A 54,704-nucleotide genomic window follows, 5' to 3' on the forward strand; every position below is an offset into this window, starting at 1 on the left:
GGGGGGGCCCCCCCCCCCCCCCCCCCCCCCCCCCCCGCTCCCCGTACGAGCTCAGGCTCAGACCCCGGCGAGGTGGTCGCCGAGGCAGTCGAGGAAGCTGTTCCAGCCGGTCTCGGCCTCCGCGGTCTTCTCCGGGTCGAGCCGGCCGACCTGCCGGAAGGTCAGCCGGGTGCCGCCTTCGTCGTCGGCGAAGTCGACCGTGGTCAGCTCCTCCGCCTCGCCTCGCTCGGCGCGCGCCGCGAGGTTCTCGTCGTTCGGGTCGACGAGGGTGAACACCAGGCGCTCGCCGGGCACGACCTCACGGTAAACGCCCGCGAAGGGGAACTCACCGATACCCTCGGCCGCCATGGTGGCCTTCCACGCGCCGCCGGGGCGCACGTCGAGGGCCACTGTGGAGGGCGCCGTGGTGAAGCCGCGCGGACCCCACCACCGGGCGAAGAGCCCGGGTTCGGTCCACGCGCGGTAGACCTCGGCCCGGGGCGCGTCGAAGACGCGGGTGACGGTGATCTCGCTCAGGCCGGTCGTGTCCGCCACGCTCACGCCTCCGGCGCGTCGAACAGTGGGCGGATCTCGACGCCGCCGTCGTGGACGGGGACGAACTTGGCGATCTCCAGCGCCTTCTCCAGGTCCTCGGCCTCAAGGACAAAGGCGCCGCCGAGGGACTCACGGGTGTCGGAGAACGGACCGTCGGCGACGCCGCCGTCGCGGACCGTCTTGGCGGCGGCGGCCGGCTGCAGGGCGAGGCTGCTGAGGATCTTGCCACCGAGCTCCTCGACCTTGCCGGGGAACGCCTCGTGCGCCGCGAGCAGCTCCTTCGGGGCGTTCTCCCAGCCGCCGGGCATCTCCGCCTCGTAGATGAGGACCGCGAACTGAGCCATAGGGGGCTCTCCTTCTTCACTGCGTGCTGTCTGCGTGGTCGGTGACTCCACGACGGCGGCGTTCCGCGAGGGCGTGGTGTCCACCCCTCCAGCCTCTCCGTTCTCGGGCACCCGACGCATCTTCGAGGTTGCTCTGTCCTCCCGGCCCTCCCGCAAGCCGGCGCACCGGCCGCCGGACGGGTGCTGCGCAATCCACAAGATGCGAACGGCGTGGTCCGGCCCGGACGCTGACGGCATGGCCGGCTTCGCGAACAAGACGTACCTCGTCACCGGCGTTCGGCGTACATCGCCGGCCAGGATTTCGTCGACGGCTGCCTGACCGGCCCCGTCCCGGCCCGGCGCCCTTCCCCTCGCGCCCGCGGGCGCGCGACCACACGAGGAGACTGATGTGATCGGCTTCCGGCTCGACGAGGAGTACGAGGTCCTGCGCGAGGGTGTGGCGGACTTCGCGCGCACTGCCGTCGCCCCGGTGATCGGCGGCCTGTACAAGCGGGACGCGTTCCCCTACGACCTGGTGGCCGAGATGGGCCGGATGGGCCTGTTCGGGCTTCCCTTCGCGAAGGAGTACGGCGGCCAGGGCCGGGACTTCCTGGCTCTGTGCGTGGCTCTGGAGGAGCTCGCCCGCGTCGACACCTCGGTCGCGATCACCCTGTCCGCCGGGGTCTCCCTGGGGGCCATGCCGCTCTACCGCTTCGGCTCGGCCGAGCAGAAGGAGCGCTGGATGCCACAGCTGTGCGCGGGCGAGGCCCTGAGCGCGTTCGGCCTGACCGAACCCGGTGGCGGCACCGACGTCGCGTCGCTGACCACGACCGCCGTGCGCGACGGCGACGAGTGGGTGATCGACGGCGCCAAGTCGTTCATCACGAACTCGGGGACGGACATCACCCGGCTGGTCACGGTCACCGCCGTCACGGGAGTCCGTGCGGACGGCCGCCAGGCCGCTTCGACGATCGTCGTGCCCTCGGGCACCCCCGGGTTCGAGGTCGCCCCGCCGTACTCCAAGGCGGGCTGGAACTCCTCGGACACCCACGGCCTGACCCTGACCGGCGTGCGGGTGCCGGCCGGGAACCTGCTCGGGCAGGAGGGGCGGGGGCTGTCCCAGTTCCTGTCGGTGCTCGACGAGAGCCGGATCGCGATCTCCGCGGTGGGCACCGGCATCGCCCAGGGCTGCGTCGACGAGGCGGTGCGCCATGCCGGGGAGCGGGTGGCCTTCGGCCGGAGCATAGGCACCAACCAGGCCATCCAGTTCATGATCGCGGACATGGAGGTGCGGGCCCACAGCGCCCGGCTCGCCTATTACCACGCGGTGACGAAGATGCTCCGGGGCGAGCCGTTCGGCAGGGAGGCGTCGATCGCGAAGCTGGTCGCCTCCGGCGCGGCGATGGACAACGCCCGCGACGCCACACAGATCTTCGGCGGCTACGGCTGCCTCAACGACTACCCGGTGTCCCGCTTCTACCGTGACGCCAAGGTGCTCGAGGTCGGCGAAGGGACGAACGAGGTGCAGCGCATGCTGATCGCCCGCAGTCTGGGACTTCCGGCCGCCGTCTGAATCACCCCGGGCGGGTCCGGCAACACCGGGGGAGGGGCCCGCAGAGGCGGACTCCTCCCCCGCACGCGGTCAGGCCGCCCGCCCCGGACCGCCGGCCAGCAGGGCCGCGCCCCTCTCGCGCAGCTCGACCTTGCGGACCTTGCCGCTGGCGGTCATCGGGAAGGAGTCCACGACCGCCACGTGACGAGGGATCTTGTAGTGGGCCAGCCGGCCGGCGCAGTACGCCCGCAGTTCGGCCGCACCGAGCGGCGCGGCACCGCCCCGCAGCCGGATCCAGGCCATGATCTCCTCGCCGTAGTACGGGTCCGGGACGCCGACCACCTGGGCGTCGAGGATGTCCGGGTGAGTGTGCAGGAACTCCTCGATCTCACGCGGGTAGATGTTCTCGCCGCCGCGGATGACCAGGTCCTTGATCCGGCCCGTGATGCTGACGTAGCCGTCGGCGTCCATGACCGCGAGGTCCCCGGTGCGCATCCAGCCGTCCGCGTCGATGGCCTCGGCGGTCTTGTCGGGCTGCCGCCAGTAGCCCCGCATCACCGAGTAGCCGCGGGTGCGGAACTCGCCCTGTCTGCCGCGGGGCACGGTCTTCCCGGTCTCCGGGTCCACGATCTTGATCTCCACGTGCGGGCCGGCCGTGCCAACGGTGGACACCCGGCGTCCGAGCGAGTCGTCCGGGCGGGTCTGGCAGGCCACGGGGGAGGTCTCCGTCATCCCGTAGCAGATCGTCACCCGTGCCATGTGCATCCGGTCGATGACCTGGCGCATCACCTCGACCGGGCAGGGGGTTCCGGACATGATGCCGGTGCGCAGCGACGTGAGGTCGAAGCCGTCGAAGCCGGGGTCGGCGAGTTCGGCGATGAACATCGTCGGCACACCGTACAGGGAGGTGCACCTCTCTGCCTCGACCGCCGCCAGTGTCGCGCGGGCGTCGAAGAAGGCGGCGGGGATGACCACGCACGCGCCGTGGCTGAGCGCCGCGATCGTGCCCATCACCATGCCGAAGCAGTGGAAGAAGGGGACCGGCAGGCAGACACGGTCGGCCTCGGTGTACTCCAGCAGTTCACCGGTGAAGAAGCCGTTGTTGAGGATGTTGCGGTGGGTGAGCGTGGCTCCCTTGGGCAGGCCGGTCGTACCCGAGGTGTACTGGATGTTGACCGGGTCGTCGGGGTTCAGTGACGCCTCCACCGAGGCGAGGCGCCGCAGACCGTGCGGGTCCGGACAGGCCAGCAGAGCGCGCCACTGCTCGCTGCCGATCAGGACGGTGTGACGCAGGGACGGGCAGCGCGGCGTGACCTCCTCGATCAGCCCGGCGGCGTCTGCGTTCCGCAGCACCGGTGCGGCGATCAGCACCTGCACCCCGGCGTGGGCGAGCACGTACTCCAGCTCGTGGGTGCGGTAGGCGGGATTGATGTTGACGAGGATCGCGCCGATCTTCACGGCCGCGTACTGGGTGAGTACCCAGTCGGCGCTGTTCGGCGCCCACAGCCCGACCCGGTCCCCCGGTGCGACGCCCAGTTCCAGCAGGCCGACCGCGAGCGCGTCGGTGCGCGCGTCGAGTTCGGCGTAGCTCCAGCGGCGGCCCTCGCCGGTCCTGTCGACGACGGCGTCACGGCCGGGGAAGGAGGCGACGGTCCTGCTCAGCTGGGCACCGATGGTCTCGTCGAGGAGTGCCAGGTGATGGCTGCCCCGGGCGTGGCTGGGCAGGGCGGCCGCCGCGCACCCCACCGACGGGCCGGTCGGCGTCGACGCGTCTTCCAGCTCAAGTGGGTTCATCCACTCAGGCTCGCCGCGGTGGCGCGCGGGCCGCATCTCGGTGATTGCCCTTTTCACGGTGCCGTGCGGCTCGCCGCGGTCGGGACGATCCCGCACGTTCGGAGAAGGGCCGGACGGGACAGCCGTCCTATTCTGCGGTTGCCCCGTCCGGCGGCCTCGCCACGGGCGTACCCCCGTCATCGAGCCCCTGTTGGGAGACCTGCCATGAAACTCGGCCTGGCATTCGCGGACTACGCCTGGGACGGCGGAGCGGAACGCATGGCGGACACGCTCAAGGCGATGTCCCGCACCGCCGACGATGCGGGTTTCGACGTCATCGGCGTCGCCGACCACGTCTGGCAGGGCCCCCACCTGGGAGGTCCCGAGCAGCCGATGCTGGAGTGCTTCACGACGCTCGCCACCATCGCCGCTCACACCCGTCGCATCCGGCTCATGCCCATGGTCGCGGGGGTCCATTTCCGTTCCCCAGGTCTGCTGGCCAAGACGGTGACGACGCTGAACGTGCTGTCCGGCGGGCGGGCCGATCTCGGCATCGGCGCCGGCTGGTACGAGGAGGAGGCGCGCGGCCTGGGCATCGGTTTCCCGACGACGGCCGAGCGGTTCGAGCAGCTGGAGGACGCGGTGCGGATCTGCCGGAGCATGTGGGCCGGCGAACGCGGTGACGAGAAGCCCCTCACGGGTCGTCACCACCACCTCGAGCGGGCTCTGAACGTGCCGCAGAACCTGACCCGTCCGCAGCTCATGATCGGCGGGGGTGGTGAGAAGAAGACCCTGCGTCTGGTCGCCCGCCACGCGGACGCCTGCAACCTGTACCCGGGCCCGGACCTGGGCGGCAAACTGGCGGTGCTGCGCCGTCACTGCGATTCGGAGGGCCGGGACTACGACACGATCGAGAAGACCTGCATCATGCCGTTCACGCCGCGGGACGCCGTCTCGGCGGACGAACTCGCCGACACACTGCGCCAGATCGCCGAGGCCGGTGTCACGCGGGTGATCGGCATCCTGGAGGGCCGGGACCAGGTCGCCTCGATAGAGCTGATCGGCGAGCGGGTGCTGCCCGCCGTCGAGGACGCCTGATCCGCCCGCCCGCCGGGGCGCGGCCCCCGTCCGGCGGGCGGGCGGGGGCGGATCAGTCCGGCAGCCGGACCGACAGCGCGTGGTGGAAGACGTCCCGCGGATCGTAGGTCTTCTTGATCCGCTGCAGACGTGGGTAGTTGTCCTTGAAGTACAGGGTGTGCCACGGGACCCCGGAGGTGTTCCACCCGGGGTCGGCGAGATCGGTGTCGGCGTAGTTGACGTAGCTGCCGTCGTTGGCCTCGTCCGGCACCGGCACCCCACCGGTGGCCGCGTACACGTCACGGTACATCTCGCGGACCCGCCGGATGTTGGTCTCGTCCTCGGCCTCCGACCCCCACACCGCCATGTAGGCGGCCTTGAGGACGGAGTCTCGCTGGGGCACCGCGGTGGCGTCCGGCGCGACAGCGTTCACGCGGCCGCCGTAACCGATGAGGATGAGCTGGACCGGGCTCGTCTCCCCGGTTGTCAGATGGCGGTGGATGGCGGCCGTCTGCTCCGCGGAGTAGCCCTTGCGCAAGTACGCGGCCTTGATCTTGATCCGGCGGGTGAACGGGTCGCCCGGATCACCCCAGCCCGGGTACGAGGAGACGTACAGCCAGGGCCTGACCTGCTGGGAGACGAACATCGGCTCGGCTTCCACACCCGCCATGACCTCGTCGAGGAAGGCAGCCACCAGCCGTTCGGCCTCCGGGGTGGCGTCGTCGATGTGGGCGCCGACGGTCAGCCCGAAGCCGGAGCGGTGGGTGCCGTGGAAGAAGCCCGCCAGCGCCGCGTACGGCGATTCGGGGCCGCTGTTGCGCTCGAACCAGGAGCCGAAGTTGCGCTGCAGGGTGGCGAAGGCGTCCGGTGTCATGGTGTCCCAGGACCACACCGCCGTGCCGCTGCGCCAGGCCCCGGGCGCCTTCGGCAGCAGTTCTGCCGGGTCCTCGCCTTCGGCACCGGGGGCACGCATCCAGTAGCGCGTGACAACGCCGAAGGTGCCACCGCCGCCACCGGTGTGGGCCCACCACAGCTCGCGGTGCGGGTCGTCCTCCTCGCGGGTCGCGACGATCGCGCGGGCCGTGCCGTCCTCGCCGACGACGACGACCTCCACCGCGTACAGGTAGTCGACGACGGCACCGAGGCTGCGGGAGAGCGGTCCGTAGCCCCCGCCGACGATGTGCCCGCCGACCCCGACCTCGGGGCACTCCCCGGCGGGGATGGTGACGCCCCAGCCCTTGAACAACACCCGGTAGACGTGCCCGAGGGTCGCGCCTGCCTCGATGGCGAAAGCACGCCGCTCGGCGTCGTATCGGACGTCGGTCATCTCGGACATGTCGAGGAGGACCTCCACACCGTCGGTGTTGAGGTCCTCGAAGCCGTGTCCGCCGCTGCGCACGGAGACCCGCTTGCCGGCCCCCACGGCCTCGGTCACCGCGTCCACCACCTGGGCGGTCGTGGTGACCACCTGTACGTACTCCGGCCGCCCGGGGAAACGGTGGTTGGTGCCCAGCACCAGGCTCGGGTAGCGCGGGTCGGCCGCAGTGATCGTGGCTGCGGCGAAGGCGGGGATGTCCGTCTCGGTCACGTCGTTCCTCCATCGGGGCGGGCGGTCGCCCGGCGCCTCCGGCCGGGCCGGCCCGGGGGCCGCCACCAGCGTGGACGAGCCCGGATCGGGATGTCTTCTCCCGGTGTGCGGTTTCCCGGCAGAGCGCTTTCTTCCAGATTGCTCAAGGGCCCGGTGTGCGTGGGATTCGCTTGTGGCACCGGCCGGGCCGCTGGTTTTGTGGGCGTCATAGCCCGACGAAGGAGGGTCCGTCACATGTGCGGCATCGCCGGGGCCATGGCCCTGCACGACGGGGCGGGAGTCGATGCCCGGGTGCTCGACGGCATGACGGCGAACCTGCTGCACCGGGGACCCGACTCCGGCGGCACCTACCTCCGGGACGGCGTCGGACTCGGCTTCCGGCGCCTCGCCATCAACGACCTCGCCGGCGGCGCCCAGCCGATGTCCGGCGAGGACGGCTCCGTGGTCATGGTGTGCAACGGCGAGATCTTCAACCATCGTGAACTGCGCGCCGGGCTCGAGGCCAAGGGACACCGCTTCACGACCGGCTGCGACGTCGAGGTCGTCGTCCACCTCTACGAGGAGGAGGGCACCGCGCTGCTGCACCGGCTCAACGGGCAGTTCGCCTTCGCGTTGTACGACCGGCCGCGTCGCCGCCTGTTCCTCGCCCGCGACCACGCCGGCATCCTGCCGCTGCATTACGCCATCACGCGCGACCGGTTCGTCTTCGGCTCGGAGGCGAAGGCCGTCCTGGCACACCCGGAGGTGGACCGGGCGGTGGACCTCACCGGCCTCGACCAGGTGCTGACCTTCCCCGGCCTGGTCAGCCCCCGCACCATGTTCCGGGGGGTGCGCGCGGTACGGCCCGGCCACTACCTGCTGGTGGAGGACGGGTCCGTGCGGGAGACGCGGTACTGGGACCTCGACCTGCCGCCTGCCGGCGAACCCCAGGAGCACCCGGACGCCTACTACCCGGAGCGGCTGCGGGAACTGCTGACGGAGGCGGTGCGGCTGCGTCTGAGTGCCGACGTGCCGGTCGGCTTCTATCTCAGCGGTGGTCTCGACTCCTCGCTGATCGCCGGTCTGGTCGGCGAGCTCGCACCCTCGGCCGACTCGTTCTCCGTGACCTTCCCGGAGGCCGAGATCGACGAGTCCGGCTACCAGCGCCTGATGGCGCGGAAGGCCGGATCCCGCCACCATGAGATCCCGTTCACCGCCGACGAGATCGTCGAGGGGCTGCAGCGGATGGTGCTGCACGCCGAGACGCCCGTGAAGGAGACCTACAACACCTGCTCGCTCGCGCTGGCCCGGCGGGTGCGCGAGAGCGGCACCCGGGCGATTCTCACGGGGGAGGGCGCCGACGAACTGTTCGGCGGCTACGTCGGCTACCGCTTCGACCGCCTGGGCCGCGGCGCGGACCGCTCGGGGGACCCGCTCGCCGACGCTCTGGAGGACGATGCCCGGCGGCGGCTGTGGGGCGATCCCGGACTGTTCTACGAACGTCCCTACCACGCCTGGCGCGAGGCCAAGATGGCCCTGTACTCACCGTCCGTGCGGGAGGCGTTCGCTGAGGTGGACTGCCTGCGCGAAGCCCCGGTGGACCACGACCGGCTGGCGGGCCGCGACCCGTTGGCACAGCGCTCCTACCTCGACTTCCGGCTGCGGCTCTCGGACCACCTGCTCGCCGACCACGGCGACCGGATGGCCATGGCCCACTCCGTGGAGGCCCGCTACCCGTTCCTGGACCGCGCGGTGACGGAGTTCGCCACCCGCGTCCCCGCCCATCTCAAGGTGCACCCGCGCGGCGGGGAGAAGTACGTCGTACGCCAGGCGGCCCAGGGCCTGGTGCCGCCGGAGATCGTCGACCGCGAGAAGTTCGGCTTCCGCGCCCCCGGCAGTCCGGCCCTGCTGCGCGCCGGCATCGAGTGGATCAACGACATGCTCTCCCCCGCGCGGATCAGGCGGCAGGGGTTCTTCGACCCGGCGACCGTGGAACGGCTCCGCGCCCGGTACACCCGCGACGGTTTCGAGATCCACCCCCACTTCGGCGACGACCTGCTGCTCACTGTCCTGACCTTCGGCATCCTCCTGGACACCTTCTCCCTTCCAGACCACCCGTGACGGCCGGACGGGCGGCCCTCACGGGGCCTTCCGGGACAGAGAAAGGAATCACGATGACGTTCGAAGCCATTCACGACCTGGTGGAGAGGACGATCGAGCGTTTCCCCGGACGCGTGGCCGTCGAGACGGACACAGACCGTCTCGACTACGCCGGACTCGACGCGCGCGCCGCACACGTGGCCGCGGAACTCACGGCCGCGGGTGCCGGGGCCGGATCCTTCGTCCCCGTCCTGGTCGAGGACCGTCGCGACCTGGCGGCCGCCGTCCTCGGCATCATGCGAACGGGCGGCGTGTTCGTCCCGATGGACCTGACCGCGACACCCGTCCGGCTGCGGTCGATGCTGCTCGATCTCGACCCGCGCTGGGCCGTGGTCGCCGACCCGGCCGACCCCGCGGCCCTGCGGGCGCTCTCCGAGGCCGTGCCCGGCGCCCAGGCCGTCACCGTCGGCCCCTCGGCCTCCGCGTCCGGCGGACCGGGGCACCGCGCGGCCGCGGACGACCCCGCGTACGTGTTCTTCACCTCCGGCACCACGGGCCGCCCCAAGGGCATCGTCGGCCGGCTCGGCTCCATCGCCCCCTACATCCGTTGGGAGACCGAGCAGTTGGGCGTCGCGCCCGACTGGCGGGTGGCGCAACTGGTCTCGCCGTCGTTCGACGCGGTACTGCGCGACCTGTTCGTCCCGCTCGCCGTCGGCGGGACCCTGGTCGCCCCGCCCCGACGGACGAGGCTGGACCCGGCCGCCCTGGCCCGCTGGACCGACGAGCAGCGGATTGACCTCATCCACACCGTGCCCTCGCTGTTCCGGGGCCTGGTGTCGGCCGCGATCGCGGGCGACCACGCCCTCGCCTCGCTGCGCTGGGTGGCGCTCTCCGGCGAACGGCTCGCGCCGCAGGACGCCGAACGCCTCTTCGGGCACTACGGCGACCGGATCCGACTGCTCAACCTGTACGGTCCGTCGGAGACGACGATGACAAAGACCTTCCACGAGGTCACCCGCGCCGACCTGACGCTTCCGTCCATCCCCGTCGGCCGCCCGATGCCTGGTGCCGAGGTGCTGCTGGTCGACGAGTCGGGCCGGCTCGCGGAACCCGGCGCGGTCGGCGAGATCCACCTGCGCACCCCCGACCGCACTCTCGGCTACCACCGGCGTCCCCAGGAGACCGCCCGGGTCTTCGTCCCGCACCCGGTCACCGGCGACCCCGCCGATGTCGTCTACCGCACCGGCGACTTCGGCCGCCTGCTGCCGGACGGATGCCTGGAGTTCCTCGGCCGCAAGGACCACCAGGTCAAGATCGGCGGCGTACGGGTAGAGCTGGAAGGCGTCGAGAGCGTGCTGCGCGCGCATCCGGACATCGCCGACGCGGCCGTGGTCGCCCATGAGGAGGGCGGGACCGCCCGGCTCTGCGCCTACCTCGAACCGCGCGGGACGGTCGGCGACACCCTGTCCGCGGACCTGGAGCAGCGGCTCCGCTCCCATCTTCGCGAACGGCTCCCGGACGCCGCGGTGCCGGCGCTCTTCGTTGTACTGCCCGAAATGCCCCGCACACTCAGCGGGAAGACCGACCGCAAGGCTCTGCCCGCCCCCGTCCGGCGTGTCGCCGCTGACCGAGACGGCACGCCGCCGCTGACCGCGACCGAGCGGGCCGTCGCCGACCTGTGGCTCGCGATCCTGCCGGCGTCCGGCGTGGGCCGGGACGACGACTTCTTCGCCTCCGGCGGCACCTCGCTGCTCGTCGTCGAGCTGCTCGGCCGGATCGGCCAGTCCTTCGGCGTCTCGGTGCCGCTGCGGGACTTCCTGCTGTCCCCGACCGTCTCGGCGCTCGCCGCGGCGGTCGAGAAGGAGCTGCTCGCGGCCGACGCACCGCTCGACGACCTCTTCGCCAGCTAAGGGCCCGCCGATGACCACTCACCCAGTCCAGCTGCCCCACTCTCCCCCCGGCCCGGACACCGCCGGGGACGCCTGCGTCCGCTGCGGCATCACCGGCCGCTATCCCGGCATCACCTTCGACGCGGCCGGGGTCTGTGACCTGTGCGTCCTGTACGCGCGGCACGCCACCGAGATCGACGCCTACTTCGGGGACACCGACCATTTCGTCGAACTCGTCCGCAGCCGTGCGCGGGCCCGTGACTCCGCCGTCGACTGCCTGCTGCTGTACAGCGGCGGCAAGGACAGCTCGTACGTCCTGTACCGGCTGATCGACCTCGGTCTGCGGGTGCGGACCTTCACCTTCGACAACGGTTTCATCTCCCGGACCGCGCTGCGCAACGTCGAGACCATCACCGCCGACCTCGGCATCGAGCACGTCACCCTGACGCACTCCGACCAGAACGCGGTGTTCCGGCGCAGCCTCCAGCAGCACAAGAGCGTGTGCAACGGCTGCTTCCGTTCACTGCTGGACCTGAGCCTCCAGCACGCGCACGACCTCGGCATCCCTACCATCGTCACCGGCCTGTCGCGCGGTCAGATCATGGACGAGCGGCTGTCCTGGTTCCACCGCCAGGGCATCTTCGATCCGGCCGAGATCGAGCCGCGCCTGCGGGAGGGGCGGCGCGTCTACCACCAGTCCGGCGGGATGGTCCCCGCCGAGGTGGTCGACTCCGTCGAGGTCGTCGACTACTACCGCTACTCCGACATCACCAAGGACGGCATCCGCGCACTGCTGCGGTCGCGCTCCGACCTGTGGTCGCAGCCGGGCGACACCGGTTTCTGCAGCTCCAACTGCATGATCAACGATGCGGGAGTACTGGTCCACACCCGCGAACGCGGCTTCCACAACTACGAGGCCCCCACTCGCTGGGAAGTGCGCCTCGGGCACCTGGAGCGGGCGGAGGCGGACGAGGAGCTGCGCACTCCGCCGGCGACGCCCCGGGTGCGCAAGATGCTGCTGCAGATCGGTTACCCGCTGCCGGAGGAGAGCACCGCGCGGCCGGTGGCGGCCTCGCGGACCACCGTCGCGTCGGCCCCGCCGGTCTCCCGGCGCACGCCGCTGACGCCCGCCCAGTGCCGTGTCCTGCGGGACACGGCCGGGGCTCCCGGCCGGCAGGCCAGGACTCTGCTGCTGCAGACCCCGGCCCCAGCGGACAAGGCGCTGGTGCGCCGGGTGGCGCTCCGGCTGCTACTGCGCCACGAGGCCCTGCGTCTGCGGTTCGAGGAGCGGAGCGAGGGGTGGCGGCAGTACGACGCGGGCCCGGCCGGAGCCGTGCCGGTGCTGCGCCTGGACGCGTCCGGACGGGACCCGTCGGCCGAGGCCGGGCTGGTGCGCACCGCTGTGGACCGGCTGCGCTCCCGGCTCGACCTGGCCGACGGACCGCTCTGGCAGCTCGCCCTGGTCGACCGCGGGCCGCTCCCGGCACGGCTGCTGCTGGTCGTACACGAACTGCTGGCGGACACCCGCTCCTGGCGCTTGCTGCTGCGCGACCTGTCGGCCCTGTGGGCCAACGGGGGCGAGGCGGTGCTCACGCCGACGGAATCCTTCCTGGAACAGGTCTCATCGGCTGCCGTGAGTCCGGCAGGGCACGTGAGTCCGGCAGGGCACGTGAGCACGGAGTCGACTCGGCTCAGTGTGGCCTGCGGTACGCCCGTGAGCGCGGCCCGCGTGGCCGAGGTCCTGGCCACGGTGCTCACGGACCTGGGTGACGCGCCGGACGCCGAGATCGTCGACCACACGGAAGCGGGCGGTCCCGCCTGGCTCGGCCGCTGGGCTCCGGTACCGCCTGCGGAAGGCGGGTCTGTGATCCGTTACGAGCACTTCGGCGACCTTGACGGGCTGCTGCCGGCCGATTCGCCGTTCACACGGGTGGTGGGTGAAGAGGCGGACTTCAGCGTGCTGCCGGGAACCGGGTGGGACGGGGTGCGGGTGCACGGCGTGGTCCGCGACGGAACACAGTACATGGACTGGTGGTGCACACCGGAGCTGCGCCGGCGCCTACGGGCCACCGCGCTGCCGGAGCGAGTGGCCCGCCGGCTCACGGCGTCATGACGGACCCGGTGCCTGTACCCGGTGGAACACTCGGTGTTCTTGGGGGAATGGGCCCCGCGGCCACAGCGGAGTTCCTCCGGCTGCTCGCCGCCCGGGTACCGGCCGACAACGACCAGCACCACCCGCGGATCGTGATGCTGTCGGACCCCTCGGTACCCGACCGGTCCGCAGCGCTCACGGAAGGCGGGGAGTCACCACTGCCGGCGATCCGCGAGGGCCTGGCGACGCTGGTGCGCTGGGGCGCGGACCTGCTGGCCGTTCCGTGCAACACGGCCCACGCGTACATCGACTCGATCGGCGAGCTTCCGGTTCCGGTCGTCCACATCGTGGACGCAACACTGCGGGCAGCCATGGCCAGGAGTCCCGGGGGCGGCTGGCTGGCCGCCACCGCGGGCACCGTGGAGAGCGGCCTCTACCAGCGACGGGCCGCCGAACTCGGCTACCGGCTAGTCCTGCCCGGGGCGGCCGTGCAGGCCACGCTCCACCGTGTCGCGGTGCTCGTCAAGGCGGGCCGCACGGTGGAAGCGGGGCCGCCGCTCGCCGCGGCCCTGCACACGCTGTGGCACCGTGCCCCCCTGCCGGTTCTCACCGCCTGTACGGAACTCCCCCTCGCATACACTGCGGCGAGGCTTCCTCCCGAGGCCGAGGTCTCCAGTCTGGACGCCCTCGCCTCAGCCTGTGCCGACGCCCTCTACCCGGTACGGCTCCCGGGCCGGGCCGCCCGGCCCGGCCCGGCGCGGGAGCCGGTCAGCGCCCCGCTCGGTGGGCGGGCGGCACCCCTGCCGCTCCGCCCGGCCGGGTACTGACCTCCATACGGTCCGGAGCCCTGCGGTCCGTGCCCCGCGCGGTAGGCGTTACGGCCGTCGAGGCACCGTCATGCCGCGGCCGACGCCCCGTCACACCATCGGTCACCCCTTCACCGGGCCGAATCGTGACAAGCGAACCGGATCACCGCAATACGAAGCCGCGACCGACGAACGGAACCCCGTCCGAGCGGTAGACACACGAACGACGTGCGGAGGCCATCGCAGCCGCGCGGCCCCCAGGGCCGCGCGGCGGAACCACCCGCCGGGCTCCGCCACTCCTGTCGGCTCATCCGTCACGACCGGCACCACCCGGAGAACAGCAGCGCTGGTGGTGTCCGCGCCCCGGGGTTGCTCCGCGAAGCCGGGTATGGAGGCAGGGCTCACCTTCCTGGACAGGTTGTACCGGGGACAGAGGCGTGTCGGTAGTTGCGATAGGTGTGCTTCTGGTGTATCACGCGCGCGCACGCTCTAGATAGTTGAGAGAACCGCGTCTTCGCAGGTCAAAGAGGTGGGTGAGGCGCTGGAATATCACCCCCGGGTGATAAAGGAAGGTCGTGATTATCACCCGGGGGTTATAAAACTCAGCCATTTTGTGCACAGGGGGTACATTTTATGAGTGAAGACAGCCGTGTTCGCCATTGAGATTGTGCACAGGGGGTACATTCTGCTGGTCACGCATGGATGGGGCCCGAGGCGTCAAGAAGCTTTGGTTTATCACCCGAGAGTGATAATGACGCGCAGAAAGTGCACCAGGGGAACACTAAAGTGCACTGGGGGGACAATCCCGTATGCTGCGGCCGCCGGGTCCAACCGACATGTGAGGAGCTCGTCCCGCGATGACCGCACAGCCGAAGAAGCAGCCGCGACGGCGGCCGGCGCCGTCCGCGCTTCCGCCGCCCCCGCCCAGCGCCTTCCGGCAGCCCGGCGCGCTGCGACGCGCGAACGTCGTGAACCTTCCCGACGGGTACCGGGCCGCGGTCGAGCCGCCGGTCACCAGCGACGGCTTCCTCGACGGCGACTTCGTGATGGACAGCCAGGCATTCCTGTGCTGGCTGGCGGACTACTACCGGGACGACATCGTCTCTCTGCGGCTGATTGTCCGGATGATGGGGATGCAGAAGTCCGGTGGAATCGTCCAGGCGACCCAGGTTCGTCTCGCCGGACTGCTGGGCGTACGGCAGTCGCAGATCTCCCGCTCGCTGAAGGAGGCCGGGCGGACCGGGCTGGTGGCCCGGATCAGGCCCGGGGTGTACCAGTTGCACCCGCGGTTGTCGCTCAGAGGCGGCCGGGTGCCGATCGAGCCCAGCCCGGGGATGAGGGCACAGGGCACAATGAAAGTCGACCAGTTGGCGCTCCTGGACGATATCGCGGGCAACCCGGACCTGCCTGAGGCGTTCCGGGAGCTGCGGCAGCTTCCCGACCCCGCGAAGAAGCCGCCTCGCGAGGACAAGGCCCGCGCCCAGACCCGCCGGACGCGTAAGACGAAGGATGGGACATCGTGACGATCGCCGTGGAGCACTCAGCCCCCGAGTACGTCTGGACCGCCAACAACGCCCTGGTCTTCACTCCCCGCGGGATGCCGCCGGCCGCATACCCGGTGCTGCTGCATTTGCTCGGTCGGCAGGAGCCGGGAGGGCGCTGTCTGGTCACCCACGGCACCATTGCCGGGGAACTCGGTATCACCCGGCCCAAAGTCACCCGGGCCCTGCAGCATCTGACCTTCGCCCGCATGGTGTGGAAGGAAGGCAACGGCGCCTACCGGCTCAGTCCTCTCGTCGCCGGGTTCCGTACCCCTGCCGAGCAGCTCCAGGCGATCGTGGCCCTGGATGACGACGACCGCTTCGACCATCCCGACTTCCAGGAGCGGTACGAGGAACAGATCGCCCGGTACGAGAGGGAGAAGCGGCGACGGGCCGCTCAACGGCAGAGGACGCCCGAGCCCCCCATCGATCTCGCCGCCCGCCGCAGACAATGATCCGCGCCGGACACCGGCCATGCGGCGGGTGATCGCGGCATGGCCGGTGACGCGCATCCCGCCGCCGGCGTTGGCGAACGCGCCGGTGGTCGTTCCCGATGGGGCGGCGCCGCGAGCAACCCCGGTCTCCCGGGTCGGCGGAACGGCGACCTCCGGTCCTCCCCCGTCTGCCTCGTTCCGCCGTGGTGGCGGCGCAGCCCTGCGGAGTGCGCGGTCCGGTCCGCGCACCGGACCTCACCCGATAGCGATCGGGTGCCTGTCAGACGGTGGTCATCTCGGCGGTCGCGGTGAGGGCGAAGCTGCCCCTCTGGATGGCGTTGACACGGACGGACCTGCAGCCGCTGGTTTCCCTGGGCCCGGTCTCGGCCTCGATCCAGCACGGTTCGTCGAACTCCACGTAGCGCCTGAAGGAGACATCCATCGCGGTCGGCACCGTCGCCCTGGTGGAGGGCTCCAGCGCGTGGGCGGCCTGACGCACGGCCTCGAGCAGGAGCATGCCGGGCACATGGTCGACGGGGTGGTAGAAGAGGACGGGGTGTGTGGTGTCGACACGCAGTTGCCAGCGCCAGTCCTCGGAGGTGGGGGAGAGGACCACGTCCTGGGGTCTGGTGCGCCCCGTCATCTCCTCCGCGACAGGAGGCACGGGGGCCGGGGCGCCGGCGAACACTCGGGCCGCATCACACCGGCCGGACCGGAGACGTTCGTACACGGGAGGGGAGTGCAGCCCGAAGACTATGGTGGCCACTGACAGCAGAGAGCCGTCGCGGACGGCCTCGATACGCATCGTCATCGAGGCGGCCGGAGGGCGGTGGTAGTGGATACCGGTGCATGTGACGTACAACTCGATCTCGGCCGGTGTGTTCTCCGCGCGCAGTGCCTGCGGGTTGACCGCGTACTGCAGGCGGGACCAACTGACCTGGTGGCCGGAGGGGATCTCGTACGCGGAGTGGGCGAGCAGCAGACCGCTCTGCCGGAATGTCTCGCAGAGCAGCAGCGGGTCGTGCACGCCGTGCCCGGTGTCGTAGAAGCTGTGGATGCGTGGCCACCGGGCGGTGACCGTGAAGGCATCCTGCCCGACCTTGTCCCACCCTGTGAGGGAAACCTCGGAGAAGGCGGCTCTGTGTACGTACTTCTCGGCCACTGCGGTGGTCGGGGCAGGTCTCGCGGAAACGGAGCGTTCTTCGGCGGTAGGCATGCCTCTCCCCTGGGACGTGCGTACGTGGCGCCCCCGCGCTACCGGTTGTAGGGGCCAATCCGTAAAATAAGGGCGCTCGTTTTTTTTGTCGAGGGAGAGACCGGGGTCACCGGATGACCGAACCGAGACAGAAACGGGCGACAAAGACAGGAGAGGTGATTCTCCGCGTTGCGGCGGAAATCTCCGACGAGCGCGGATACAACAGTGCCGACATCGGCGGAATCACGGATAACGCCGGGGTGACCAAGGACGGAATGTGCTTCCACCGCAAGCCGGAGAAGCCGCTCGCCCGCGCCGTCATCACCTGTTTATCGGCAGTTCGTCCAGTTCTCCACCGAGATTCCCGGGCTGATCCGATTGGTGGACCTGAGGTCCATATGATCCGCGCGCCGCGGACGGATGCCGGCCTTTCGGACGGACGGAGCAGCGCCGGAAGGCCGGCTCGTCGTTCACTCCGACGAGGCGGTGTGCGCCGGACGCTGCGCCTCCATCAGAGTCCGGAGGGAGGCATCGGGAGCGCAGACGCCTTTCAGTGCCAGGTGCCATACCCGCTCCAGCCGACCGACGGCGCTCTGGTGGCCGGTGCCCGTGCCGCATCGTTCGCGTGTGTAGACCTCGGCTCCGCTCGTCAGGTGCTCCACCAGCGTCGCGACGTCCGCCGGCAGCGCGTCCTCACAGATCTGGCCGGACCGGTGCGCCTCGTCCAGCAGTTCCCGCACGACCGGCAGCCAGCGGTCCGACCATGCCGAGGCGGTGGGCCGTTCCCGCATGAGACGGACGGCCGAACGCACAGCCACGTTCTCCTCCATCAGACGCGCGAGTTCGAGCGTGATCTCGATGGTGGCGCGCAGGGCCGGCACCTGTCTGCCGGTGACACGGTCCAGGGCGGCCTGTGTGGCCATCCAGCCTTCCTCCTGGACGGCGTCGGCCAGGTCGGCCTTGGTGGAGAAATGAAAGGTCAGCGCACCAACCGACATGCCTGCGGCCTTGCTGACCTGGGACAGAGAGGTACCGTCGTAACCACCGCGGTCGAACGCGTCTGCGGCGGCTTTGAGTACGACGGCGCGTGTCCGTAGGGCTCTCTGCTGCTTCACCATGCCGACTCCGGGTGAGCGCTCGCCGACAGCCACACGGGGGTCTCCTAACTGCAAGGCACCGCTCCGTTCTCCTGGTGGTCCACTTCCTATTTTAAGCGAACACCTTGCTCGGCTCAGGGACACCGGGCAATACCGACTTGCCCAAGGTGCAACGGATCCGCGGACCGGTCTTCCCCGCGTTCACCACGGTCACGTTCCCGTTGAGGAAACGCGGGAAGAAGTCCTCGCCATGTAGGGACGGCACGTGAGTGCGACGGCATACAACGTGCCCCGGGGAAGCTCCTCCCGCGCACTGTGGTGCCTCCACCCGGCCGCGGGCCGGACTCCCGGTCCGGCCCGCGGCGTGAGGCGTGAGGCGTGAGTTGGCAAAGTCGCAGAACGTCTTTCCGGGGTCACAAAAAAGAGAACGTTCGCTATTCTTTTGGCGCGCGCCAGCTTGCGGCCTGCCACAGGGAGGGAAGCCACGCCATGACCACGCCCGCCTTGACAAACCCTCTGGACTCGGTGTCCGCGTTCGCCGACAACATCTTCGAGTACTTGCCGCGGACCGATCAGCGCAGGTGGGCGCGGACCTACCTGTGGGGTCTGCTCACCACCCCGGGCAAGAAGTCGGTGCGGCGCCTCGCCTCCGTCTCGGGTTCGCCCACCGCGTTCCAGTCGCTGCATCAGTTCGTCAACGCCAGTCCGTGGGACTGGACACCCGTCCGGGAAGAGCTGGTGCGCTGGGTCGAGCGCCGGGCGCGGACGCAGGCGTGGGTCGTGGATCTGGCGGTGCTGCGCAAGCGCGGGGAGCACTCGTGCGGCGTGCATCGACGCTTCGTCCCCTCCACCGGACGCTCGGTCACATGCCAGGTGGGCGTCGGTGCCTTCCTGGCCACACCGAAGGAGGCCGTCCCCGTCGACTGGCGTCTGATGCTGCCCGGTTCCTGGAGCAAGGATCCGCAGCGCCGTAAACGCGCCCGCATCCCGGACGACGTCCACGGTGGGTCGGCCGAGCGCCACGTCCTGGATCTGCTCGATGCCCTGACCTCGGTCAGCCGCACGGCTCCCGTACCGGTCGTGGCGGACCTGTCAGCCTCTCCCGGCGCAGCCGATCTGGTGCGCGGGCTCGCTCTGCGCGACTGTCGTTTCGCCGTCGCCGTGCCGGACAACTTCAAGATCGTGCTCGGCCGCCACCTGAAGGTCCAGCGGCGCAACGGCCCCGGTGATCACGGTCTGGCTCTCTCCGCACGCAGCATCTTCCAATTCGACACCGGCGGGTTGTTCCAGTTGGAGAAGGTGCCCTCCGACTCCGGGCACAAGCGCGGCACGACCGTCATGTCCAGTCTCGTGCACCTGCCTACGGCACTCATGGACGACTCCCAGCCGCCACGCACCTACCAGTTGTTCGCGGTACGCTCCGCAGGGGACCGCCGCCCCCCCAAACTGTGGCTCACCAGCCTCACACACTCCAGGGTCGAGGAGAGACTCGCGCTGGTGCGGACGCTGCGGCGGACGTCCGAGTCGGTTCGGCGCATGGAGGACTTCGGCCTGCTCGACTTCGAGGGACGTTCCTACCCCGGCTGGCATCATCACATGACCCTTGTGTCGGCGGCGTACGCCTACAGCCGACTCCACGGACCGGAGACGCCGGGGCGGTCGCTGCCGACCGCCGCCTGACCGGGCCGCGCCTGTCGAAGGAGCCGGGCCGGCCCGAGGGCCGAAGCGATTCTTGTCGCCGGTCGGTGTCTGATCGCGCCGAGCCGTGAGGCGACACGGTTCGGCGGCCGCGAGCGTCTTCGGGGGCTCGCGGCCGCCGACCCCTGCTCCGGTCAGGACGGGGACGGCGGGCGTGCCCTGAAGTGTGCGGCCGCAGGGTGGACCCGGGCGTACCGGGGCCACCCTGCCGCGAGACCGAGCACGCGGCACGCGTCATCACCGGGCCGGCCGGCCCGGCGCACAGCGATCCTGGAAGCTCTCGTTCCTCGTCCTCGTCTCCGCAGACACCCCTGGAACTGATCATTTAGGGTAAGCGAATGCTCAGAACCACGTACGAGGGGCAGAACTGCAATCTGGCTCGAACCCTGGAGGTGGTCGGCGAGCGCTGGACGCTTCTGATCGTCCGCTCGGCACTGCTGGGCGTCAAGCGCTTCGACACGTTTCTGGAGCACCTGAACATCGCCCGGAACGTCCTGGCCAAACGCCTCGCCCGGCTCGTCGAGTACGGGGTCATGGAGCGGGTCCCCTACCAGGACAGGCCCATCCGGTACGAGTACCGGCTGACCCCCGCGGGACGAGACCTGACCGGGGCGGTCGTCGCGCTGATGCAGTGGGGCGACCGGAACCTGCCCCCGGATTTCGGTTCGCAGCGCAGGGTTGATCATCTCGGCTGCGACGGCACCGTCCACGTCGAGCTGAGGTGCTCCGGGTGCGGCCGCCGGGTGCACGACGAGGAGGTGGAGGTGCGACGCCCGTGTCGGGGCTGAACACGCTCACCCGTTCCTGAACACCGGCCGGTCCGGCTCGAACACGCCCTCCTGCGCACTCCCGAAGATGCCCGGCGCGCCCCCGGCGCACCACGATGGGCCCTCCGCCACAGGCGGAGCGATCCGTGACAGGAGGGCGATCGTGGCATCCGTGCTGGGAGCGATGCGCAGACTGGTGATGGCTCCGTCCTTGGGGGAGGTGAGCTTCGCGGGCCGCGGGTTCCCGGTGGAGGCCACCGAGAGGACCCGACAACTGGAGGCCGTTCCGCAGGCGGTCGTCTGCGGCTTCGAGTGGGGTATCGGGGACCGCGACCTGGCCGACACCGAACGCCGCCTGGCCATGGTCGAGCCCGGAGTGAGAGGGTTCGCCTACGAGGGCGCCACGATGGCCTGCGTCATCCGCGACGCGATGGGTCCGGGCGGCCACCGGACCCGGGATCTGATGAGGGGCGGCGGCAGGCCGCACGTCTTCCTCAACTACATCGGTATCGGCTTCGCCATGGCACGTCTGCCGCGGCCGCTGTGGCGGAAGGCCGTGCCCGCGCTGACCGGACCCGAGTACTACCCGGCGATGAGCTGGCTGGCTGTGGACGGATACGGCTTCGACCGAGCCTACTTCGACACCAGCCGCTGGGTCGACGCGCAGTGGACGCCCCGGGCCTATCCCTGGGAAGGCGACCGCGGCTACTTCCCGCGCGCGGTCGACCAGGGCATCGGCCGGGCCCTGTGGTTCATCCACGGCGGACACGCCGACCGTGTCCGCGCCGCCGTAAGCGCGTTCGCCGACCGCCGCCGGGCGGACCTGTGGAGCGGTGTCGCACTGGCCGCCACCTACGCGGGCGGGAGCACCTCCGCGAGCCTCGCCGCGCTGCGCGACGCGGCCGGGGAGGCCCGCGGGCACGTGGGCCAGGGGGCCGTGTTCGCCGCGAAGGCACGCCATCATGCCGGTCATGTGCCCGAGCACACCCATACCGCCACCCGGGTGTTCGCGGACCTCGACGTCGAGGCGGCCGCCCGGCTGGCCGACGACTGCGCGGCACCCCGGTCCGGGGCGGGCGGGATACCGGAGTACGAGCTCTGGCGCCGGCACGTGCGTGGACGACTGGCCTGCGCCATGGTTTGAGCAACTACGGAGTAGACGCCCGTCCACCCTCCCTGGATAGATTCGAAATAACCCGTCATTTAAGGGATATTCCACGAGGGGCGGTTTACTGAGTTGTCCACGATCTTCGGTGCGCTGAGGCGCCGCATTCTCACTCCTTCCGTTTCCGAGACGACGCTGGAAAAGCGCGGATTCCATCGGAAGAACCGTCAGGCGCAAGAGCAGCTGGAGAGGGTCGGCCGAACCTTCCTGGAGGGATACGGCTACGCGGTACAGGCGCGGTCCGTGGCCGAGGCGGAGGAGATGCTGGAATCCGTCCCCCGCGCCTACCGCGGGTTCGCCTACGAGGGCGCCGGCATGGGAGCCGCCGTGCACGACGCGCTGCCGGGGCACAGCGGGAGGCTGGAGGGCCTTCTCGCCGGCGGGGGAGGCCGCCACATCTACATGGTCTACGTCGGCGTCGGCTGGGCCATGGCCCGCCTGCCGAGGTTCCTGTGGCCCGCCGTGGAGCGCACCGACCCGCTGCTGCGATGGCTGATCCTGGACGGCTACGGCTTCCACCAGGCGTACTTCCGTACCGATTCCTACGTCCGCACCCCGCATGTGCGGCACTCCTTCAGATGGGCGGGCGGTCCGGACGACTACTCGGCCAAGGTGATCGACCAGGGTATCGGCCGGGCCCTGTGGTTCGTCGGCGGCACCGACCCCGACATCGTCACCGACCTGATCGCCTCCTACCCCGAGGACCGCCGCGGTGACCTGTACGCCGGCGCGGGGCTGGCCGCCACCTACGCCGGCGCGGCCGACGAGGAGGAGCTGCTCCGGTTCGCCGAACGGGCCGGGGAGCACCGCCTCCAACTGGCCCAGGGCGCCGCCTTCGCCGCCGAGGCCCGCGACAGGGCGGGCACCACGATCGCGCACACCCACCTGGCCACCCGTGTGCTGTGCGGCACGACACCCGAGCGGGCGGCGCGGGTGTGTGTCGACCGCAGGCCCGCGCATAGCGGCCACGACGGTGTCCCCTCCTACGAGACATGGCGCCGGGACATCGCCGCCGAGATCGCTTCCACATCGATTCCCCGGAAAGGTGCCGACCTGTGAAAGAAGCAACCGGATGGCTGCGCAAGAATTTGGCGGGAGTCGCCGCCCTCGCGCTTATGGCAGGCACGTTCTACGCGGTGCGTATCCCCGAGACATCCGCTGCCGAAACCGCGGAAATCGCGGACAGATTCTCCTTCGAACCGATGACGGTCGCCATGCCGGCCGGGTTCGAGAAGAAGACGATACGCAAGGTCAACAAAGCGTACGAGCACATCGACGCCTGGATCTCCTCGGTCGGTGCGGGCATCGCCATGAACGACGTGGACGGTGACGGGCTGGCCAACGACCTGTGCATCACCGACCCGCGCACCGACCAGGTCGTCGTGACACCCTCGCCCAACCGGGAGGTCGCCTACCAGCCCTTCGCCCTCGACCCTGCCCCGCTACCGGTCGACAAGACGATGGCGCCGATGGGGTGCGTGCCCGGCGACTTCAACGAGGACGGCGCCACCGACCTGCTCGTGTACTACTGGGGCCGCACTCCCATCGTCTTCCTCGCCGAGGACGAGGGCGGGGACGGCAAGGGCAAGAGCCTCGTGCCCGGCTCCTTCCGCCCCACCGAGCTCCTGCCCGGCAAAGAAGGCCCCCGGTACACCGGCCCGCTGTGGAACTCCAACGCCGCCGCCGTCGCCGACTTCGACGGCGACGGCCACGACGACATCTTCATCGGCAACTACTTCCCCGACAGTCCCGTCCTGGACCCGTCCAAGGACGGCGACGTCGTGATGAACGACTCGCTCTCCCACGCCCAGAACGGCGGCGGCGGCCACTTCTTCCGGTGGACCGAGCACGGCTACGAGAAGACCGACGGCTCCCTGCCACAGAGCATCAGCCACGGGTGGACGCTCGGTGTGTCCGCCGCCGACCTCGACGGCGACCGGCTGCCGGAGCTGTACCTGGCCCACGACTTCGGCACCTCCGCCCTGCTGCACAACACCTCCCGCCCCGGCCGCATCGAGTTCGCCCAGGTCAAGTCCGTCCATTCGGGCACCGTGCCCAAGTCCAAGGAGATCGGCCGCAGTTCCTTCAAGGGCATGGGCGTCGACTTCGGCGACCTGGACAACGACGGCCTGTACGACATGTTCGTCAGCAACATCACCACCTCGTTCGGCATCCAGGAGTCCAACTTCGCCTTCATCGGCACGGCCGGCAGCAGAGCCGAGGTGCGAGCCCGTCTGGAGGACGGCGAGGCGCCCTTCGAGGACCGGAGCACCGACCTCGGTCTCGCATGGTCCGGCTGGGGCTGGGACGTGAAGACGGCCGACTTCGACAACGACGGTGTCCTGGAGATCGCCCAAGCCCTCGGCTTCGTCAAGGGCAAGAACAACCGCTGGCCGCAACTGCAGGAGCTGGCCACCGCCAACGACGCGCTGATCTCCAACCCCACCTGGTGGCCGAACGTCCAAGAGGGCGACGACCTCGCCGGAAGCCAGACCATGCGCCTGTTCGCCAAGGGCGAGGACGGCAGGTACACCGACCTGTCTCCCGCGCTCGGCCTCGCCGTCCCCGTCCCCAGCCGGGGCATCGCCACCGGCGATGTCGACGGCGACGGGCGCCTCGACCTCGCGGTCGCCCACCAGTGGGGCGAGCCGGGCTTCTACCACAACGTCGGCGAGGACGCCGGCGCCTACCTCGGGCTCCGGCTCACCCACCCCTCCGGCTCACCCGCGGTCGGCGCGGAGGTCCGCGTCACCCTGCCCGGCGGGACCGAACGCGTCAGTCGCGTCGACGGCGGCGGCGGCCACTCCGGCAAGCGCAGCTCCGAGGTGCACATCGGCCTCGGCCACGACGTCCGGGGCCCGGTCAGCGTCCGGTTGACCTGGCGGGACCGCACGGGCGACGTACACGAGCAGCGGCTGCGTCTGTCCCCCGGCCGCCACAGCATCCAGCTCGGAACCCAGGCCAAGGAGCAGTGACCCCATGTCCGCACAGCAGAAGGCGCCGGCCGCTCCGCGCCACAATCCGAAAGTCATAACGGCCCTGCGCCGGTTCGCGATCTCGATCTCCGTGCTCAACATATTCGGCTACACCGTCCTGGGCTTCGAGCAGCCGTGGACCTGGCCGTTCATCGCCCTGGTCACCGCCTACACGGTGGAGATCGTCCTGGAGGCGATCGGTGCCCGCTCCGAGGGCCGGACGCCCCGGTTCCGCGGCAACGGCCCCCGCGGGCTGATGGAGTTCCTCTACCCGGCCCACATCACCGCCCTGGCGGTGAACATGCTCACCTACGTCAACGACCAGGTATGGGTCATGGTGTTCGGCGTCATCGTCGCCGTGGGCACCAAGTGGGTGCTGCGCGCGCCGGTACGCGGCCGGATGCGGCACTTCATGAACCCGTCGAACTTCGGCATCGCCGTCATCCTGCTGCTCTTCCCCTGGGGTGGTATCGCCCCGCCCTACCACTTCACCGAGTACCTCGACGGCGGCTTCGACTGGCTCGTCCCGGCCGTCATCATCGTCCTGGGCACGATGCTCAACGCCAAGCTCACCGAGCGCATGTGGCTGATCCTCGCCTGGGTGGGCGGCTACGTCCTGCAGGCCGTCGTCCGAGGCCTGCTGTTCGACACCTCCATCCCCGCGGCCCTGGCGATGACGACCGGCGTGGCGTTCGTGCTCTTCACCAACTACATGATCACCGATCCGGGGACCACCCCGTCCTCCAAATGGGGCCAGATCGCTTTCGGCGGCGGCGTCGCGGCCGCGTACGGCGTGCTCACCGCGCTCAACGTCGCCTACGGCATCTTCTTCGCCACCGCCCTGGTCTGCCTGGTCCGCGGCGCCCACCTGTGGACGGTCGACATCCTGGAGCGCGGGCGTGCCCAGGAGCGCGAGCACAAGGACCCCGCGGCACCGGACCAGATCGGCGCCGGAGAACTGTCCCCCGAACGATTCGCCGCCGGGGAGTGCGCCGGCGGCTGCGCCGGCGAGTGCGTCTGCCCGGCCGAGCCCGCCGCGAAGTCCGCTCCGCAGAAGGTCGGGGTGGCGGCATGACCAGGATCGCCATCGTCGGCATGGCCTGCCGCTATCCCGACGCCGCCGGTCCCCGCGAGCTGTGGGACAACGCCGTCGCCGGGCGCCGGGCCTTCCGCCGGCTGCCCGAGGTGCGCATGCGCCTGGAGGACTACTGGGACGCCGATCCCGCCGCCCCCGACCGCTTCTACGCGCGCAACGCGGCGGTCCTGGAGGGGTACGAGTTCGACCGGGTCGCCCACCGGATCGCGGGCAGCACCTACCGCTCGACCGACCTCACCCACTGGCTCGCCCTGGACACCGCAGGACGAGCCCTGGCCGACGCCGGGTTCACCGGCGGCCAGGGGCTGCCTCGCGAGCGTACCGGCGTCGTGGTCGGCAACACCCTCACCGGCGAGTTCGCCCGGGCCAACGTGATGCGGCTGCGCTGGCCGTACGTGCGCCGCGTCATGGCCGAGGCGCTCAGGGGCCAGCAGGACTGGGACGACGACCGGGTCTCGGAGTTCCTGGCCGGTGTGGAGACCGCCTACAAGGAACCCTTCCCGGCCGTCGACGAGGACACGCTGGCCGGGGGGCTGGCCAACACCATCGCCGGCCGGGTCTGCAACCACTTCGACCTGGGCGGTGGCGGTTACACCGTGGACGGCGCGTGCTCCTCCTCGCTGCTGTCGGTCACCACGGCCGGCACCTCGCTGCTGAGCGGTGACATCGATGTCGCCGTCGCGGGCGGGGTGGACCTGTCGATCGACCCGTTCGAGATCATCGGTTTCGCCAAGACCGGAGCCCTGGCCAAGGGCGAGATGCGTCTGTACGACCGCGGCTCCAACGGATTCTGGCCCGGTGAGGGCTGCGGCATGGTCGTCCTGATGCGGGAGGAGGACGCCCTGGCGGGCAACCACCGCATCTACGCGACGATCGCCGGCTGGGGCGTGTCCTCCGACGGCCAGGGCGGCATCACCCGCCCCGAGGTGAGCGGCTACCGGCTCGCCCTGCGCAGGGCGTACGAGCGGGCCGGGTTCGGCATCGACACCGTGCCGCTGTTCGAGGGCCACGGCACCGGCACCGCGGTCGGCGACCGTACCGAGCTGTCCGCGCTGATGAGTGCCCGGGCCGCGGTCAACCCCGAGGTCCCGGTCGCGGCCATCACCTCCATCAAGGGCATGATCGGCCACACCAAGGCAGCGGCCGGCATCGCCGGTCTGATCAAGTCGGCGATGGCCGTCGACAACCAGGTCCTGCCCCCGGCCATCGGCTGTGTCGAGCCGCACGAGCTGCTCACCGGCGAACAGGCCAACCTGCGGGCCCTGCGCACGGCCGAGGCCTGGCCGCAGGGCACGCCGCGGCGCGCGGCCATCACCGCCATGGGATTCGGCGGGATCAACACCCACGTCGTGCTGGACGAACCCGCCGCCCGCCGGCGTACGGCGCCCGACCGCCGCTCCGTCACGCTGGCGCGCTCCGCGCAGGACTGCGAACTGCTGCTGCTGGAGGGCGACTCGCCCGCGGCCCTGGGCGCCCGGATCGCCGAGGTCGCCGACTTCGTGGCCGAGGTCTCCTACGCCCAGGTCGCCGACCTGGCCGCCACGCTCCAGAACCGGCTGCGGGGCCTGCCGTACCGCGCCGCGGTCGTGACCTCCTCCCCGGAGGACGCCGAGCGCCGGCTGCGGAGCCTGGCCGACATCCTGGACGGGGGCGAGCACACGCACTTCGCCCCGGACGGCCGCGGCTTCCTGGGGCACGCCACCGGCCGCGGCCGGATCGGTTTCCTCTTTCCCGGGCAGGGCTCGGGCAGGGGCACCGGCGGCGGCGCGCTGCGCCGCCGCTTCCCCGAGGCGGCGGAGGTCTACGACATGGCCGACCTGCCCGCCACCGGCGACATGGTCGCCACCGACGTGGCCCAGCCGCGTATCGCCACCGGCTCGGCGGCCGGGCTGCGTGTCCTGGACACCCTGCGGGTGGAGGCGACCGTCGCCCTGGGCCACAGCCTGGGCGAGCTGTCCGCCCTGCACTGGGCCGGCGCGCTGGACGAGGAGATCCTGCTGGAGGCGGCCCGGGTCCGCGGCCGCGCGATGGCCGAGCACAGTGCCTCGGGCACCATGGCCTCGCTGGCGGCCGGTCCGCAGGAGGCCGAGCGGCTCGCCGAGGGGCTGCCCGTCGTCGTCGCCGGGTACAACGGCCCCGAGCAGACCGTCGTGGCCGGACCGGTGGAAGCGGTCGAGGAGGTGGCCGGCCGCGCCGCCGCGGCGGGGGTCGGCTGCACCCGGCTCGCGGTTTCCCACGCCTTCCACTCCCCGCTGGTGGCGCCGGCCGCGGGCTCCTTCGGCGACTGGCTCGCCGGCGCCCGCCTCGGCGAGGTGGGTGCCCGGGTGGTCTCCACCGTCACCGGCGGGGAACTGGCACGCGACACGGACCTGGCCGGCCTGCTGCGGCGGCAGATCACCGACCCCGTGCTGTTCACCCAGGCTGTCACCGCGGCCGCCCAGGACATCGACCTGTTCGTCGAGGTCGGTCCGGGACGGGTGCTGAGCTCACTGGCGACGGCGGCCACCGGCGTCCCGTCCGTCGCGCTGGACACCGACGACGAGTCGCTGCGCGGACTGCTGGGTGCGGTCGGCGCCGCCTACGTCGTCGGCGCGCCCGTCGCCGGTGAGCGGCTCTTCCAGGACCGGCTGGTCCGGCCGCTGGAGGTGGGACAGGAGTTCAGCTTCCTGGCCAATCCCTGCGAACAGGCCCCGCGAGTGGATCTGCCCGCCCGACAGCCGGTCCGGGCCGGGGACACAACCGCTGCGGCCACCGACGGGACTGCCGAGGCCGCCGCCGCGACCGTGACCGTGACCGCGGAGCATGCGGACACGGGCGGCGCGCCGGCCCTCGAGGTGCTGCGCGGTCTCGTCGCCGAGCGGGCCGAGCTGCCCGCCGACCTCGTCGCCGACGACAGCAGGCTTCTGGACGACCTGCACATGAGTTCCATCACGGTCGGCCAGATCGTCAACCAGGCCGCCTCCCGCCTGGGCATCGAGGCGGCCCGGGTACCGACCAACTTCGCCACCGCGACACTCGCCGAACTCGCCGAGGCGCTGCAGACGCTGGCCGCCACCAGCGGCCAGGACGGCGGTGATGAGGCGGCGGCCGTCGTCGGCGCCGCCTCGTGGGCGCGCCCGTTCGCCGTGGACCTGGACGAGGTGCCGCTGCCCCGGGCCGCCGGCCCCGGGTCCGACGGGGCCTGGAAGCTGTTCGCGCCGAAGGACCATCCGGTGGCCGGGGAGCTGCGCGAGGCCCTCCAGCGCGCCGGAGTCGGTCCGGGGGTGCTGGTGTGCCTGCCCGCGCAGTGCTCCCCGGAACAGATCGAGCGGGCGCTCGCCGGAGCGAAGGAGTCCCTGGCCGGTGAGCGCGACCGGCGCTTCGTCCTGGTACAGGACGGCCGGGGTGCGGCCGGACTCGCGAAGACGCTCCACCAGGAGGCACCGCGGCTGCGCACGACAGTCGTCCACACCGCCATGGAGGACGGTGCGGTCGGGCGTGTCGTGGCCGAGGTGGCCGCGACCAACCGGTTCTCCGAGGTCCACTACGGCGTGGACGGGGTGCGCCGCGTACCGACGCTGCGGGCCCTGCCCGTCCAGGCGGAGCGCTCCGACACCCCGCTCGGCGCCTCGGACGTTCTTCTGGTGACCGGTGGAGGCAAGGGCATCTCCGCCGAGTGCGCTCTGTCGCTCGCGCTGGACAGCGGTGCGCGGCTGGCCGTGCTCGGCCGCTCCGACCCCGCCTCGGACCGGGAGCTGGCCGACAACCTGGGGCGGATGGCCGACAACGGCGTGACCGTGCGCTACGCGCGCGCCGATGTCACCGAACCGGACCAGGTCCGCGCCGCCGTCACCGAACTGGAGCGGGAGCTGGGCCCGGTCACCGGCCTGCTGCACGGTGCCGGGCGCAACGAGCCGGGGCCGCTGCACACACTGGAGCCGGCCGACTTCCGCCGCACCTTCGCGCCCAAGGTGGACGGTCTGCGGACCGTGCTGGAGGCAGTCGGTCCGGGCAACCTGAAGCTGCTGGTCACCTTCGGCAGCATCATCGGCCGCGCCGGCCTGCGGGGCGAGGCCCACTACGCCACCGCCAATGAGTGGCTGGCCGACCTCACCGAGGAAGTCGCCCGTGCCCACCCGCGGCTCCGCGCCCGCTGCGTGGAGTGGTCGGTGTGGTCCGGGGTCGGCATGGGCGAGAAGCTCTCGGTCGTCGAGTCGCTCGCCCGTGAGGGCATCACGCCCGTCTCCCCGGACCAGGGCGTGGAGATCCTGCGGCGGCTGGTCTGCGACCCGGACGCGCCCGTGGTGACGGTCGTCAGCGGCCGTACCGAGGGCATCGAGACGGTCCGGCGCGACCTGCCGACCCTGCCGCTGCTGCGGTTCACCGGCAACCCCCTGATCCGCTACCACGGGGTGGAACTGGTCACCGAGGTCGAGCTGAACGCGGGTACCGACCCCTACCTAGCCGACCACCTGCTGGACGGCAACCTCCTCATGCCCGCCGTCATGGGCATGGAGGCCATGGTCCAGGTCGCGGCCGCGGCCACCGGGTGGACCGGTACGCCGGTGATCGAGGACGCCCGCTTCCTGCGGCCCATCGTGGTCCCGCCGAACGGCAGCGCCACGATCCGCGTCGCCGCGGCCGTCACCGGCGCCGATACCGTCGATGTCGCCGTCCACGCCCAGGACACCGGTTTCGCGGCGGAGCACTTCCGCGCCCGGCTGGTCTACTCCGGCGCCGCCGTACCGGACGGCCCGCCCCTGCAGACCGCCCCGGGCACTTCGCAGGTCCCGCTGGATCCGGCGGCCGACCTGTACGGCAGCATCCTCTTCCAGGGGGAGCGCTTCCAGCGGCTGCGCCGCTTCCACCGGGCCGCGGCGCGCCATGTGGACGCGACCGTGGAGGTACGGGGGCCGCAGGGCTGGTTCGCCGGTTTCCTCCCGGGCGAGCTGCTGCTGGCCGATCCCGGCATGCGCGACGCGCTGATGCACGGCAACCAGGTGTGCGTTCCCGACGCCACCTTGCTGCCCTCGGGCGTCGAGCGCATCCACCCGCTCGGCGCCGGCCCGAACGTCCCGCGGGAACTGCGCTACTGCGCGGTCGAGCGCAGCCGTGACGGTGACACCTATGTGTACGACATCGCGGTCCGGGACACCGACGGCACCGTCGTCGAGCGGTGGGAGGGCCTGACCCTCCACGCGGTGCGCAAGAACGACGGTTCCGGGCCCTGGGCCGCACCTCTGCTGGGGCCCTACCTGGAGCGGAGGCTGGAGGATGTACTCGGAGTCCGCGTCGCGGTCGCCGTCGAGCCGCACGGCGACGCCCCGGCCGGGTCCGTGGCCGAACGCCGCGCGTTCACCTCGGCCGCGGCCTCCCGGGCCCTGGAGGGCCCCGTGACCGTACGTCACCGGCCGGACGGACGACCGGAGATCGACGAGGGCCGGTGCCTGTCGGCCGCACACGGCCCGGGGATCACCCTCAGCACGGTGGCGGACACGGAGGTCGCCTGCGACGTCGAGGCAGTGCGCATGCGCCCGGCGGAGGAGTGGGAAGGCCTGCTCGGCGAGTACGCGGCCGTGGCGGAACTGGTCGCCAAGGAGACCGGTGAGGCGCCCGACACCGCCGCCACCCGGGTGTGGAGCGCCGTCGAGTGCCTGCGGAAGGCCGGGGTCATGGCCGGCGCCCCGCTGACAGTGCTGCCCCCGGACAAGGACGCCTGGGTGCTCCTCACCGCGGGCGGACTGCGGATCGCGACCTTCGTAACCGCTCTCAGGGAGAGTCTGGAACCCGTCGTCTTCGCATTCCTCACGCACGAACCGGAACTCACCGAAGGGCGGTCATAGGCCATGTCGGACGACTACTTCGAGTACCGGCACACGGTCGGGTTCGAGGAAACCAACCTTGTCGGAAATGTCTACTACGTCAACTACCTGCGGTGGCAGGGACGCTGCCGCGAGCTGTTCCTCAAGCAGAAGGCCCCCGACGTCCTCGCCGATGTCCAGGAGGACCTGAAGCTGTTCACGCTGAAGGTGGACTGCGAGTTCTTCGCCGAGATCACCGCCTTCGACGAACTCTCCGTCCGGATGCGGCTGTCGGAACTGGGCGGGACGCAACTGGAGTTCACCTTCGACTACGTCAAGGTGACCGAGGACGGCACCGAGACGCTGGTTGCCCGGGGCAGGCAGCGGATCGCGTGCATGCGCGGACCGAACACCGCCACCGTCCCCTCACCCATACCCGACGCGCTGGCCCGGGCACTGGAGCCGTACACGGCCCGGGCCCGGGTGCTGGCGGGGAGGACGGCATGAGCTCACCCGCCGTATCGCCGCCGGAGCGCTCCCGGGCCGGGGATCCGGCACGGCTGAGACGAACCTTCGGGGCGTTCGCCACCGGCGTGACCGTGGTCACGGTCGGTGGTGACGCCCCGCGGGGCATGACGGCCAACTCCTTCACCTCCGTCTCGCTCGCCCCCCCGCTGGTCCTGGTCTGCGTCGGCAAGGACGCGGTCATGCACCGCACCCTCGCCCACTCACGGACCTTCTCGGTCTCGGTACTCGGCGCCGGTCAGGAGGACGTGGCCCGGCACTTCGCCGACCGGTCCCGGCCGATGGGCGCCGGCCAGTTCGAGGCGTTCGGCCGTCTGGAGGGTCTGGCCTGCGACGCTCCTCTCGTTCCGGGGGCCGCGGCGTACTTCGAGTGCGAGAAGTGGCGGGAGTACGACGGCGGTGACCACACCATCTACCTGGGGGAGGTACTCCGTGAGGAGGACCTCCCCGACCGGGGTGCGCTGCTGTTCCACCGCGGGTGCCTGCGCGGTCTGGCCACGCGGGCGCCCGAGGCGGCGGCATGAGTGTCTACCCGCCCGGGCCGCCGGCGGCGGCCCTGCCCGGGCTGCTGAGGAAGTTCGCCGTGGACCGGCTGGCGATGGTGCGGGACGCGGCCGCGCTGGGCGACGCCGTACGGGTGGTGATGGGTCCCAGGAAGCTGTACGTCTTCAACCGCCCGGAGCACGCCAAGCACGTGCTGGCCGACAACGCGGCCAACTACCGCAAGGGCATCGGCCTGGTGCAGGCCCGGAGCGTCCTGGGCGACGGACTGCTCACCAGCGAGGGCGACCTGTGGCGCGCCCAGCGCAGTAACGTGCAGCCCGCCTTCAGACCGGCCCGCATCACCGCCCAGGCCGAGGCCGTGGCCCAGGAGGCGGCCGGGCTCGTCGCATCGCTGAGGGCCCGGGGGAAGGAGGGGCCGGTCGATGTCCTGGAGGAGGTCACCGGTCTCACCCTCGGGGTCCTGGGCCGCACCCTGCTCGACACCGACCTGCACGCCTACGACTCCATCGCGCACGCCTTCGAGGCCGTGCAGGACCAGGCGATGTTCGACATGGCCACCCAGGACCTGGTGCCCTCGTGGCTGCCGCTGCCAGTCCAGCGGCGCTTCCGCCGGGCCCGCGGGGAACTGGTCCGGATCGTCGACGCGCTGGTGGCCGACCGCTCCTCGCGCATGGACGACGAGGACGGCGCCGACGACGCGCTGGCACGGATGATCCTCGCCGCGCGCCGCCACACCGACCCCCGCGCGGGCCGCCGGCTGCTGCGGGAGGAGCTGGTCACGCTGCTGCTGGCCGGGCACGAGACGACGGCGAGCACCCTGGGCTGGGTCTTCCACCTGCTGGCGGTGCACCCGCACGCCCGGGACCTGGTGCGCGAGGAGGCCGGGAGCGTCCTGGGCGGCCGCGTACCCGGGGCGGACGATCTGCGGAGGCTGACGTACACCACTCAGGTGGTGCAGGAAGCCATGCGGCTGTATCCGCCGGTGTGGGTCCTGCCCCGGGTCGCACGGCGCGGCGACGAGGTCGGCGGGTACACGGTGTCGGCGGGGGCTGACGTGCTGGTGTGTCCCTACACGCTCCACCGTCACCCGGAGTTCTGGGAGGAGCCGGAGCGGTTCGACCCCGGGCGGTTCGATCCGTCGCGAAGCGCCAGCCGGCCCCGGTACGCGTACATCCCCTTCGGCGCGGGTCCCCGGTTCTGCGTCGGCAGCAGCCTGGGGATGATGGAGGCCGTCTTCGTCACGGCGCTGGTCACCCGTGACCTCGACCTGTCCGTCGTGCGGGGGCACACGGCGGTCGCGGAGCCGATGCTTTCCCTGCGGATGCGCGGAGGGCTGCCGATGACGGTCAGGGGCGCGCGGTGACGGGACGCGGGCGCACGCGGAAGGCCGGCCGCGGGGTTTGCCCCGGTCGGCCTTCCGTCCTCCGGCGGTGGAGATGTCAGCCCGCCACCGCCCGCAGTGCGCTCGTGCGCATGTCGAGAAGGGCCATCAGCACCGGCGGGTCCTGGATGTCCAGCGGGCGCAGGACGATGTCGGCCGGCATCAGCAGCGTGTCGGCGTGCACGGTGACCGGACCGTACCGCCCGACGGAGACGACGGCCTTGCGATCGGCACCCGAGGACAGGCGCTCGTGACCGTACGGAACGGAGTGCACGAGGACATGCCAGGAGCCGGCGGGGATGTCCGCCAGCTCGAAGGCCCCGGGGCGCTCCAGGACGGTGCAGCGCACCGGTCGGCCCTGGGGTGCCGGGGTGGGGAAGAGGCCGACGAAACAATACCCCGGGGAGCGGTCCTCCGGGAGCCACACCCGGCCGCGCAGTACGGCACGTGTGGAGTCCTGCGCGGTGGTCGTCCTTCCCTCCCGAAGCTCGGGTGCGAACCCGTCCGTCGCCCGGAACATGCTCGGGGAGACACCCACACAGGACTTGAAACGCGAACTGAAGGTACCGACGCTGCTGTATCCGACCTGACTGCTGATGTCGGCCACACTGAGATCGGTTTCCAGCAGCAGGCGCTTGGCCTCCTGCAGACGCAGGGCGGAGAGGAAACGACCGGGGGATATGCCTGTTACATCCCTGAAAACGCGAGTGAAGTGGAACTTGCTGAACATCGCCGTACGTGCCATCTCGTCGATGGTCAGCTCCTGGCCGAGGTTGGCATGCATGTCGTCGATAACCCGGCGAACGGCGTGCTCGATAGCGGTGGTGGGCACCGTTTCCCCCTGTTGTTGAGTGAGACGTCTTCTCGGCTTTTCGAAAGTGCACGCGGCTATGAGGATGAGGCTCTTCCGGTCAGCCGCCCGGACAGTTCGTCGGCGAACCTTTTCCAGCTTCCGGAGCACTGGAGGGCCAGTTCCGCGACGGTGGCGGAGCAGTGAGGCGGAACGGCGTCCGCGTACTGCCGCCAGGAGTCGTCCACCACGAAGTGTGCGTGGAGCCAGCGCAGCAGGTGACGGCCGGACTCGGTGTGGCGGAGAGACGGATCGCGGGCGAGTTTGTGCAGCGTCTCCACCGCGAGACGGGCCCGGCCGGCCCGGACCGGGAAGTCGCCGCCGGGCATGTCCTGCTCGCGCAGGAGGCGTACCGTGCCCTCCGCGGTGGTGTCCTCCTCGTCGGCGGCCGGTTCCGGCGAGGTCTTCCCGCGTGGCTGCCTACGGCCGACGGGAACGGGCGACTCTCCTCTCAGCAGCCGCTGCCGTACATCGTGCGCGGTCCCCAAAGAGAGTCCCGTCTCCTTGACGATGGCCCGCAGCGGAAGGTCCGGACGGCTGGTCATGAGCCGCGCGGCGTGTATCCGCTCGGCTGTGCGGTCCAGGGGGTAGGTCTTTCCGTCGGAACCGACCCGGTTGTTCGACCGAGGAGAATCCCCGGCTGAACGCCTGCGTGCGGCGGCCACGGTCTTGGCGTCCAAACCGACGCAGGCGGCGACGGCACGGTCCGACAGGTCCGGATGGGTGCCGAAGATCCGGAGGGCGGCCGCCTTACGGTCCGCGACCGACAGCGGCAGCCCGTGGGAGACGTTGGCCGTGACCGCCCGCAGGAAAGCGTCCTCCTCCGCTCCGTCGAAATACCGGACTTCGACGAACTCCGCCCCTTTCAGGATCGCCGCCGCTACCCGGTGCATTCCGTCTACTACCCGCATCGTCGTGCGGTGGACAAGGACGGGCGGAAGGCTTGCGTACACTTCGGCAAGTCGGTGGACATGAGTCTCGTCGACACCGTTCAGACGTGGTGAGTCGGCTGGGAGTAGCTCCCCGATCCGCACCCTGTGTGTGAATTCGTGCGGCAGAGCCAGGGTTCTGTCGACGCTTTCCAACTCTCCCCCAAGATGAGAACGAATTGCCCTTCGGCATGTCGGAACGCTTCGCGGTAAACCGTGGCCGCGAACAGCAAACGCGCCCGAAGAGACCGTACTGGCCGACTGTTCTGTTCGCCTGGGCAGCGGAACGACGCTTCGACTTCGGCTAGTTGCTTCAAGAGACTCGACGTTCTCCCGAAAGGGGACAGGCAGTTGCCCGAAAAGACTCAGCAGCTCTAACGTCTCCCTGACACCAGCAATCAGTCCCCACTCACCGACGGAGGTCGAGTTGCAGCGGGATGGATCGAATGCGCCGACGAAAAACGTGGCGGACGACGTGTCGCTCACCCTTGAGGCCTACGCGGACACGATCGTCCCGGGAGAGAAGCGATGGCCTGGAGACCGGGCCGTGGCCGGCGTCGTCACAGGCGGTGGAGCGGTGGCGGCCGGCGCCCTGGAGCTGCTGCGATGGGACGCCACCGGCATCAGCGCCAGTTTGGACGACTTGGCGCAGCGCGTCAACGGGCACGCCGAGGCCTACGCCGAGGAGACCGGCATGCGGCTCGCCCCGGACGTACCCGCCTTCGTGGCGCTGGAATACGAGCACCGCGCGGAGGTGGTCGCACGACTGACCCGTCCCGGCCACCCGGAGAAGGAGTTCTGGGTACTCCTGTCGCTCTTCTGCAACATGGCTTTCGACTCGGCCGCGCACCTGCACACCGCCGACGCGCTGCGGGACGGCCACCCGGGGCTGGAGGCCATGGGCATCACCAGCCCCGACGCGGACGGCCTGTGGCGCTTCCGTGACTTCGGGTACGGACGCGAGCTCGCACGACCGCACCCCGCCACCACACCCTCAGGGAGCCCGGAATGAGCGAGACGACCGAGCGGACCGACGTTCTGGTGATCGGCAGTGGATTCGGCGGCGCTGTCGCCGCATACCACCTGGCGGCCGGTGGCGCCAAGGTGACCGTGCTGGAACGCGGTCCGTGGCTGGAGAGCGAGGATTTCGAGCACGACTACAAACTCGGTTCCTCCTACACACGCGTCTTCGACTTCGTCGTCGGCGACGGGATGAGCGTGCTGGGCGGCAACTGCGTCGGCGGCGGCAGCGTCGTGTACTTCGCGGCCATGCCGCGGGCTCCGCGCTTCGTCTTCGAGCGCAAGGGCGGCATCGGTCGTCGGATGTGGCCCAAGTCCGTCAGCCGCGACACCCTGGAACCGTGGTACGACCGGGTCGAGGAGTCCCTGTCGGTCAGCAGACAGGGCTGGGAGGACGTCTCGTACGCGGGAGGGCTGTGGGCGGCCGCCTGTCATCGCGCCGGCCGCACCGCCAATCCGCTCGCCGTCGCGATCGACAACTCCAAGTGCGTCAACTGCAACTTCATGATGGCCGGGTGCCGCTTCGAGGCGAAACACTCCCTCACCTCCAACTACCTGCCGGCCGCCATCGCCCACGGAGCCGAGATCCGCCCCCTGCACGAGGTGCAGTACCTGGAGCGGACCACCGAGGGCGGTTACCGGGTTCATTACAACATCGTCCACGACGAGGACTACCGCCTGCGGAACGGGTCCGGCGCGATCGAGGCGAAGATCGTGGTGATGGCCGCCGGCGCCGCCGCGACCCCCGTAATCCTCCAGCGCAGCGAGGCGCACCTGGGCAGGATGCCGCACGCGGTGGGACGCTACTTCTCCGGCAACGGCGAGCGTCTCAACACCGCGATCCTCAACGAGGACAAGGTCGCCGAGCTGCTGGGACTGTCCCGCGGCGAGGGGGAGCTGCCCTACGGCGCCAACGCGATCGGCAGGGGTCCGACCGTGGCCAGCTGGGACAGGCTCGACGGCTCGCTGCCGGAGTACTCCCGCTACTCCCTGGAACAGCTGTACTTCCCGCCGGGCCTGGGGACGATCCTCGCCCAGGCGCCGGGTGCCACCGGCCCCGCCTGGTTCGGCAGGGAGAAGAAGGAGATCCTGAGGAACTGGAAGTCCTGGCTCACCATCTTCTCCATGACCGAGGACGACAACGAGGGCGTCTTCGGTCCGCCGCCCGCGACCGGCAACGCGCACCGCATCTCGCAGCAGATGCTCGGCCGCGGCAGCCTGACGTACCGGCCGACGGACAACACCTGGCACGGCTGGCGGCAGTCCGACGCCGAGGTGAAGGAGATCCTGGAGAAGGACGGCCTGGCCAGGGTGATGCCGTGGACCAACGACCTGGTCGGCGCCTACACCGTGCACCCGCTGGCGTCATGCCGTATGGGGGACGACCAGCACACCTCCGCCCTCGACGACACCAACGAACTGCGCGGCCACCCGGGCATCTTCGTCACCGACGGCTCCGCCGTTCCCGGCGCGCTCACCGTCAACCCGGCGATGACCATCGCGGCGGTCGCCGAGCGCGCGATGCCCGGCATCGTGGCGGCCGCCCAGCGCAGGGGCGTAGCGGTCTCCTACGGCGCCCCGACTCCCAACGGCCGGCGGGGCGGCCGTGAGAACCCGCTGCCCCTGCTCCCCGCGTCCGCTTGACCTCTCGCCGACGCGATCACACACAACCGGCCGGCGACGTCGAGGAACTCGACGGCTCCGGTGAATTGCTTGACGAAATCGACTCAGGGAGATGACAGACCGTGGACACCCCGAACGACGTGCTGAAGGCTCTGGCCACCGACATCGACGAGGTCGAGGCGCTCCTGCGGGGCCTCGACGACGCCGACTGGAGGAAACCCACCCCCGCGCCCGGCTGGAACATCGCCGACCAGGTCGCCCACCTGACGTTCATCTTCCGGCTGGCCGGGACGGCGGCCGCCGACCCGGACGCTTTCAAGGAAATCACAGCCCAGGCCGCGGAGAACTTCGACGGGGCCGTCAACGCCGCTCTCCGGCAGTTCAACGGCCACCCGCCGGCCGAACTCCTCGCCCGCTTCCGCTCCGAGGGCGACGCCTCTGTCGAGGCGCTGGCGGCCGTGCCAAAGGACACGGTGGTGCCCTGGCTGGTCAACCCGCTGCCGCCGGCCGTGCTCGCCTCGGCCGGGATCATGGAGCTCTTCGGTCACGGACAGGACATCGCCGACGCTCTCGGTGTACACCGCGAACCCACCGACCGGCTCTGCCACCTGGCCCGGTTCGCCTTCCTGACCCGCGACTTCGGCTACCTGGCCCGGGGCCTGACGCCTCCTGGGGAGGCGTTCCGCTTCGAACTCACCTCTCCCTCCGGCGAACTGCTCGTCTCCGGCCCGGAGGACGCCCGCCAGAAGATCACCGGCTCCGTCCACGACTTCTGCCTCCTGGTGACCCGCCGACGTCACCGCGACGACCTGGCTCTGACCGCCGTCGGCGAAGAGGCCGACCGCTGGCTGGACATCGCCCAGGCCTACCGCGGCCCCGCCGGTGAAGGCCGTGCCCCCGGACAGTTCGCGGACCGGAGCCGCGACTGACCGGACCGCCAGGACGCGCCCCGGGGACCACAGTCCGTCCCCGTCCGCCAGAAGCCCGGGAGAGGCCATGACCGGCACGCGTGTCCGTAACACCACGGTGATCGGCTGCGGTCCCGCCGGCACCTCCGCAGCCCTCGCCCTGGCCGGGGCCGGGGTCCATGAGGAGGCACTGCCGCGCGGCTGCGACCTGAACGGTTACGTCCCCGGTCGTCTCCTGGCCGGGGACGGGGGGCGGACTCAGCGGGGCCCGGCGTGCTCACCGGCCGGCCGTGGATCCTGACCCCCTGGCACACCACCCCGCCCGACGCCGTGGACACCGTGCGCGCGCTCGTCACACTCTGCGGGGCGCTCCTGCTGGAGCCGGGCCCGGTCCGGCCCGGGGAGGTCACCGCCCTGCCGGCGGCCCGCAATCCAGGAGATGCCCTGCCCACAACCGGGTGTGAAGCTGCCATCACGTGCCCGGTGGGACTCGACCGGAGAGGAAGGACCGCACATGAGCGCGGATGTGACGACGGTGACGGCGAAGCTGGAGAGGATCTGGGCGGAGACACTCGGGGTGCTTCCCGGTGATCTCAAGGACACCACGTTCTTCGAGGCGGGGGGCGAGTCCATATCCGCCACCCGCCTGGTGTCGCGCATCGAGGACGAGCTCGGCGTACAGATCGAGGTCGGCGACATCTTCGAGGAGGACCCTGACCTGGACGCCCTCGGCCGCCTCGTCACGGCCGGCGGCTCCCACAAGGGCTGAGCCGCCGCGGTCGGCACGGGCTCGACGACGGCGCGGAGGAAGGTGAGGTGCTATGAAGGGGTTGCAGCGTTTCGGTCCCGGGGCGGGCCTCGACGAGGTCGTGGAAGCCCTCGAGCGGGACGGGGCGGTGGTCGTCGAGGATCTCGCCGAGGCCGCCACCGTGGAGGGGCTGTGGGAGGATCTGGGGCCCTGTCTGGAAGCCCGCGACTACAGCGGTGACTGGTACAACGGCAAGCGTACCCGGCGGGTCTCCTCGCTCTTCGCCCGCACCACCGGGCTCACCCCGGTGGTGACGCATCCCCTGTACCTCGGCGCCGCGCGCCGGATCATGCAGAAACCGGTCCACGTCTGGATCGGCCGGTCCCGGACCGAACTGACACCGACCATCCAGATCAGCGGCACCCAGGCCATTCAGATACACAAGGGGCAGGGCAGGCAGCCCCTGCACCGTGACGACGCGCTGCACCTGCGCCGCCATCCCGGTCCGACCAGCCGGGTGCAGCTGATGCTGGCCATGAGCGACTTCACCGCGGACAACGGCGGCACCATGGTCATCCCGGGCAGCCACCACTGGGACGACGAGCGGGCCCCGCTTGCCGAGGAGGCCGTCCCCACCGAGATGAGGGCCGGTTCGGCCCTCATCTGGCTCGGCGGGGTCTACCACGGCGGCGGCGGCAACACCACCGACGCCCCGCGCACGGGACTGACCATCGCCCTGGACCTGGGCAACCTCCGCCAGGAGGAGAACCAGTACCTCGCGGTGCCCAGAGAGGCCGTGCTCGCCTACCCGGAGGAGGTGCGGCGGCTGCTCGGCTACGACCGCTGCCCGCCGGGCCTGGGCTGGTACGAGATGGAGGACCCCTACACCGTCCTGGAGGGCGACGGTCCGGCGCCCCACCGGGCCGCTCCCGGCAGCCATCGGTAGAGCCCGCCGGCACGCGGGAGCGGTCCGGCGCCCGACCGGGCCGCTCCCGCGTGCCGGCGGGCGTCCGCGCCCCGCCGAGCGACACCCCAGACACACCACCCCAGGAGAAACCCATGCCGCAGCGCTGCCCCGTCGCCCACACACTCGACACCACCGGGCGGGACATCCATGCCGAAGCCGCCGCCCTGCGGGCCCGCGGGACCGCCGTCCGGGTGGAACTCCCCGGAGGGGTCCTCGCGTGGTCGATCAACGACTACGCCACCGTGCGCAAGGTGCTGAGCGACCCCAGGGTCACCAAGAGCGCCCGCAACCACTGGCCGGACTTCATCGAGGGGCGGATACGCCCCGACTGGGAGATGATCAGCTGGGTCGCCATGGACAACATGGTCACCGCGTACGGCAAGGACCACGTCCGGCTGCGCCGGATCGTCGGCAAGGCGTTCACCCCGCGCCGCACCGAGACCTACCGGCCGCTCGTCCAACGGCTCACCGGCGGCCTGCTGGCCTCCCTGGAGACCGTGGAGCCGGGCGAGGTGGTGGACCTCAGGGAACGCTTCGCCTACCCCCTGCCCGCCATGCTCGTCGCCGAGCTGATCGGCATGTCCGAACAGGCGCGCGTGGCGACGGCCGAGGTCATCGACATGATGGTGGACACCACCGTCACCCCCGAGCAGGCCCGGGCCGTGCTGCTCAACTGGCGCGGAGCCATGGAGCAGCTGGTGGCCGAGAAGCGGGCGCACCCGGGCGAGGACATCACCAGCGACCTGATCGCCGCCCGCGACGAGGACGGCTCACGGCTGTCCGAGGCGGAGCTGTGCGACACCATCTTCGCGATCCTTGGCGCCGGGTCCGAGACGACCATCAACTTCTTCGACAACGCCATCACCGCGCTGCTGACCCACCCCGGGCAGCTGGAGCTGGTCCGTTCCGGGCGGGCCTCGTGGGACGACGTGATCGACGAGACGCTCCGCGTGGAGTCGCCCCTCGCCCACCTCCCGCTGCGCTACGCGGCCGAGGACATCGAGCTGGAGGGCGTGACGATCCCCAGGGGCGACCCGATCCTGGTCAACTACAGCGCCGTCGGACGCGACCCGCGGCTGCACGGGGAGACCGCCGACCGCTTCGACCTCACCCGTCAGGACAAGGAGCACCTGTCCTTCGGCCACGGTCCCCACTACTGCATGGGCGCCGGCATCGCCCGCCTGGTGGCGAAGGTGGGCCTGTCCTCCCTGTTCGAGCGCTTCCCGGACCTCTCCCTCGCGGTACCGGCGCAGGAGCTCCAGCCGCTGCCGACCTTCATCATGAACGGCCACCGCGCCCTGCCGGTGCGTCTGGCCGCCGAGGTGCCGGCCGCGGTCGGCTGACCACCGACGCGCGGCGAAGCGGCGCCGGGAAAGGATCAGGCGCTGTCGCGCGGGCTGTTCTGGTAGGCGGCGAGGTACCACCGGCCGTCCTCCTGCTTGGCGGCCACCCAGGTGGCGCGCACCGCGCGCACGTCGGAGACGGTGGTCTCACCCGGCCCCAGGATCCCGCCCTGGGTGACGACAATGGCCGCGTCGGGGCGGAAGAACTTGAGCGTCAGAGGTGTGCCGACGACCCGGGTGCCCTTGTACGGTCCCTGGAACGCCGCGGTCATGAAGGCCTCGATCTGCTCGCGTCCGTCCCGGTAGACGCCGGGGAGGACCATCGTGCCCTCCTGCGTGAAGACCTGCGCGAAGGCGGCCGCGTCGTGCGCCGCCCAGGCGGCCACGATACGGCCGGGGAGGGCGGCGACGGCCTCCTTGTCGGCCTCGGGGACGGCTGCTTCGGCGGCCGGCGATTCGACGGTCATGTCGTTGCCTTTCTCTCTGCTTGGTGTGGTCCGGTCCTGCCGGTTCCCCCGGCCGGGTCAGACGTAGAGCGTGTTGGGCGCCAGGCCGCACAGGACGCGCCCGTACAGCTCGGCGTTGGTGTTCGGGTGCATCAACGCGTGCAGGTTGACGGCCTGGACGTCCCGGGCGATGCGCTGGATCGCCACATCGCTGTAGATTGAGGAACCTCCGCTGGCCGAGGCGAGGATGTCCACGGCCTCCTTCGCCAGACGGCAGACCATGCCCATGTCGGCACGCGCGCGCACCCGCTCGTCGACGGTCCACTCCCCGGCCTGCTCGTTCCTGGCGTCCAGGAGTCCGGCCAGGCGGTGGGCGTGGAACTCCGCCTGATCGATCTTCATGGCGGCCTCGGCGACCTGGTGGTGGGTCAGAGGTGCCTCGGCCTGGTTCTCGTAGTCCGTGTAGGTGATCTTGCGCTGGGGCATCCGCTCCATGAAGACGTCGAAGGCGGCACGCGCCATACCGAGCACCGCGCCGACCGAGGAGGCGGAGGCGACCGGCAGCAGCGGAGCGCGGTACATGGCCGACTCCGCGTTCGCGCCCGACACCCCGCCCTGTCCCTGCACGACGACGCCGAGCGGCAGGACGCGGTCGGCGGGGACGAAGACGTTCTCGGCGACGGTGGTGACGCTGCCCGTGCCCTTGAGACCTGAGGTGTGCCAGTCGTCCACGACCGTGAGGTCCGAGAGCGGGACCAGGGCCATGACGGGCATGGGTTCGCTGTCCGGCGCCGTCCGTATGGCGACGATGACCTGCCAGTGGGCGTGCAGGGCGCCGCTGATGAAGCCCCACTTGCCGTTGACCACGATGCCGCCGTCGGCGGGGGCGGCCATCGCGCTCGGGCTCAGGGTGCCGCAGACGCGGACATCGGGGGTGGAGAACACCTCGTCCTGGACATGGTCCGGGAACAGTCCGGCCATCCAGGTGGGGATCCAGTACACCGAGGCGGTCCAGCCCGCGGAACCGTCGGCGCGGCCCAGCTCCGCCGCGACGTCGACCAGGGTGCGGGCGTCGCTCTCGTACCCCCCGAAACGGGCCGGCGCCCGCATACGGAAGATCCCGGCCTCGGCCAGGGCCTCGATCGAGTCGTCGTGAATACGCCGGTTCTCCTCCGACCATGCCGCGTTCTCCCGCAGGGCCGGCACCAGTTCGGACGCTCGACGAACAAGTTGCTCCCGAGTGGGAACATCGGTCGTCAGCACCATATCCTCCAGGAAAATAAGTCCCGTTGCGAAGGCCGGGAAACGGCCGTCCGTGATATTCACGAAGAACGTTGGCATTCAGCGGCGGCGCACGCATCTCCTGGATTGCGCAGCAACCGGTACGGCTGTTCTCCGGCTTTCGGTGCCGCACCCTGGGAGAAGATATTTCCCGTGCCTTCCTGCGACCATGGTGGCCCCCAGTACGTCGCCGAGCGTTCCTCGCGGAAGAGGGAAAGGGAAGAGAACTGATGACCGAGTGTCATGAAGTCCCTGCCGGCGATGCCGGCCCCGCCCGGGACCGGCGCAGGACCCGTCCCCTGACAGGGGACGAGTATGTGGAGAGCCTGCGCGACGGCCGGGAGATATACATATACGGCGAACGGGTCAAGGACGTCACATCCCACCCGGCCTTCCGCAATCCCGTCCGCATGACGGCACGGTTGTACGACGCACTGCACGACCCCGCGCGGCGAGGTGTCCTCACCAAACCGACGGACACCGGCGGGGACGGGTACACCCACAGTTTCTTCACCACCCCGCGCAGCACCGAGGATCTGGTTGCCGACCAGCGGGCCATCGCCGAGTGGGCGCGCCTGAGCTACGGGTGGATGGGGCGCAGTCCCGACTACAAGGCGTCCTTCCTGGGGACTCTCGGTGCCAATGCCGACTACTACGCTCCGTACCAGGACAACGCCCGCCGCTGGTACCGGGAGTCGCAGGAGAAGGTCCTCTTCTGGAACCACGCCATCGTCCACCCGCCCGTCGACCGGGACCGGGCCCCGGACGAGGTCGAGGACGTCTTCGTCCACGTGGAGAAGGAGACCGACGCGGGACTGGTGGTCAGCGGCGCCAAGGTGGTGGCCACCGGCTCCGCGCTGGCCCACTACAACTTCATCGCCCACTTCGGGCTGCCGGTCAAGAAGCGTGAGTTCGCGCTGGTGGCCACCGTGCCCATGGACGCGCCGGGGCTGAAGCTGATCTGCCGCCCCTCCTACACCGCCGCCGCCGCCGCCATGGGAAGTCCCTTCGACTACCCGCTGTCGTCCCGGCTGGACGAGAACGACACGATCCTCGTCATGGACAAGGTCCTCGTCCCGTGGGAGAACGTCTTCGTCTACGGCCACCTGGGCAAGGTGCGGATGTTTCCCGGACGCTCCGGTTTCGTGGAGCGCTTCACCTTCCACGGCTGCACCCGTCTCGCGGTGAAACTCGAGTTCATCGCCGGGCTCCTGATCAAGGCGCTGGAGATCACCGGGACCAAGGATTTCCGGGGTGTGCAGGCCCGGATCGGCGAGGTGCTCGCCTGGCGGAACCTGTTCTGGGGACTTTCGGACGCCGCCGCGCGCAACCCCGTCGAGTGGAGGAACGGCGCGCTGCTGCCCAATCCCCAGTACAGCATGGCCTACCGATGGTTCATGCAGATCGGTTACCCGCGTGTCAGGGAGATCGTTCAGCAGGACGTCGCCAGCGGCCTGATATACGTCAACTCCTCCGCCGAGGACTTCGGCAACCCGGATCTGCGCCCGTACCTCGACAAGTTCCTGCGCGGGTCGGGGGGGACGGAAGCAGCCGACCGCGTGAAAGTGATGAAGCTGCTCTGGGACGCGGTCGGCACCGAGTTCGGCGGCCGGCACGAGCTGTACGAACGCAACTACGCCGGCAACCACGAGAACACCCGCACGGAACTGCTGCTCTCCCAGACGCTCTCGGGGCAGGTGGACGCCTACAAGGCGTTCGCCGATCAGTGTCTGTCCGAGTACGACCTGGACGGGTGGACCGTGCCCGACCTCTCCTCGTTCGACGAACTGCGCGCCTCGACCAGGGCAGCCCTGTCGGACGGCTGAGGCCCGGCAGGACGTTCGGGCCCCGGCGCCCCGGGGGGGGGCCCCCCGGGCCCGAACGGGTCAGACCAGGGACAGGGGCGCGTCGGGGGCCATCACGGTCCGGTCAAGGACCCGGACGAACCCGGCGGCGAACTCCCGCATGGTCTCCTCGCGGAACAGGTTGGTGTTGTACCCCAGGTGGCCGAGCATCTCGCCGGAGGCGGGGTCGATGTCCAGCTGGAACAGCACACCGTCGGGGACATCGGTGCTCACGGGCTGGGAGAGCAGGCGGCGGCGTATCTCGGAGATCCTCACGTCGCCCGCCTCCATGCCCTCCCGCGCGGGGAACTGGAACACCTGGAACGCGACGACGCCCAGGTCGTCCGCACCGAAGGAGGCGGCCAGCTCCGGCGCCTCGGCGGCGACCTGGCTGAACGGAAGGGGGTTCCCGTACGCCTTCAGGCACGTCGCGCGGGTGCGCTCCACCACCTCGCGGAAGGTGGCCGCGCCGGCGAGGTCCGTGCGCAGCGGGACGAAGTTGAAGAAGGCCCCGACGGTGTCCTGGAACCTGGCGGGGCCGCGGCCGGAGGCCATCGTCGGCACGACGACGTCGGTGGCGCCGGCCAGGCCGTTGAGGAAGACCTTGTACGCGGCGAGCAGCACCATGAAAGCGGAGCCGCGCGTCTGCCGGGCGAGCTCGCGGGCCGCCGAGGTCTGCTCGGACCCCACCAGGAAGCGGTGCACCGCGGTCGTCTTCTCCAGGCCCGCGGACTTCGGGTGGTCGGTGGGAACACCGGTGATCCTCGCCCCGGCCAGCCGCTCGCGCCAGTAGGCCCGCGCCCCGACCTCGGCCGTGGGGGCGTAACGCTCCCGCTCCCAGGCGGCGAACTCCCGGAACTGCACGGCCTCCGGCAGCTCGGCGAGGTCGTGACCGCACCGCTTGGCGTACAGGATGCCCAGATCGCGGATGATCACCTGCAGGGAGACCTCGTCGACCGCGGTGTGGTGGGCGATGAGGACCAGCACAGTGTCGTCCTCGTCGAACCGGCCCAGCACCGCGTGCAGCAGCGGCAGCCGGTCCACACCGTAGTGCCCGCCCTCCAGTTCGATCAGCAGCTCCTCCGCGCGGCGGTCGCGCGCGGCACGGTCCGGCTCGGGCATCTCCCGGACCGTCAGGGAGACGGGGGAGGGCGGGAGGATCTCCTGGCGCCGGTCCTCCGGGTCGCGCACGACGATCGTGCGCAGGGCCTCGTGGCGCGCCACGACATCGTCCAGCGCGTCCTGCAGGGCGGCCGGGTCCACCTTCCCGGCCAGTCGCCAGCCGCCGACGATGTTGTACAGCGGTCCGAAGGGGCCCTCCCGGTCCCCTTGGTCGAACAGGCACAGGAACTCTTGGTTGAAGGAGAGCGGAATACGCATGGGTCCGTCCCAAATCTCGTCGGGGTCAGGCCAGCACGGTGCCGGTCCGGCCGGCGGCTTCGAGGAACTCCCCGCGCGCGAGGGCGGCGGCCACCAGCTCGATGTCGTCCGACATGTAGCGGTCGCGGTCGAGCGTGGGCACCAGGGAGCGGATCTTGTCGTACGCGGCCCTGCCGGCCGGGCCGAGCCGGTCGTAGCGGCCGGACAGGTCGATCGCCTGGGCGGCGGCGAGGAACTCCACCGCCAGGATGTGGTTGTTGTTCGACAGCACACGGCGCGCGTTGCGGGCCGCGATCAGGCCCATGCTGACCACGTCCTGGTTGTCCCCGTTGGACGGGACGCTCTGGGTGCTGGCGGGGCCGATGGTGCGGTTCTCGGCGACCAGGGCGGTCGCCGGGTACTGGGCGCCGGCGAACCCGCTGTTGAGCCCGGGGTCGCCGGCGACGAGGAACTCCGGGAGGCCCTCGCTGAGGTGCCGGTTGAGCAGGCGGTTGGTGCGGCGCTCTGAGAAGACGCCCAGCTGGGTGAGGGCCACGGTGACGAAGTCCATGGCGAAGGCGATCGGCTGGCCGTGGAAGTTGGCGCCGTGGAACACCTCCTTGCCCTCGAAGAACAGCGGGTTGTCGTTGGAGGAGTTCAGCTCGGTCTCCAGTTTCTCCGCCGCGTGGTAGAGGGTGTCGCGCACGGCCCCCACCACCTGCGGGATGGCACGCAGTGTGTACGCCTTCTGCAGGTACACCTCGGTGCGCGAGACACTGTCGCCGGTGCGCTGCTCCTCCGCCTGCCTGCGCAGGTCGGAGTGCCGCAGGACCAGGCCGCTGCCGCTCAGCAGGGCGCGCATGTTGGCGGCGGTGTCGATCTGTCCCCGGTGCGGTCGGGCGATGTCGTGGCCCTCGGCCTGGAAGGGGCTCAGTGAGCCGCTCAGCGCCTCCAGGACCAGCGCGGTGACGATCTCGGCCTGGCGCACCTGGTCCAGGGCCCGGCCGACGACCAGGGAGCCGAGTCCCGTCATCGCCGAGGTGCCGTTGATGAGCGCGAGCCCCTCCTTGAAGCGCAGCTGCAGCGGCTCGATGCCCTTCTCGCGCAGCACCGGGCCCGTCGGGACCCGCTCGCCGTCGCGCAGGAGGTAGCCCTCGCCGATCAGCGTGCTCGCGATGTGGGAGAGGGGGGCGAGATCGCCGCTGGCGCCGAGCGACCCGATCTCCGGGATGGCCGGTGTGATGCCGAGGTTGAGGTAGAGGGCCAGACGTTCGAGCAGCTCGGGGCGGACCGCCGAGTAGCCCTTGGAGAGTGCGTTCAGCCGGGCGGCCACGATGGCGCGCGCCTCGTCCCGGGTGAACAGCGGGCCGACTCCGGCACTGTGGCTGCGCACCAGGTTGGTCTGGAGCTCCACTTCCTTGGACTGGTCGACCAGCATGTAGATCATCTCGCCGTAACCGGTCGTGACGCCGTAGACGGGAGCGCCGTCGCGGACGATCTTCTCGAACTGCTCGCGGCTCCTCGCCGCCCTGGACAGCGAGTGCGGGGACACGAAAACCGGAGCCAGGTCCTCCGCCACTCGGCGCACGGCCGGGATGTCCAGGGTCTCGCCGTCGACTTCGACGTCCAGGCCGTCGGAGTCGGTCGGGACGTCGGTCTCCAGAATGGTCACGGCATTCATCCCATCGTCAGTTCGCGGTCAGGTATCGTTCGGTAGCCGAATCGGTCATATCGCCTTCGCGGCCCGGGCACCCGGTGCGGGGCCGGCGCCGGCCGCCAGCGCATGCCGGTCGACCTTCCCCCCGGGGCCGCGGGGCAGTTCCTCCACCGCCACGAACGACACCGGGGGGAGCGCCTGCCCGAACCACCGGCGCAGGCCCGACCTCCAGGCCCGGGCGGGCAGCGCCGCGCCGCCCTCCGCCGGGCGGCGCGGTACCACGTAGGCGGTCAGGTGCCTCACCAGCCCGTCCTCCCCGGTACGTGCGACGACGGCGCAGTCGGCCACCGTCTCGTCGGCGGCGAGCCTCGCCTCGACATCGGTGAGTTCCAGGCGGGTGCCGAGGATCTTGACCCTGCTGTCGCCGCGTCCCGCGTACTCCAGCAGTCCGTCCCAGCGCCTGCGGCCGAGATCCCCGGTGCGGTGGCAGGGGCCGCCGGCGATGCCGGTACCCGGCGCTCCGGCCAGGGGGCGAAAGGCGTCGCCCGGGGCCGCTCCCACGTAGCCGGGGGTCACGTGCGGGCCGCACACGACGACGCGGCCCGTGACTCCGGCCGGGCAGGGCCTGCCGTGCTCGTCGAGCACGAGCACCTGTCGTCCGGGTATGGGCCGGCCGATCGGCACGGTGCCGCGGACCGGCCCGTCCACCTCGTGCCAGGTCGCCAGGATCGTCTCGGTGGCTCCGTAGAGGTTGACCAGCCGGACGCCGGGGAGAACCTCGCGCAGGCCATCGGCCAGCTCACCGGGGAACGCCTCGCCCGCCAGCAGCAGATGACTCAGCGAGACGGGCCGCAGCGGGGCCGCCTCACGGATCGCCGCGAGCAGCCGCCGGGCGAAGCTGGGGACGGTCTGGAGGTGTGTGATCCGCTCCGTGCGGAGCCAGTCGGCCAGTTTCTCGGGGTTCGCCCGGTACCTGTCCGGGACCGGACACAGAGTCGCTCCGGTGGTCAGGGCGGCGAACAGCTCCACGAGGCCGGCGTCATAGCCGGGGGCGGACCACTGCGCCACACGGGAGCCGGGGCCGATCCCGAACTCCGTGGTGAACCACTCGACGAACTGGGCGAGGGTGCGGTGGCTCTGCGGAATGCCCTTGGGCAGCCCGGTGGAGCCCGAGGTGTAGGCGATGTAGGCCCAGCGCCCGGCCGGACCGGCCCCCTCCGGCGCAGGCGGGCAAACGTCGCCCTCCGCGGGGGCCGCCCGGACGGGGAGCCCCGGGCTCGCGGGAGTCTGCCGCGGGGGGTCCAGGCCGATGACGTCGATGACGTGGCCACCTGCCTCCTCACCGAACCAGGAGACCAGTGGAGAGTCCCCGGCCCGCGACTCCACCAGCAGACAGTGCGGCCGCAGCTCCGAGAGGACGGCTCTGCCCCGTTCCCCCGACAGGCCCGTTCCCAGACACACCGCATGGGCGCCGGCCCCGAACACGCCGAGCAGCGCGGCGGCCCTGTGAGGGCCGTTCGGCAGCCGCAGCGCCACGGGCGAGCCCTCTTCGGTGTCGAGCGCACGCAGCGCGCGCTCGACGGCCTCCGCCTCCTCCCACAGTTCCCGGTAGGTGACACCCTCCCCGCCGTCGTCCAGCGCGAGGGAGTCCGGACGCGAGCGGGCGACCGCGCGCACCTGTGTGTGGACCGGTCGTCCGCTCCACACACCGGCCGCGATCCGGTCCGCCTCACGGGCCGCGGCGCGCAGTTGCCCGGGTGTCTCCAGCGGCAGCGTGTCCGCAGGCGTGCCCGGGGCGTCCAGCGCGGCGCGCAGCAGCGTACGGAGCTGGCCGAGCAGACCCGAGGCCGCCGCCGCATCGAAAGGGACCGTGCGGTACTCCAGGCGGCCCGACACGTGGGAAGGGGAGCACCTCACCGTGAGCGCGAGGTCCGTGTCGGGCACGCCGTCGTCGGACCGCAGCCGGTGCACCCGGGCACCGGGGAGGCCGAACAGGGGCTCGGCGGGGTTCTCCGCGCGGAGCAGCGCGTCGTACCGCGCCGGCCGGTTCGCGGGCGAACCGGCTGTCCGCCGGGACCCGGCCATACGGGCGACCAGCTCACGGAACGACGGCTGCCCGGTCAGATCGGCGAGGACAGTCCGATGGCCGCCGTCCGGTTCCAGTACCCCTATGACCGGCCGTTCCTCGCCGGTGTGTCTGTTCAGCAGGCAGCAGTAGGCGGCCAGCAGGACGTCCAAGGGCGTCGTGCCCTCCCGCGAGCACAGCGCGGCCAGGGGAGGGGACAGACCGGCCGACCAGTCGAAACCCGCTCCGCAGAAGTCCCCCGCGCGGCCGCCGGGTGCGGCCCGGCAGGCCGCACCCAGGTCGCTGATCAGATCGGCCGGGGAGTGCCGGTCCGCGAAGTCCTGATTCACCCAGACCATCACCAGGTGCGTGTCGTCGGCCGTTCGCGCGACGACGAGCCGGGCAGCCGGTCCGGGTGCCGCGGCGGGGGGGAGGAGGTCCGGATCGGCCCGCAGACGTGCGGCGGCCCTCCACGGCCCGGTGTCCGGTATCTCGCCGAGGTTCGTGAAACCGAAGGGGCCACGGCCCGGCACCGCGTACCGGGCCGTGGTCCCGCGCCAGGCGGTGTGCAGCGCCCGCTCGTCGAGGCCGCCGGTCACCGCGTACGCCCGGTACAGGTGGGCCGTCTCCGCCACGTCCGCTCCCTTCGTCTCGTCTCCGGCAGCGCGGGTCAGCCCGCCGACACCAGGTCTTCTCCGCGGGAGTCCGCGGAGGAACGGGGCCCGGCGCCGGAACGAGGACGGAGCCTGTCCCCGATCGCGCCCATCACCACGTTCCACAGCACGCGCGCGACGAAGGCCGGGCGCTTCATGGCGTCGGGTGTGTCCACCAGACCGGCGCCGCGCATGTAGGCGGCGGTGACGGTGCCGTCACGGGTCGCCGCCTTCTGCACCAGCTTCAGGAAGGTCTGGGCCGCCTTCACCTGCGCGGTCCGCTCGCCCTGTACGCCGGGGAAGGTGAGGTCGACGGTGTTGGTCATCTCCCAGGCGGGGTCGATCACGTCCCGGGCCAGGTCGCGGAAGTACTGCGCCGGGATCGGCGCCGCACCGGTGTGCAGGTGGTCGCGGATGGTGAGGGCGCCGAGCGCGGCGACCGTCATCCCCTGGGCGTAGACCGGGTTGAAGGTGGTGACCGCGTCCCCGGTGACCAGCAGGCCCGAAGGGAGCCGGTCCAGCTCCTCGTAGCGGCGCCGGAGGGTGGTCGGGAAGCGGAAGGCGACCGGCTCGTCCAGGGGGACGGCCTTCTGCAGCGCGTCGTGGATGTCGGGGACGGCCAGCGACTTCACCCAGGAGTACAGGCCCTCCTGGTCGGTCGGGGGGTGGTCCCCGAGCAGCCCGTAGGTGGTCAGTTCCACCCGGTCGCCGTCGGTCTTGGTGAAGATGGCGCCTCGGGGCACCCCGGGGAAGGCAACCGGGTTGATGGACAGGTCGCCGTCGTAGGGGTCCTCCAGCAGCCTGTAGTGCTGGGTGACGTAGCCGAGGCCGATCTTCTTGCGCTCCTCGGGGACGCGCTGGTAGCCGAGTTCCTCCAGCCAGACGGGGGTGCGCGAGCCGCGGCCCGTGGCGTCGACCACCAGGTCCGCCTCCAGGATCTCCTCGGACCCGCCGTCCGCGAGCGGCTGGACGCGCACCCCGGTGACCCGGCCGCGGTCCGCGGTGGTGACCAGTCCCAGGATGTCGTGCTGCTCGCGGAAGGCGATGTTCGGCAGGGCCGCGGTGCGGCGGCGTATGTGCTTCTCCAGCATCGGACGGCTGGCGGCCACGCAGGTCAGTCCGGCGACCTGCTGCTTGAGCCGCCTGCCGTTGAAGTACCAGCGCACATGGCCGGCCAGGTCGCCGGTGGGGACGCCGTCGTCGAAGATCTCCTGGGTGATGCCGGGGTACAGCTCCTCCATGGCCAGCTGCCCCCGGGCCAGCAGACCGTTGATGTGCCGGCCCTGTGGGCAGTGCTTCCGCGGCCCCTCCACCCCGGTCAGCACATCACGGTCCACGACGAGCACGGCGTCGTAGGCGTCGGCGAGCACCCTCGCGGCGAACAGGCCGGCGATGCTTCCGCCGAGTACCACCGCCCGAGTACCGGTCTTGTCACCCGACACGGGTACCTCCTCGGATCTCCCGGTATGGGATGGGAATCTGGGACTGGGACGGGAACCGGTGACCGGTTCCAGGTGCGCCGATCGTTGCGCCGGTGTGCGGTACGGCGCATCTCCTGGAGTGCTGCCCGGTCCCCGGCGTGCGGCCCGGGCCGGGCCGGGGAGGCCGCGCGGGGGCTTTCAGGGGGCGCGGACGCCGAAGCGCGCGCGCGACAGTTCCCGGTTCGCCGCGGTGAACAGGAACACGGCGATGCCCGCGTGGCTCTGCTGCATGGACATGTCGCGCCAGACGCGCTCCATGCGCTCGCCGTTGCGCACCGCGCTGGAGCCGGCTGTGGGGAAGAGGTAGCCCTCGACCGCGCGCCAGCTCATCCGCACCACCTCGCGGCAGACCGAGGCGATCCGCAGTTCGCGTTCGGGCGTGACGTGCTCCGGTCCCCTGGAGGAGACCTCCTCCCACTGCCGGACGGCCCCCAGCAGGCCCGTCTCCGCCGCGTGGACGAGCCCGGCGGCCTCGCCGTACCAGTACTGGAAGTCGGGGTCGTGGGTGCGGGGGACCACGGGCGGGAACAGCGTCCGGCGCGACCGCATCAGCTCCTCGTAGGCGTCGAGGGCCCCCTTGGCCATGCCCACCGCCAGCGCCGCGTCCTCCAGGATCATGAAGCTCAGGGGGCCGCCGCCGTACATCGGGTTGCCGTGCAGGTCCCGCCCCGGCGTGCCGCCCGTGACGTTCACCTGGCTGAGGTGGGTGTCGAGGGTGAAGTGGTCCGGGACGCGGCCGTCCTCGATCCGGATGCCGTGCGAGCCGCTGCCCCGCAGGCCCAGCTGCTCGCCCCAGTCGTCGAGCCGGGTGAACTCGCTGCGCGGTGCCACGAACAGCAGCGGCCGCCTTTCCCCGTCCCCGTCGTCGACGAGGGTGTGGCCCATGAAGTGGGTGGCGTAGGGCGAGCCGGAGCAGTAGCGCCAGGTACCGCTGATCGCCCACCGGCCGTCGGGGGCGCGCTCGCCGGTGCCGCTCGGCGCGACCGTGGCCGGGCAGACGAAGTCGCCGCCCGCGAAGATCTCCGCCTGCGCCCGTTCGCCGAACAGTGTGGCCACCGCGTGCGCGTGGGCCGCGCCCAGGCAGTACATCCAGCCCGTCGACGGGCATCCCCTGGAGAGCTCGACGACCACGCGCATGAAGGTCCCCACGCCGAACTCGTAGCCCCCGTACCGCCGGGGGACCAGGATGCGGTAGAAACCCGACCGGCGGAACAGCTCATGCGTGTCCTCGGCGTAGAAGCCGCGCCGCTCCGTCTCGGCCTGACGGCCCACCAGGTCGCGTGCGACGGCCTCGGCCCGGGCCACGACCTCGTCCGGTTTCAGGCCGGGTTCGGGGGGTGGGGAGAGGGTCGTTTCGGAAGCGTTCGCGGTGAGCTTCATCGGCGCGGATTCCTTTGCCTCGGATGACACCACGCCGCGGGGACACGCCGTCCGTGCTCCGCCGCGCCGCGGCCCTGGCCCACGGCCATCGTCCGCAGCGTGGCACCCGCCTCCCACGTGGGCATCTCCTCGATTGCGAAGGCAGCCGGCTCCCGGAGCGCGGCGGCAGGCACAGCACACGGGAAGATGCCGCCGGAAGGCGTGCCGTGGGACCGTCGTGGGGGGGGGGGGGGGGGGGGGGGGCGGGGGGGGGGGGGCGCGGCCGCCCGGGCCGGCGGG

At 71.1% G+C, this 54,704-nt stretch carries 41 protein-coding genes; 26 read left to right on the forward strand and 15 right to left on the reverse strand.

Annotation, left to right across the window (positions count from 1 at the left end):
• Window positions 1-57 precede the first annotated feature (57 nt).
• Complete coding sequence (locus tag AC2CJA_RS01080; protein ID WP_241715552.1) at window positions 58-534, reverse strand: SRPBCC family protein; 477 nt, start codon at window positions 532-534, stop codon at window positions 58-60.
• 2 nt (window positions 535-536) lie between these two features.
• Window positions 537-878: a YciI family protein gene (locus AC2CJA_RS01085; RefSeq protein ID WP_484600726.1), complete on the reverse strand. Its 342-nt coding sequence runs from the start codon at window positions 876-878 to the stop codon at window positions 537-539.
• A 388-nt stretch (window positions 879-1,266) separates the two neighbouring features.
• Between AC2CJA_RS01085 and AC2CJA_RS01090 the strand changes: the two genes are divergently transcribed.
• Entirely contained in the window at window positions 1,267-2,430 is a 1,164-nt protein-coding gene (locus AC2CJA_RS01090) for an acyl-CoA dehydrogenase family protein (RefSeq protein WP_484600727.1), read from the forward strand.
• A gap of 69 nt (window positions 2,431-2,499) precedes the next feature.
• Here the strand turns inward: AC2CJA_RS01090 and AC2CJA_RS01095 are convergent, their stop codons facing one another.
• On the reverse strand, window positions 2,500-4,203 hold the full coding sequence (locus tag AC2CJA_RS01095) for an AMP-binding protein (protein ID WP_484600728.1): 1,704 nt from the start codon (window positions 4,201-4,203) through the stop codon (window positions 2,500-2,502).
• Between the two features lie 204 nt (window positions 4,204-4,407).
• On the opposite strand from AC2CJA_RS01095, the gene AC2CJA_RS01100 reads away from it, so the two are divergent.
• Window positions 4,408-5,280 carry an LLM class F420-dependent oxidoreductase gene (locus AC2CJA_RS01100; protein ID WP_241715548.1) on the forward strand — a complete coding sequence of 291 codons (873 nt, stop codon included), beginning with the start codon at window positions 4,408-4,410 and terminating at the stop codon, window positions 5,278-5,280.
• A 52-nt stretch (window positions 5,281-5,332) separates the two neighbouring features.
• Here the strand turns inward: AC2CJA_RS01100 and AC2CJA_RS01105 are convergent, their stop codons facing one another.
• Entirely contained in the window at window positions 5,333-6,847 is a 1,515-nt protein-coding gene (locus tag AC2CJA_RS01105; protein WP_484600729.1) for an FAD-binding oxidoreductase, read from the reverse strand.
• A gap of 234 nt (window positions 6,848-7,081) precedes the next feature.
• Between AC2CJA_RS01105 and asnB the strand changes: the two genes are divergently transcribed.
• The 6 genes from asnB (at window position 7,082) to AC2CJA_RS01135 (ending at window position 15,709) form a co-directional block, all read left to right on the forward strand.
• Window positions 7,082-8,947, forward strand: coding sequence for an asparagine synthase (glutamine-hydrolyzing) (gene asnB, locus AC2CJA_RS01110; RefSeq protein ID WP_484600730.1), 1,866 nt, complete (start codon window positions 7,082-7,084; stop codon window positions 8,945-8,947).
• A 53-nt stretch (window positions 8,948-9,000) separates the two neighbouring features.
• On the forward strand, window positions 9,001-10,836 hold the full coding sequence (locus AC2CJA_RS01115) for a non-ribosomal peptide synthetase (RefSeq protein ID WP_484600731.1): 1,836 nt from the start codon (window positions 9,001-9,003) through the stop codon (window positions 10,834-10,836).
• Between the two features lie 10 nt (window positions 10,837-10,846).
• Window positions 10,847-12,928 carry a condensation domain-containing protein gene (locus AC2CJA_RS01120; protein WP_484600732.1) on the forward strand — a complete coding sequence of 694 codons (2,082 nt, stop codon included), beginning with the start codon at window positions 10,847-10,849 and terminating at the stop codon, window positions 12,926-12,928.
• Window positions 12,925-13,734, forward strand: coding sequence for an aspartate/glutamate racemase family protein (locus tag AC2CJA_RS01125; protein ID WP_484600733.1), 810 nt, complete (start codon window positions 12,925-12,927; stop codon window positions 13,732-13,734). Before AC2CJA_RS01120 ends, AC2CJA_RS01125 begins: the two co-directional genes overlap by 4 nt.
• Before the next feature lie 836 nt (window positions 13,735-14,570).
• Window positions 14,571-15,236, forward strand: a complete 666-nt coding sequence (locus tag AC2CJA_RS01130) for a hypothetical protein (protein WP_484600734.1) — start codon at window positions 14,571-14,573, stop codon at window positions 15,234-15,236.
• Window positions 15,233-15,709, forward strand: coding sequence for a helix-turn-helix domain-containing protein (locus tag AC2CJA_RS01135; protein WP_241715541.1), 477 nt, complete (start codon window positions 15,233-15,235; stop codon window positions 15,707-15,709). Before AC2CJA_RS01130 ends, AC2CJA_RS01135 begins: the two co-directional genes overlap by 4 nt.
• A 259-nt stretch (window positions 15,710-15,968) precedes the next feature.
• Here AC2CJA_RS01135 and AC2CJA_RS01140 read toward each other — a convergent pair whose 3' ends face one another.
• A complete protein-coding gene (locus AC2CJA_RS01140; RefSeq protein ID WP_484600735.1) occupies window positions 15,969-16,904 on the reverse strand; it encodes a ScbA/BarX family gamma-butyrolactone biosynthesis protein in 936 nt (311 codons plus the stop codon).
• Between the two features lie 449 nt (window positions 16,905-17,353).
• Window positions 17,354-18,001: a TetR family transcriptional regulator gene (locus tag AC2CJA_RS01145; RefSeq protein WP_484600736.1), complete on the reverse strand. Its 648-nt coding sequence runs from the start codon at window positions 17,999-18,001 to the stop codon at window positions 17,354-17,356.
• A 468-nt stretch (window positions 18,002-18,469) separates the two neighbouring features.
• Between AC2CJA_RS01145 and AC2CJA_RS01150 the strand changes: the two genes are divergently transcribed.
• The 10 genes from AC2CJA_RS01150 (at window position 18,470) to AC2CJA_RS01195 (ending at window position 33,853) form a co-directional block, all read left to right on the forward strand.
• A complete protein-coding gene (locus AC2CJA_RS01150) occupies window positions 18,470-19,660 on the forward strand; it encodes an IS701 family transposase (protein ID WP_484600737.1) in 1,191 nt (396 codons plus the stop codon).
• Window positions 19,661-20,016: 356 nt separating this feature from the next.
• Window positions 20,017-20,466 carry a winged helix-turn-helix transcriptional regulator gene (locus AC2CJA_RS01155; protein ID WP_484600738.1) on the forward strand — a complete coding sequence of 150 codons (450 nt, stop codon included), beginning with the start codon at window positions 20,017-20,019 and terminating at the stop codon, window positions 20,464-20,466.
• Window positions 20,467-20,608: 142 nt separating this feature from the next.
• Entirely contained in the window at window positions 20,609-21,589 is a 981-nt protein-coding gene (locus AC2CJA_RS01160) for a DUF1702 family protein (protein WP_484600739.1), read from the forward strand.
• Between the two features lie 93 nt (window positions 21,590-21,682).
• Window positions 21,683-22,669 (forward strand): DUF1702 family protein, encoded by a 987-nt coding sequence (locus AC2CJA_RS01165; RefSeq protein WP_241713145.1) that lies wholly within the window; start codon window positions 21,683-21,685, stop codon window positions 22,667-22,669.
• A 56-nt stretch (window positions 22,670-22,725) separates the two neighbouring features.
• On the forward strand, window positions 22,726-24,585 hold the full coding sequence (locus tag AC2CJA_RS01170; RefSeq protein WP_484600756.1) for a CRTAC1 family protein: 1,860 nt from the start codon (window positions 22,726-22,728) through the stop codon (window positions 24,583-24,585).
• 4 nt (window positions 24,586-24,589) lie between these two features.
• Window positions 24,590-25,660 carry an enediyne biosynthesis protein gene (locus AC2CJA_RS01175; protein WP_484600740.1) on the forward strand — a complete coding sequence of 357 codons (1,071 nt, stop codon included), beginning with the start codon at window positions 24,590-24,592 and terminating at the stop codon, window positions 25,658-25,660.
• Complete coding sequence (locus AC2CJA_RS01180) at window positions 25,657-31,503, forward strand: type I polyketide synthase (RefSeq protein ID WP_484600741.1); 5,847 nt, start codon at window positions 25,657-25,659, stop codon at window positions 31,501-31,503. Before AC2CJA_RS01175 ends, AC2CJA_RS01180 begins: the two co-directional genes overlap by 4 nt.
• A gap of 3 nt (window positions 31,504-31,506) precedes the next feature.
• Window positions 31,507-31,968, forward strand: a complete 462-nt coding sequence (locus AC2CJA_RS01185; RefSeq protein WP_241713140.1) for an acyl-CoA thioesterase — start codon at window positions 31,507-31,509, stop codon at window positions 31,966-31,968.
• Window positions 31,965-32,510, forward strand: coding sequence for a flavin reductase family protein (locus tag AC2CJA_RS01190; protein WP_241713139.1), 546 nt, complete (start codon window positions 31,965-31,967; stop codon window positions 32,508-32,510). The genes AC2CJA_RS01185 and AC2CJA_RS01190 overlap by 4 nt, the downstream gene beginning before the upstream one ends.
• A complete protein-coding gene (locus AC2CJA_RS01195; RefSeq protein WP_484600742.1) occupies window positions 32,507-33,853 on the forward strand; it encodes a cytochrome P450 in 1,347 nt (448 codons plus the stop codon). The genes AC2CJA_RS01190 and AC2CJA_RS01195 overlap by 4 nt, the downstream gene beginning before the upstream one ends.
• Window positions 33,854-33,929: 76 nt before the next feature.
• Here AC2CJA_RS01195 and AC2CJA_RS01200 read toward each other — a convergent pair whose 3' ends face one another.
• Window positions 33,930-34,703 (reverse strand): helix-turn-helix domain-containing protein, encoded by a 774-nt coding sequence (locus AC2CJA_RS01200; protein ID WP_484600743.1) that lies wholly within the window; start codon window positions 34,701-34,703, stop codon window positions 33,930-33,932.
• Window positions 34,704-34,759: 56 nt separating this feature from the next.
• A complete protein-coding gene (locus AC2CJA_RS01205) occupies window positions 34,760-35,779 on the reverse strand; it encodes a ParB/RepB/Spo0J family partition protein (protein ID WP_484600757.1) in 1,020 nt (339 codons plus the stop codon).
• Window positions 35,780-36,113: 334 nt separating this feature from the next.
• Here AC2CJA_RS01205 and AC2CJA_RS01210 point away from each other — a divergent pair, with 334 nt between their 5' ends.
• The 7 genes from AC2CJA_RS01210 (at window position 36,114) to AC2CJA_RS01240 (ending at window position 42,259) form a co-directional block, all read left to right on the forward strand.
• Complete coding sequence (locus AC2CJA_RS01210) at window positions 36,114-36,662, forward strand: DUF5987 family protein (protein WP_484600744.1); 549 nt, start codon at window positions 36,114-36,116, stop codon at window positions 36,660-36,662.
• Window positions 36,659-38,314 carry an FAD-dependent oxidoreductase gene (locus AC2CJA_RS01215; protein ID WP_484600745.1) on the forward strand — a complete coding sequence of 552 codons (1,656 nt, stop codon included), beginning with the start codon at window positions 36,659-36,661 and terminating at the stop codon, window positions 38,312-38,314. Before AC2CJA_RS01210 ends, AC2CJA_RS01215 begins: the two co-directional genes overlap by 4 nt.
• A 101-nt stretch (window positions 38,315-38,415) precedes the next feature.
• Complete coding sequence (locus AC2CJA_RS01220) at window positions 38,416-39,222, forward strand: TIGR03084 family metal-binding protein (RefSeq protein ID WP_484600746.1); 807 nt, start codon at window positions 38,416-38,418, stop codon at window positions 39,220-39,222.
• 67 nt (window positions 39,223-39,289) lie between these two features.
• On the forward strand, window positions 39,290-39,502 hold the full coding sequence (locus tag AC2CJA_RS01225) for a hypothetical protein (protein WP_484600747.1): 213 nt from the start codon (window positions 39,290-39,292) through the stop codon (window positions 39,500-39,502).
• A gap of 213 nt (window positions 39,503-39,715) precedes the next feature.
• A complete protein-coding gene (locus AC2CJA_RS01230) occupies window positions 39,716-39,970 on the forward strand; it encodes an acyl carrier protein (protein ID WP_241713130.1) in 255 nt (84 codons plus the stop codon).
• Window positions 39,971-40,022: 52 nt separating this feature from the next.
• Window positions 40,023-40,895, forward strand: coding sequence for a phytanoyl-CoA dioxygenase family protein (locus tag AC2CJA_RS01235; protein WP_484600748.1), 873 nt, complete (start codon window positions 40,023-40,025; stop codon window positions 40,893-40,895).
• 113 nt (window positions 40,896-41,008) lie between these two features.
• Window positions 41,009-42,259, forward strand: a complete 1,251-nt coding sequence (locus AC2CJA_RS01240) for a cytochrome P450 family protein (RefSeq protein WP_484600749.1) — start codon at window positions 41,009-41,011, stop codon at window positions 42,257-42,259.
• Window positions 42,260-42,294: 35 nt separating this feature from the next.
• Here the strand turns inward: AC2CJA_RS01240 and AC2CJA_RS01245 are convergent, their stop codons facing one another.
• Window positions 42,295-42,726 (reverse strand): SgcJ/EcaC family oxidoreductase, encoded by a 432-nt coding sequence (locus tag AC2CJA_RS01245; protein ID WP_484600750.1) that lies wholly within the window; start codon window positions 42,724-42,726, stop codon window positions 42,295-42,297.
• A 57-nt stretch (window positions 42,727-42,783) separates the two neighbouring features.
• Window positions 42,784-43,968: an acyl-CoA dehydrogenase family protein gene (locus AC2CJA_RS01250; protein WP_484600758.1), complete on the reverse strand. Its 1,185-nt coding sequence runs from the start codon at window positions 43,966-43,968 to the stop codon at window positions 42,784-42,786.
• A 248-nt stretch (window positions 43,969-44,216) separates the two neighbouring features.
• Here AC2CJA_RS01250 and AC2CJA_RS01255 point away from each other — a divergent pair, with 248 nt between their 5' ends.
• On the forward strand, window positions 44,217-45,812 hold the full coding sequence (locus AC2CJA_RS01255) for a 4-hydroxyphenylacetate 3-hydroxylase family protein (RefSeq protein ID WP_241713122.1): 1,596 nt from the start codon (window positions 44,217-44,219) through the stop codon (window positions 45,810-45,812).
• A 60-nt stretch (window positions 45,813-45,872) separates the two neighbouring features.
• On the opposite strand, the gene AC2CJA_RS01260 is transcribed toward AC2CJA_RS01255, so the two are convergent.
• The 5 genes from AC2CJA_RS01260 to AC2CJA_RS01280 form a co-directional block, all read right to left on the reverse strand.
• Window positions 45,873-47,210: a condensation domain-containing protein gene (locus AC2CJA_RS01260; protein WP_484600751.1), complete on the reverse strand. Its 1,338-nt coding sequence runs from the start codon at window positions 47,208-47,210 to the stop codon at window positions 45,873-45,875.
• 25 nt (window positions 47,211-47,235) lie between these two features.
• The gene (cmdF, locus tag AC2CJA_RS01265) at window positions 47,236-48,861 is read right to left on the reverse strand and encodes a tyrosine 2,3-aminomutase (protein ID WP_484600752.1); all 1,626 of its coding nucleotides are present in this window, start codon (window positions 48,859-48,861) and stop codon (window positions 47,236-47,238) included.
• A gap of 54 nt (window positions 48,862-48,915) precedes the next feature.
• The gene (locus tag AC2CJA_RS01270) at window positions 48,916-51,546 is read right to left on the reverse strand and encodes an AMP-binding protein (protein ID WP_484600753.1); all 2,631 of its coding nucleotides are present in this window, start codon (window positions 51,544-51,546) and stop codon (window positions 48,916-48,918) included.
• Window positions 51,547-51,581: 35 nt separating this feature from the next.
• Entirely contained in the window at window positions 51,582-53,006 is a 1,425-nt protein-coding gene (locus AC2CJA_RS01275; RefSeq protein WP_484600754.1) for an FAD-dependent oxidoreductase, read from the reverse strand.
• 177 nt (window positions 53,007-53,183) lie between these two features.
• Window positions 53,184-54,425: an acyl-CoA dehydrogenase family protein gene (locus AC2CJA_RS01280; protein ID WP_484600755.1), complete on the reverse strand. Its 1,242-nt coding sequence runs from the start codon at window positions 54,423-54,425 to the stop codon at window positions 53,184-53,186.
• Between the last annotated feature and the right edge of the window lie 279 nt (window positions 54,426-54,704).

It is taken from the genome of Streptomyces sp. ATLC9, from assembly GCF_057196705.1.

What these genes read in the sequence shown, in the direction of transcription:
- AC2CJA_RS01085 (WP_484600726.1), bottom strand. Translation starts at nt 878, where the DNA reads ATGGCTCAGTTCGCGGTCCTCATCTACGAGGCGGAGATGCCCGGCGGC.
- AC2CJA_RS01095 (WP_484600728.1), bottom strand. Translation starts at nt 4,203, where the DNA reads ATGAACCCACTTGAGCTGGAAGACGCGTCGACGCCGACCGGCCCGTCG.
- AC2CJA_RS01100 (WP_241715548.1), top strand. Translation starts at nt 4,408, where the DNA reads ATGAAACTCGGCCTGGCATTCGCGGACTACGCCTGGGACGGCGGAGCG.
- asnB (WP_484600730.1), top strand. Translation starts at nt 7,082, where the DNA reads ATGTGCGGCATCGCCGGGGCCATGGCCCTGCACGACGGGGCGGGAGTC.
- AC2CJA_RS01115 (WP_484600731.1), top strand. Translation starts at nt 9,001, where the DNA reads ATGACGTTCGAAGCCATTCACGACCTGGTGGAGAGGACGATCGAGCGT.
- AC2CJA_RS01120 (WP_484600732.1), top strand. Translation starts at nt 10,847, where the DNA reads ATGACCACTCACCCAGTCCAGCTGCCCCACTCTCCCCCCGGCCCGGAC.
- AC2CJA_RS01125 (WP_484600733.1), top strand. Translation starts at nt 12,925, where the DNA reads ATGACGGACCCGGTGCCTGTACCCGGTGGAACACTCGGTGTTCTTGGG.
- AC2CJA_RS01130 (WP_484600734.1), top strand. Translation starts at nt 14,571, where the DNA reads ATGACCGCACAGCCGAAGAAGCAGCCGCGACGGCGGCCGGCGCCGTCC.
- AC2CJA_RS01140 (WP_484600735.1), bottom strand. Translation starts at nt 16,904, where the DNA reads ATGCCTACCGCCGAAGAACGCTCCGTTTCCGCGAGACCTGCCCCGACC.
- AC2CJA_RS01145 (WP_484600736.1), bottom strand. Translation starts at nt 18,001, where the DNA reads ATGGTGAAGCAGCAGAGAGCCCTACGGACACGCGCCGTCGTACTCAAA.
- AC2CJA_RS01150 (WP_484600737.1), top strand. Translation starts at nt 18,470, where the DNA reads ATGACCACGCCCGCCTTGACAAACCCTCTGGACTCGGTGTCCGCGTTC.
- AC2CJA_RS01155 (WP_484600738.1), top strand. Translation starts at nt 20,017, where the DNA reads ATGCTCAGAACCACGTACGAGGGGCAGAACTGCAATCTGGCTCGAACC.
- AC2CJA_RS01170 (WP_484600756.1), top strand. Translation starts at nt 22,726, where the DNA reads ATGGCAGGCACGTTCTACGCGGTGCGTATCCCCGAGACATCCGCTGCC.
- AC2CJA_RS01175 (WP_484600740.1), top strand. Translation starts at nt 24,590, where the DNA reads ATGTCCGCACAGCAGAAGGCGCCGGCCGCTCCGCGCCACAATCCGAAA.
- AC2CJA_RS01180 (WP_484600741.1), top strand. Translation starts at nt 25,657, where the DNA reads ATGACCAGGATCGCCATCGTCGGCATGGCCTGCCGCTATCCCGACGCC.
- AC2CJA_RS01185 (WP_241713140.1), top strand. Translation starts at nt 31,507, where the DNA reads ATGTCGGACGACTACTTCGAGTACCGGCACACGGTCGGGTTCGAGGAA.
- AC2CJA_RS01190 (WP_241713139.1), top strand. Translation starts at nt 31,965, where the DNA reads ATGAGCTCACCCGCCGTATCGCCGCCGGAGCGCTCCCGGGCCGGGGAT.
- AC2CJA_RS01195 (WP_484600742.1), top strand. Translation starts at nt 32,507, where the DNA reads ATGAGTGTCTACCCGCCCGGGCCGCCGGCGGCGGCCCTGCCCGGGCTG.
- AC2CJA_RS01215 (WP_484600745.1), top strand. Translation starts at nt 36,659, where the DNA reads ATGAGCGAGACGACCGAGCGGACCGACGTTCTGGTGATCGGCAGTGGA.
- AC2CJA_RS01225 (WP_484600747.1), top strand. Translation starts at nt 39,290, where the DNA reads ATGACCGGCACGCGTGTCCGTAACACCACGGTGATCGGCTGCGGTCCC.
- AC2CJA_RS01230 (WP_241713130.1), top strand. Translation starts at nt 39,716, where the DNA reads ATGAGCGCGGATGTGACGACGGTGACGGCGAAGCTGGAGAGGATCTGG.
- AC2CJA_RS01235 (WP_484600748.1), top strand. Translation starts at nt 40,023, where the DNA reads ATGAAGGGGTTGCAGCGTTTCGGTCCCGGGGCGGGCCTCGACGAGGTC.
- AC2CJA_RS01240 (WP_484600749.1), top strand. Translation starts at nt 41,009, where the DNA reads ATGCCGCAGCGCTGCCCCGTCGCCCACACACTCGACACCACCGGGCGG.
- AC2CJA_RS01245 (WP_484600750.1), bottom strand. Translation starts at nt 42,726, where the DNA reads ATGACCGTCGAATCGCCGGCCGCCGAAGCAGCCGTCCCCGAGGCCGAC.
- AC2CJA_RS01255 (WP_241713122.1), top strand. Translation starts at nt 44,217, where the DNA reads ATGACCGAGTGTCATGAAGTCCCTGCCGGCGATGCCGGCCCCGCCCGG.
- AC2CJA_RS01260 (WP_484600751.1), bottom strand. Translation starts at nt 47,210, where the DNA reads ATGCGTATTCCGCTCTCCTTCAACCAAGAGTTCCTGTGCCTGTTCGAC.
- AC2CJA_RS01280 (WP_484600755.1), bottom strand. Translation starts at nt 54,425, where the DNA reads ATGAAGCTCACCGCGAACGCTTCCGAAACGACCCTCTCCCCACCCCCC.